At 64.5% G+C, this 57,671-nt stretch carries 43 protein-coding genes and 8 pseudogenes (1 of these 51 running past the window's edge); 33 read left to right on the forward strand and 18 right to left on the reverse strand.

Going from position 1 to position 57,671, the window contains the following annotated elements; translation table 11 throughout:
- From DC31_RS18370 to DC31_RS03210, 4 genes and pseudogenes are all read left to right on the forward strand, one after another.
- Positions 1 to 467 (forward strand): annotated as a pseudogene (locus tag DC31_RS18370) (hypothetical protein); the annotation flags it as partial.
- An 88-nt stretch (positions 468 to 555) separates the two neighbouring features.
- Entirely contained in the window at positions 556 to 798 is a 243-nt protein-coding gene (locus DC31_RS03200; RefSeq protein ID WP_036276998.1) for a hypothetical protein, read from the forward strand.
- Between the two features lie 77 nt (positions 799 to 875).
- Positions 876 to 2,780: a dynamin family protein gene (locus tag DC31_RS03205; RefSeq protein ID WP_235201307.1), complete on the forward strand. Its 1,905-nt coding sequence runs from the start codon at positions 876 to 878 to the stop codon at positions 2,778 to 2,780.
- Positions 2,777 to 4,408 carry a dynamin family protein gene (locus DC31_RS03210; RefSeq protein ID WP_051606367.1) on the forward strand — a complete coding sequence of 544 codons (1,632 nt, stop codon included), beginning with the start codon at positions 2,777 to 2,779 and terminating at the stop codon, positions 4,406 to 4,408. The genes DC31_RS03205 and DC31_RS03210 overlap by 4 nt, the downstream gene beginning before the upstream one ends.
- A 428-nt stretch (positions 4,409 to 4,836) precedes the next feature.
- Here the strand turns inward: DC31_RS03210 and DC31_RS16800 are convergent, their stop codons facing one another.
- From DC31_RS16800 to DC31_RS03230, 5 genes are all read right to left on the reverse strand, one after another.
- Complete coding sequence (locus tag DC31_RS16800) at positions 4,837 to 5,511, reverse strand: hypothetical protein (protein ID WP_152545326.1); 675 nt, start codon at positions 5,509 to 5,511, stop codon at positions 4,837 to 4,839.
- Positions 5,512 to 5,528: 17 nt separating this feature from the next.
- Positions 5,529 to 5,696, reverse strand: a complete 168-nt coding sequence (locus DC31_RS18375; RefSeq protein WP_160173198.1) for an IniB N-terminal domain-containing protein — start codon at positions 5,694 to 5,696, stop codon at positions 5,529 to 5,531.
- 110 nt (positions 5,697 to 5,806) lie between these two features.
- Entirely contained in the window at positions 5,807 to 8,452 is a 2,646-nt protein-coding gene (locus DC31_RS16805; protein ID WP_051606369.1) for a LuxR C-terminal-related transcriptional regulator, read from the reverse strand.
- Between the two features lie 9 nt (positions 8,453 to 8,461).
- Positions 8,462 to 9,871: an Hsp70 family protein gene (locus DC31_RS03225; RefSeq protein WP_036277001.1), complete on the reverse strand. Its 1,410-nt coding sequence runs from the start codon at positions 9,869 to 9,871 to the stop codon at positions 8,462 to 8,464.
- Positions 9,865 to 10,434, reverse strand: coding sequence for a hypothetical protein (locus tag DC31_RS03230; RefSeq protein WP_152545327.1), 570 nt, complete (start codon positions 10,432 to 10,434; stop codon positions 9,865 to 9,867). The genes DC31_RS03225 and DC31_RS03230 overlap by 7 nt, the downstream gene beginning before the upstream one ends.
- 139 nt (positions 10,435 to 10,573) lie before the next feature.
- Here DC31_RS03230 and rarD point away from each other — a divergent pair.
- The 3 genes and pseudogenes from rarD (at position 10,574) to DC31_RS03240 (ending at position 12,920) form a co-directional block, all read left to right on the forward strand.
- Positions 10,574 to 11,502: pseudogene (gene rarD / locus DC31_RS03235) on the forward strand (EamA family transporter RarD).
- Between the two features lie 156 nt (positions 11,503 to 11,658).
- Entirely contained in the window at positions 11,659 to 12,048 is a 390-nt protein-coding gene (locus DC31_RS19835; RefSeq protein WP_268748212.1) for an ABC transporter substrate-binding protein, read from the forward strand.
- A 35-nt stretch (positions 12,049 to 12,083) separates the two neighbouring features.
- A complete protein-coding gene (locus DC31_RS03240; protein ID WP_268748214.1) occupies positions 12,084 to 12,920 on the forward strand; it encodes an ABC transporter substrate-binding protein in 837 nt (278 codons plus the stop codon).
- A gap of 106 nt (positions 12,921 to 13,026) precedes the next feature.
- Here the strand turns inward: DC31_RS03240 and DC31_RS03245 are convergent, their stop codons facing one another.
- The 4 genes and pseudogenes from DC31_RS03245 to DC31_RS03260 all read right to left on the reverse strand — a co-directional run bounded on the left by DC31_RS03245 (position 13,027) and on the right by DC31_RS03260 (position 17,020).
- Positions 13,027 to 13,800: an ABC transporter ATP-binding protein gene (locus DC31_RS03245; RefSeq protein WP_036277007.1), complete on the reverse strand. Its 774-nt coding sequence runs from the start codon at positions 13,798 to 13,800 to the stop codon at positions 13,027 to 13,029.
- Positions 13,797 to 14,761: pseudogene (locus DC31_RS03250) on the reverse strand (ABC transporter ATP-binding protein). Before DC31_RS03250 ends, DC31_RS03245 begins: the two are co-directional and overlap by 4 nt.
- Before the next feature lie 52 nt (positions 14,762 to 14,813).
- A complete protein-coding gene (locus tag DC31_RS03255) occupies positions 14,814 to 15,791 on the reverse strand; it encodes a branched-chain amino acid ABC transporter permease (protein WP_036277010.1) in 978 nt (325 codons plus the stop codon).
- A 3-nt stretch (positions 15,792 to 15,794) separates the two neighbouring features.
- Positions 15,795 to 17,020 (reverse strand): annotated as a pseudogene (locus DC31_RS03260) (ABC transporter permease subunit).
- Positions 17,021 to 17,310: 290 nt separating this feature from the next.
- On the opposite strand from DC31_RS03260, the gene guaB reads away from it, so the two are divergent.
- The 11 genes and pseudogenes from guaB to DC31_RS03310 all read left to right on the forward strand — a co-directional run bounded on the left by guaB (position 17,311) and on the right by DC31_RS03310 (position 30,972).
- Complete coding sequence (gene guaB / locus DC31_RS03265; RefSeq protein ID WP_036277013.1) at positions 17,311 to 18,813, forward strand: IMP dehydrogenase; 1,503 nt, start codon at positions 17,311 to 17,313, stop codon at positions 18,811 to 18,813.
- A 423-nt stretch (positions 18,814 to 19,236) separates the two neighbouring features.
- Complete coding sequence (locus DC31_RS19095; protein WP_235201308.1) at positions 19,237 to 19,377, forward strand: hypothetical protein; 141 nt, start codon at positions 19,237 to 19,239, stop codon at positions 19,375 to 19,377.
- Positions 19,378 to 19,397: 20 nt separating this feature from the next.
- Positions 19,398 to 19,787, forward strand: coding sequence for an OsmC family protein (locus DC31_RS03270; RefSeq protein ID WP_235201309.1), 390 nt, complete (start codon positions 19,398 to 19,400; stop codon positions 19,785 to 19,787).
- Positions 19,788 to 19,928: 141 nt separating this feature from the next.
- Entirely contained in the window at positions 19,929 to 20,306 is a 378-nt protein-coding gene (locus DC31_RS03275; protein ID WP_036277559.1) for a PIN domain-containing protein, read from the forward strand.
- A 79-nt stretch (positions 20,307 to 20,385) separates the two neighbouring features.
- A complete protein-coding gene (locus DC31_RS03280) occupies positions 20,386 to 21,504 on the forward strand; it encodes a GuaB3 family IMP dehydrogenase-related protein (protein WP_036277016.1) in 1,119 nt (372 codons plus the stop codon).
- 59 nt (positions 21,505 to 21,563) lie between these two features.
- The gene (locus tag DC31_RS03285) at positions 21,564 to 22,319 is read left to right on the forward strand and encodes an SURF1 family protein (protein WP_081813722.1); all 756 of its coding nucleotides are present in this window, start codon (positions 21,564 to 21,566) and stop codon (positions 22,317 to 22,319) included.
- Positions 22,320 to 22,470: 151 nt separating this feature from the next.
- On the forward strand, positions 22,471 to 27,192 hold the full coding sequence (locus tag DC31_RS03290) for an ExeM/NucH family extracellular endonuclease (protein ID WP_235201310.1): 4,722 nt from the start codon (positions 22,471 to 22,473) through the stop codon (positions 27,190 to 27,192).
- A 108-nt stretch (positions 27,193 to 27,300) separates the two neighbouring features.
- A complete protein-coding gene (locus DC31_RS03295; RefSeq protein ID WP_036277023.1) occupies positions 27,301 to 27,816 on the forward strand; it encodes a DUF3817 domain-containing protein in 516 nt (171 codons plus the stop codon).
- Positions 27,813 to 29,387: pseudogene (gene guaA / locus DC31_RS03300) on the forward strand (glutamine-hydrolyzing GMP synthase). The gene DC31_RS03295 and the pseudogene guaA overlap by 4 nt, the downstream one beginning before the upstream one ends.
- A gap of 111 nt (positions 29,388 to 29,498) precedes the next feature.
- Positions 29,499 to 29,924 carry a YciI family protein gene (locus DC31_RS03305; protein ID WP_036277025.1) on the forward strand — a complete coding sequence of 142 codons (426 nt, stop codon included), beginning with the start codon at positions 29,499 to 29,501 and terminating at the stop codon, positions 29,922 to 29,924.
- Between the two features lies 1 nt (position 29,925).
- Entirely contained in the window at positions 29,926 to 30,972 is a 1,047-nt protein-coding gene (locus DC31_RS03310) for an RNA polymerase sigma factor (protein WP_051606371.1), read from the forward strand.
- Positions 30,973 to 30,978: 6 nt separating this feature from the next.
- Here DC31_RS03310 and DC31_RS03315 read toward each other — a convergent pair whose 3' ends face one another.
- Positions 30,979 to 31,251 carry a GlsB/YeaQ/YmgE family stress response membrane protein gene (locus DC31_RS03315; RefSeq protein ID WP_036277028.1) on the reverse strand — a complete coding sequence of 91 codons (273 nt, stop codon included), beginning with the start codon at positions 31,249 to 31,251 and terminating at the stop codon, positions 30,979 to 30,981.
- A gap of 147 nt (positions 31,252 to 31,398) precedes the next feature.
- Positions 31,399 to 32,304: a Bax inhibitor-1/YccA family protein gene (locus DC31_RS03320; protein WP_036277032.1), complete on the reverse strand. Its 906-nt coding sequence runs from the start codon at positions 32,302 to 32,304 to the stop codon at positions 31,399 to 31,401.
- A gap of 87 nt (positions 32,305 to 32,391) precedes the next feature.
- Between DC31_RS03320 and DC31_RS03325 the strand changes: the two genes are divergently transcribed.
- The 5 genes from DC31_RS03325 (at position 32,392) to DC31_RS19100 (ending at position 38,754) form a co-directional block, all read left to right on the forward strand.
- Entirely contained in the window at positions 32,392 to 33,378 is a 987-nt protein-coding gene (locus DC31_RS03325) for a glycerophosphodiester phosphodiesterase family protein (protein ID WP_036277562.1), read from the forward strand.
- An 88-nt stretch (positions 33,379 to 33,466) separates the two neighbouring features.
- Positions 33,467 to 34,399: an ABC transporter ATP-binding protein gene (locus DC31_RS03330; protein ID WP_036277035.1), complete on the forward strand. Its 933-nt coding sequence runs from the start codon at positions 33,467 to 33,469 to the stop codon at positions 34,397 to 34,399.
- Positions 34,396 to 35,418: an ABC transporter permease gene (locus tag DC31_RS03335; RefSeq protein ID WP_036277039.1), complete on the forward strand. Its 1,023-nt coding sequence runs from the start codon at positions 34,396 to 34,398 to the stop codon at positions 35,416 to 35,418. The genes DC31_RS03330 and DC31_RS03335 overlap by 4 nt, the downstream gene beginning before the upstream one ends.
- Positions 35,419 to 35,596: 178 nt before the next feature.
- Positions 35,597 to 38,428, forward strand: coding sequence for a lamin tail domain-containing protein (locus tag DC31_RS03340; protein WP_235201311.1), 2,832 nt, complete (start codon positions 35,597 to 35,599; stop codon positions 38,426 to 38,428).
- Positions 38,425 to 38,754: a hypothetical protein gene (locus DC31_RS19100; RefSeq protein WP_051606373.1), complete on the forward strand. Its 330-nt coding sequence runs from the start codon at positions 38,425 to 38,427 to the stop codon at positions 38,752 to 38,754. Before DC31_RS03340 ends, DC31_RS19100 begins: the two co-directional genes overlap by 4 nt.
- Positions 38,755 to 38,823: 69 nt before the next feature.
- Here the strand turns inward: DC31_RS19100 and DC31_RS03345 are convergent.
- Together DC31_RS03345 and DC31_RS03350 are read right to left on the reverse strand one after the other, a co-directional pair.
- Positions 38,824 to 39,218 (reverse strand): annotated as a pseudogene (locus tag DC31_RS03345) (YccF domain-containing protein).
- 40 nt (positions 39,219 to 39,258) lie between these two features.
- Positions 39,259 to 39,648, reverse strand: a complete 390-nt coding sequence (locus tag DC31_RS03350; protein ID WP_036277045.1) for a pyridoxamine 5'-phosphate oxidase family protein — start codon at positions 39,646 to 39,648, stop codon at positions 39,259 to 39,261.
- 96 nt (positions 39,649 to 39,744) lie between these two features.
- On the opposite strand from DC31_RS03350, the gene DC31_RS03355 reads away from it, so the two are divergent.
- Entirely contained in the window at positions 39,745 to 42,213 is a 2,469-nt protein-coding gene (locus DC31_RS03355; protein WP_036277048.1) for an ATP-dependent helicase, read from the forward strand.
- 5 nt (positions 42,214 to 42,218) lie between these two features.
- Here the strand turns inward: DC31_RS03355 and glsA are convergent, their stop codons facing one another.
- A complete protein-coding gene (gene glsA, locus DC31_RS03360; protein ID WP_051606374.1) occupies positions 42,219 to 43,604 on the reverse strand; it encodes a glutaminase A in 1,386 nt (461 codons plus the stop codon).
- 40 nt (positions 43,605 to 43,644) lie between these two features.
- Here glsA and DC31_RS03365 point away from each other — a divergent pair, with 40 nt between their 5' ends.
- Together DC31_RS03365 and ligD are read left to right on the forward strand one after the other, a co-directional pair.
- On the forward strand, positions 43,645 to 44,757 hold the full coding sequence (locus tag DC31_RS03365; protein WP_036277050.1) for an SseB family protein: 1,113 nt from the start codon (positions 43,645 to 43,647) through the stop codon (positions 44,755 to 44,757).
- 38 nt (positions 44,758 to 44,795) lie between these two features.
- A complete protein-coding gene (ligD, locus tag DC31_RS03370) occupies positions 44,796 to 45,896 on the forward strand; it encodes a non-homologous end-joining DNA ligase (protein ID WP_036277052.1) in 1,101 nt (366 codons plus the stop codon).
- Here the strand turns inward: ligD and DC31_RS03375 are convergent.
- Together DC31_RS03375 and DC31_RS03380 are read right to left on the reverse strand one after the other, a co-directional pair.
- A pseudogene (locus DC31_RS03375) lies at positions 45,869 to 46,911 on the reverse strand (ATP-dependent DNA ligase). The gene ligD and the pseudogene DC31_RS03375 overlap by 28 nt on opposite strands.
- 167 nt (positions 46,912 to 47,078) lie before the next feature.
- Complete coding sequence (locus DC31_RS03380; protein ID WP_327036799.1) at positions 47,079 to 48,485, reverse strand: phytoene desaturase family protein; 1,407 nt, start codon at positions 48,483 to 48,485, stop codon at positions 47,079 to 47,081.
- Between the two features lie 96 nt (positions 48,486 to 48,581).
- Between DC31_RS03380 and DC31_RS03385 the strand changes: the two genes are divergently transcribed.
- On the forward strand, positions 48,582 to 49,079 hold the full coding sequence (locus DC31_RS03385) for a hypothetical protein (protein ID WP_036277054.1): 498 nt from the start codon (positions 48,582 to 48,584) through the stop codon (positions 49,077 to 49,079).
- 31 nt (positions 49,080 to 49,110) lie between these two features.
- Here DC31_RS03385 and DC31_RS03390 read toward each other — a convergent pair whose 3' ends face one another.
- The gene (locus DC31_RS03390; protein WP_235201312.1) at positions 49,111 to 49,596 is read right to left on the reverse strand and encodes a TetR family transcriptional regulator; all 486 of its coding nucleotides are present in this window, start codon (positions 49,594 to 49,596) and stop codon (positions 49,111 to 49,113) included.
- A gap of 288 nt (positions 49,597 to 49,884) precedes the next feature.
- On the opposite strand from DC31_RS03390, the gene sucC reads away from it, so the two are divergent.
- A complete protein-coding gene (sucC, locus tag DC31_RS03395; RefSeq protein WP_036277057.1) occupies positions 49,885 to 51,051 on the forward strand; it encodes an ADP-forming succinate--CoA ligase subunit beta in 1,167 nt (388 codons plus the stop codon).
- Positions 51,052 to 51,069: 18 nt separating this feature from the next.
- A complete protein-coding gene (sucD, locus tag DC31_RS03400) occupies positions 51,070 to 51,972 on the forward strand; it encodes a succinate--CoA ligase subunit alpha (protein ID WP_036277060.1) in 903 nt (300 codons plus the stop codon).
- A 102-nt stretch (positions 51,973 to 52,074) separates the two neighbouring features.
- Here the strand turns inward: sucD and DC31_RS03405 are convergent, their stop codons facing one another.
- A complete protein-coding gene (locus DC31_RS03405) occupies positions 52,075 to 53,499 on the reverse strand; it encodes an NCS2 family permease (RefSeq protein ID WP_036277062.1) in 1,425 nt (474 codons plus the stop codon).
- 92 nt (positions 53,500 to 53,591) lie between these two features.
- Between DC31_RS03405 and DC31_RS03410 the strand changes: the two genes are divergently transcribed.
- The 4 genes and pseudogenes from DC31_RS03410 to DC31_RS03425 all read left to right on the forward strand — a co-directional run.
- Positions 53,592 to 54,977: a cell division protein PerM gene (locus tag DC31_RS03410; RefSeq protein WP_036277065.1), complete on the forward strand. Its 1,386-nt coding sequence runs from the start codon at positions 53,592 to 53,594 to the stop codon at positions 54,975 to 54,977.
- Between the two features lie 9 nt (positions 54,978 to 54,986).
- Complete coding sequence (gene purN, locus DC31_RS03415; RefSeq protein ID WP_036277068.1) at positions 54,987 to 55,568, forward strand: phosphoribosylglycinamide formyltransferase; 582 nt, start codon at positions 54,987 to 54,989, stop codon at positions 55,566 to 55,568.
- 136 nt (positions 55,569 to 55,704) lie between these two features.
- Positions 55,705 to 57,258, forward strand: coding sequence for a bifunctional phosphoribosylaminoimidazolecarboxamide formyltransferase/IMP cyclohydrolase (purH, locus tag DC31_RS03420; protein ID WP_051606375.1), 1,554 nt, complete (start codon positions 55,705 to 55,707; stop codon positions 57,256 to 57,258).
- A gap of 69 nt (positions 57,259 to 57,327) precedes the next feature.
- Positions 57,328 to 57,671, forward strand: a pseudogene (locus DC31_RS03425) (AlkA N-terminal domain-containing protein) (it continues 1,176 nt past the right edge of the window).

Genomic DNA, 57,671 nt, shown 5'->3' on the forward strand with positions numbered 1-57,671 from the left:
GTGCGCTCGCGGGTGGCGGCGGTGCGGGCGGCGGCAACGCTGGCGGCGCAGCAGCCACCGGCGGGGACGCCTCTGGAGGAAACGTCTCGCAGTACTTCGGCCAGAACAGCGTCTCCGCTTCTGGAGATAACTCGGTGGCAGCCGGAGGAAACGTTGACATCGCCAACATCAACACCGACATCAGTGTCGGCGACATTTCCATCGGAAACGAGATGTACAACGACTCCTTCAACTCGGACTTCTCCGACAACCTGGAGATCAACGACTCGTTCCAGGACAACTCGATGACCGACAACTCCGAGAACTGGTCGGTTGACGACTCGTTCCAGGACAACTCGATGACCGACAACTCCGACAGCTGGACCGTGGACGACTCGTTCCAAGACAACTCACTCGAAGTCGATGTCGATGTCGACAACTCGAACGTTGCAAGTCCGTTTGGGGACGCGAACGAACTGGACTTCTGACCCAGTTCTGCAACCTGCCCGGCCGCCCACATCGGGTGGCCGGGCAGACCAGTACACTCCCAACTACCTCACCTGAAAGTGTGAATCCATGTCCAGCGACGCACTCGAACCGTCCGGCATCTCGCCGGCCGACGGCGACGCGCCGGAGCTTTCGGATGACGACTTGGACGACACGTTCGACTTCACCGGGGCAGACATGTTCACCCAAGAGATCGAGAACGTCAACGCCTCCGATTGGGACGTTGACAACGATCTGCTGTGGGGAGACGGCGGGGCAGCAGACGCCATCGACATCGGCGACACCGCTTTCGACTCTGACTTTCCGATCTGATCAGGCCTAGCGGACGAGACTTCCCGCCCCTAGCCTGAGGTACACGCCTCACCGGCGACTGGGACTGGGGAAATGACGTGGCTGACACGGAAATCACCGAAGCTTCACCGATCGTCGACGTCGTTCGCGATGTCGGCCAACTTGCTGCGTCCACGGGACGCACTGATCTTGCCGAGCGGCTTGAGCAGACCCAGTCACGCCTGCGTGACCCAGGGGTGCGCGTCATCGTCGTCGGTGAGTTCAAACAGGGCAAAAGCAAGCTCATCAACGCTCTCGTCCATGCGCCGGTGTGCCCGGTCGACGACGACGTGGCCACCAGCGTGCCGATGACAGTCGGGTATGCCGACGAACCATCGGCATCGGTGCTTATGCAGACGGATGCCGCGGCATCCCGCTCTCCAAATCGCACGGTCGAGCGAGTCGCCATTCCTCTGGAAGACCTGGCCGAGTACGTGTCAGAGCATGGCAACCCGGCCAACGAGCGCAACATTCTCTCTGCCGAGGTGCTTCTCCCACGCGAGATTCTCCGCGGCGGGCTGAACCTCGTGGACTCGCCAGGCGTCGGCGGACTCGACTCTTCGAACGCGCTCGCGACGCTGTCTGCGCTATCGACGGCGCATGCCGTACTGCTCGTGTCGGATGCGTCACAGGAGTACACCGAACCCGAGGTGCAGTTCCTCAAGCACGCCATGCGCATCTCGCCGAACGTCGCGGCCGTGCTCGCCAAGACCGATCTCTACCCCGAGTGGCGTCAAGTCGAGCAGATCGACCAGGGGCACCTGGAAGAGGTCGGCGATGTGCCGATCTTCTCGGTCTCCAGCGACCTGCGCCTGCTCGCCGCCGAACTCCAAGATCGCGAGCTCAACGACGAGTCCGGATTTCCTGCACTCGTCGCGCACCTGCGACGTGAGGTGCTGGGGCGCGCTGAGGTGATCCACGAGCGCAGCGCCGTGCATGACCTGCTCTCCGTCGTCGAGCAGCTCACGATGTCGCTACGCACCGAACTGAACGCGCTACTAAATCCGCATGACACTCCGCGCATGATCGCCGAGCTCGAAAACGCGAGAACCAAAGCCGACGAGTTCCGCGGCCGCTCTGCGCGCTGGCAAGTCACCCTGACCGACGGCATTACCGATCTGATCGCCGACATGGAGCACGACCTCCGCGACCGCCTGCGCACGGTACAGCGTGAGGCGGAGAAGGCGATTGAAGAGGGCGACCCCGGTCCGATCTGGGATCAGATCAGCGAGTGGATCGATCAGCGCGCCGCCGCGGCCGTCACCGAGACATTTGTGTGGACAGACGAACGCTCACGCTGGCTGTCCGAAGAAGTCGCTGATCTGTTCAGCGAGGGCGAATCCGGCATCCCTGCGATCGATGTGGGGAGCACCGAAGGACTGCTTGACGTTGTCGAGCCGATCTCGCCCCTCGACGCCGGCCGTATGGGCGCGGGGGAGAAGATCTACATCGGCGTGCGCGGATCGTATGGCGGTGTGCTCATGGTGGGGCTCGCGACCGGCCTCATCGGGATGGCGTTGATCAATCCGCTTTCGCTGCTGGCTGGCATCTTCGTGGGGCGCCGCGCCTACCGGGAAGACATGCACGCTCGGCTCGCGCGACGTCAGCAGGAGGCGAAGTTGCTCGTGCGACGCTACATTGACGAGGTCATCTTCCAGGTCGGCAAACAGCTCAAAGACCGCCTGCGGCTCGTGCAGCGCACGGCGCGCGACCACTTCGGCTCGATGGCGGAAGAACTGCATCGCTCGCTGTCTGAGGCACTCAACGGCGCCAAGCTCGCTGCCGGGACGTTCACCTCATCGCGGGATGAGCGCGTGATCGCACTGCAGACGAAGCTCTCCGAACTCGAAAGCATCCGCCACGTGATTCCTGAGCTGCCGCCGGTACCGGCGATGCGCACTCTGCCGCGCGCACCCACGGAGGCACGCAGTCTGCCGCGCGCGTCCACGGAGACGCCGCGATGACGAGCGACGTCATCGCGGAAGCGGATGCCGTGCTGCGCGCCGCTGCCACGCTGTACAAGCGCGATGCCCCTGCTCTCGCGGTGATCGCCCAGCTGCAGACTCGACTGCAGGAACCGCTGCGGTTGGCGATCGCAGGGATGGTGAAGGCCGGAAAATCCACCCTGTTGAACGCCGCGCTCGGCGAACAAATTGCGCCGACGGATACCGGTGAGTGCACGCGCGTGGTCACGTGGTATCGCTACAGCTCGACGCCGACTGTCACGATGCATCCTCGTAAGGGCGCCCCGCGGCGCATGCCGATCCGGCGTGAGCGCGGACGCCTGGTGCTGAGCCTCGATGAGCTCACGGCAGAGGAAGTGGAATGGATCGACGTGGGCTGGCCGCTGGAAGGTCTCAAATCGGTGATTCTCATCGATACGCCCGGAATCGGCTCACTTTCAGAGCACACGTCGGCCCGCACAAAGAGGTTCCTCACCCCGGATGCCTCGCCCTCTGCCGCAGACGCGGTCATCTACCTCATGCGACATCTGCACGGCGCCGACGTGCGTTTCCTCGAAGCCTTTCGCGACACAGCTGCGGGGGCGGCGCAGACTGTCTGCGCGGTCGGGGTGCTCTCACGCTCCGACGAGATCGGTTCTGGCCGCATCGACTCGCTGCTCTCTGCGGGCAAGGTCGCGCAGCGGTACGAACGCGACGGCGACCTCGCCTCGCTCGTGCTACGGGTGATCCCGGTCGCCGGACTTCTCGCCGAAGGCGCGCGCACGCTCAGGGAGAGCGAGTACATCGCCTTCCGTGAGCTCGCGGGTCTGGAGCGCGCCGACCGTGAACGCCTGATCGTCTCCGCAGACCGTTTCACCCGGCCATCCACCGCGACGACGCTCAGCACCACGGTGCGTCAGGATCTGCTCGCCCGCTTCGGCCTGTTCGGCGTAAGGCTCGCGACCGCTCTTATTCGCGGCGGGGTGCGGAGCTCATCTGAGCTGTCGGAACAAATGGTGCAGCAGAGCGGACTCATTGAGTTGCAGGACTTTGTCAGGGCGCAGTTTCAGACCAGGGCGGCGACGTTGAAGACACGTGGTGTGCTGCTGCAGCTGCAGCAACTGCTGCGCGAGCATCCGCGCGACGATCTCGACGAGATTCACGCTGGCATCGAACGCGTCACCGCCGATGCGCACACGCTGCGCGAACTGGCCTTGCTGGCGACAGCCCGCTCAAGCGGTCTCCCTCTCGCCGACACCGATGCCGCAGACGCGCAGCGCATCGCCGGAGCGGAGGGCACCGCAGCGCATCTGCGCCTCGGAATGTCAGGCACCTCCGAACCCGACGCGCTGCGCGCGCAAGTGGCGGCGAAGATCGACCACTGGCATCGTGTCAGTCAGGCGCCCACCGCAGAGAGATCGACGGTCAGCGTCTGCCGGGTGGTGTTGCGCAGCCTCGACGAGATCGCGTCAGAAGTCGGTGCTGGCCGGGGTCTCGGGGCCTCGTCGGACGTCATGCTGGCGGGCGGACCAGGAGATGGCCTTGGGCATCACGCTGGCGAGCAAGGCGAGAAGCACGAGCCCCGCCTGGGCGGCAAGAAACGATGGCAACGGTTCACCGCGTTGGCCCAGCGCCACCCATTCCGGTGAGAGTAGGACGAGCAGAGCCTGCACGGCGAGAGTCGCGAGCTGCCACCAGCGCACCTGTGGACGTCTGCCCATGAACGACACCAGGAGCGTGATCTGGACCATCAGCATGGCGGCGATGATCGCGAACACCACCCAGAAGACGATGTCGGCGGCAGTCTTGTAAGTCGAATCATCGCGCCCCTGGGTCACGCCCTTGGCGACATCGGCGATGAGCGGCAGCAACTCTTGGCGGATGATGAAGAAGTACACCGCTGTGAATCCACCGACCGCGAAGCTGATGATCCAGAAGAACTGGCTCACCCGCACCGAGAACGGCGGCGGCAACTTGACCAGTACCGGCGCCGCATTCGGTCCGCGCACCGGCGGACGGGCTGGCGCCTCCCTCTTTGGAGGGCCCCCGCCCGCAGGTGTCGGGTTCGTCTGGATGGTCACTGCTCCTCAGCCGTCTCTTCGATCATCGGCTCATCTACGACTGCGACCGAGTCCGTCGCATAAGACGTGTCGTCAACTGCAGCAGTCATATCGGATTCGAGAACGTCGGCGGGTTCTTCAACGACAGCGGCACTCATGGCTTCGGCCGGAGCCGCGATCGTGCTGTCGTCGACTTCTACGTTGACGTCGGTGGAGTTGTCCTGGAACGAGTCAGCCACAGTGCCGGTGGTCGAGTTGTCGGTCGTGGAGTTGTCCTGGAACGAGTCAGCCACAGTGCCGTCGGTGGAGCCGTCGGTGATGGAGTTGTCCTGGAACGAATCGTTCGCTGTTTCGTTGGTCGAGCCGTCTTCGTTGAAGGAGTCGTTGTACTCGTCATTGCCGATCGAGACGTCTCCGGTCGTGATGTCCGTATCGGAGTTGACCAGCGTTGCGTCGTTGCCGGCGGCGACGGATTCGTCACCCGAGGCGACGATGGCCTCCTGATCGAAGATTTGGGTGACATCCCCGCCCTGCGTCCAGATGTTCTGGTTCACAGACTGATCAACGATCGTAGAGCGGGCGTCGATGGTCGTGAACTGGTTCACCAGACGGATGATCTCGTTGACCACTGGGTCGGGCGGCCCAGGGGGGTCGGTCGGGCCAGGGTTCGGCGGTGGCGGCTTCGGCATCACCGAGGGATGGTCGACAATCACAGGGGCCACCGCGCGCACGTCGCGGCGCAGGCTTCCTGCACGCCGCCACGCAACATCGCTGGTGCGGGGTCTGCGGCGAATTCTTCTGCCGCATCCGGGTCGTGCAGCAGACTCAGAATAAACGCGATCAGCGCATCCGCGATGGTCGCTACTGGTGTGCTCATGGGTGACCTCTCCACCTTGTTCGAACGTCGGTTCACTCGGGGATACTCAGGAGCGTATTCGCCGCTGCCCGGGCGAGCATCGGGGGTGACCCCGATAGATCGGAAGACTCCTAGGGGGGTCCATCCACACTGTGCGGGTTCGCACGGGAGGGGACAGACTGATCGAATTGGCCACCGAGAAGCTGACGCAACTTTGCGATCACTTCGGAACGTGAAGTCGCGCCAAGTCGGCGGCGGATGTGCGCGATGTGATGCTCGGCTGTTCGTGGCGAGATGAAGATCGTCTCGCCGATCTCGGCGTAGGTTTTTCCTTCCAGCACGAGTCTTGCCACCTCCAGTTCGCGCTCACTGAGGAGCTCGTCCGGAGGCGTGCGCATGCTGGTCCCAGAATCGGTGGCAGCGGGGGCCACGCGCGAGCGTGTGCCGTCGACGGGGTGCAGCTCGCGTGCGCACGCCAGCAATCGTGCCGAAATCTTCCGATCCTCGGAGCGCGCGGCGCCGTGCCCGGCAAGCCGTGCGGCATCCCAGACCAGACCGATCGAGGCGAGACCGTGCGCGGCCTTCTCAACGGCGTCGGCGTCGACAGTGCCGCCGAGCACCGAGGTCCACACGCGGCCGGCTTTTGCCATGATCGCGGCGACTCGACTGTCTGCCGATGCGTCCACGAGCGCCTTCGCGTGCGGGCGGAGCGACTCGGGGCTACTGCGCAGAATGCCATTTTGGATGCCGGCCCACCGCAGGTGCGCTGACCACAGTGCGGGGCTGCCGAAGCGTTCGGTCAGCTCCAGCGCACGCTGGAACTGCGGCTGGATGCGTTCAATATCGCCCACCCGTGATGCGGAGCTGATCAGCTCTGCGAGCGGATGCAGCAGGAAGAGGTCTACGTCGACGCGAAGAAGGGTACCGCGAGCATTTCGCCACGCAGATTCCAGTCCCGCGGCATCCTCGTAGCGACGTGCGATCGCGACCTGGACGGCACCGGCGAGCAGCACATCGCGGGGCGCTGCGTCGGCCATGGCACTCTTTGCCTCTGCCAGCGCGTCGCGCGCCTCGGCCGGCCGCGCACGCTGCACCGCGATCCACGCACGCCACAACAACAGGCGTGGCTTTGCCCACGGTCCGCCCTGGCCACCCGAGATGGCGTCGTCGATCACCGAGTCGGCGGTGGCGAGCCCGCCGAGGTTAAGGGCGACGATAGCCGCGAGCACGGCGGGCAGCTCGGGGATGCCGGCCGAGGTGCGTGACGTCGTGTACATCTCAGAGGCGCGGACGAGGTCTGCGAGCGCCGATTCCGCCTGGTCAACGACGACGGAAGCCGCAAGCCCCCGTCGCAACAACGCCATCGAGACGCCCAAGGCCGTGGGAGTCGTGACCGGGTCATCCGGCCTGCCCGGTTCTCTCGCCGCGGCGAGAGAACCGATCGAGCCGATGCCGAAGTCGGCGATCGCCGCACGCGTGGCAGAAATGGCATTCGCTGGTGGGTTCGCGCGATAGACCGCACATGCCTGATCCATCATGCCCCGCGCGGCCCAGATTGCCGCCGATGTGTCGATGATCCGAAGGTCGCTGCGTGCGTCAGCTACCGAATTCTCCTGCGAAGTCGCGTCATCGACGAGAGCGCTGGCCGCGTCGAGTTCGCCCGCAGCCCACGCTCCCTGCGCACGTTTCCCCGCGAGCGAGTCTGGGTCGATTCCAGATTGCACTGCTCCCAAGTACAGTTCTGCGGCACGCGCGGGGTCGCTCTGGAGCAACTGGTCGGCGTGACGCACCAGGGCGGTGCCCAGGTTCTTGTCGTGCAGCAACCCGACCCACGCCTGGTAGCTGGAGTCGCCAGCGGCGGCCGAATGTGCGATGCCGTCTGCGAGCTCCTCACTCAGCTCGAGCAGACGCTGCACCGGAATGGTCGCGTGCACGGTGGATCGCACGAGCGGCACGGGCTGCCCGCTGCGCATGAGCAGCCCCTCCGCGTAGCCGGGGACAATGACGCCGTCGGCTGATGTGTCGAGAATCGACAGCATATGACCGGGAGGTGCGATGCAGATCTGCTCAATCGTGCGACGAAGGATTGGATCGATCATGTCAAGACGATGGGCGATGCGTTCCTCGAGCGCGCCCCGAAGCTCGCGGTGGCTGGTGTCGTCTCGACAGTCGCGTTCGTCGTGCGCCCGTAGCGACTCCGATACGAGCCACGAGACGCCCCCGGTCACCTTGAGGATGTGGTCCACGCACGAATCGGTCAAAAACAGTGTGCTGTTCTCCAGATAGTTGAGAAGGTCGGAGCGCGAAAGGTGCCCGAGGACCACGGCCGGCCGGTGCTGTTCCAGGCTGTGCACGATTGCTGCGACCTGCTCGCTCCAGGCTGAAGGGCGAAGCGCGGCGATCAGCGCAGCATCCGGGTCCTCAGAGCGTTCGCGCAACTGAGCCACCTGTTCCCGGCTGAACCGATGCAGATCGTCGACGAGCAGTACCTGCGATCGCGAGAAGCGGGAGATGTCGGTGGCATCCGGCCGGACGTACACCGCATCGCGCTCATGCGCGGTGAGCAGACCCTGCAGGTGTCGTAGCGTCGCCGATTTTCCTGATCCGGCGTTGCCGACAACGAGTGCACGAGGCGGGGCGATTTCGATGACGGCATCGATGGCAGAGCGGATCTGGCGAGCCCAGACGAACGGCGGCTCGGCCACTTTCAGACTGGGCCAGGAGAGTTGCGTCTCGGCGCTCGGGCGCGCTTCGGGAGGGTCAGCAAGAAGGGTCATTGTGCACGGTCACGTCAGGCCGGCTCTGCCACAGGGCCAGGTGGTTCGGGGGGAGTGTCTACCGGTGGCTCTGGCGCGGGAGCTGCGGGCGGAATATCCGCCGGGGGGAAGCTCTGCCGGGGGTGTGGTGTCGACCGGAGGCGTGGTGTCTGCGGGCGGCGTTTCTGCCGGGGGAGTTGTGTCTGTGGGAGGGGTGGTTTCTGCCGGAGGTGTGGTGTCTGCGGGCGGGGTGTCCGTCGGCGGCGGGGTGTCGGCGGGAGGAGTCTCTGCTGGGGGAGCGGCGTCTGCGGGCAGAGTCTCAACGGGAGGTGTCGTGTCTGCCGGAGGTATGGTCTGGGGCGGCTCCGCGTCCGGAGGGGAACTCGGCTCTACTCTCGGACCCGATGCGGCCGGCTCGACGCCTTCGCGCGGCGGTGTCGAAGTGGACGGAGCATCCGGTTCGGCGATCTTGCGGGTGCGGTTCACCGGCGTCGATGGTTCGTCGCGTGTGACGTTTCGTTCGTTATTCGTTGACGGAGGAGCGGATGCCGGGGGCACGACGGGTGCTGCGGGCTGCACCGCCACAGCCTCTGCCGCCTCCATCGCTCTAAAAGGCGACACGATGCGCACAGCCGCGTCGGCGATCTCCTGAACGTAGTCGGGCCAGCGTGAGCCGGCGGCAGTGGTGTTACTGAAGATGATTGCGAAAGCGATAAGCGCGGCGGCGACGCTAAGAAGAATCGGCGACTTCGGCCACCACGACTTACGGGTTGCCGGGCGCGAGATCGTCAGCGGGCCGGCGCGTGCGGGGGCGGGTACCAACTCCGTGCTTGCTGCGGACGTGGACTGCTCTCCCGCGGGCACCAACTCCGTACCGACGACCGAACTCTTGAGTGACACCAACGCCGGTGCGTGAACAAGAGCGCCTTCTTGCAGCCGTTCGAGAGCGATTTGCGCCGCGCCCAACGCCGCGGTGCCGTTGGTATCAGGATCCGCGAAAATCGGTAGATCGAATCGTTCGGATAGGCGTTGGGCGACGAGGGGGATGCGCGCCGAACCGCCAGTGAGCACGATGGCCTCAAGCCGCTCGGCCGCGACGCCCGCTGATTCGATCGCGAGCTCCAGTGCGTCCAGAGTCTTTGCCAGATCGGCATCGATCAGGCTTTCGAACTCGGAACGGTTGATGCGCACGCTTGCGTTGCCCGATGCGAGCTGTACGGGGACTGTGGCATCCGCCTCGAACGACAGCGTCACTTTGGCTTTCACGACGTCGCCTCGCAACTGTGCAAGGTCGAGCGGAATCGCGCCAAGGTCTGCACCGGTTGCGATCACTTGCCGCAACACCGCATCGTCGAAGTTCGCGCCGCCTAGGTCGTCGATGTGGATCTGCTCGCCGACGATCTGGTATTCGGGTGTGATGGCTGCTCTTCGGTTCAGCACCAGGCGTCGAAGCGCGTGCCGCCGAGGTCGTAGACCGCGAGCAGCTGGCCCGACTTCAGCGGATGCTCAATCTCGTAACGCCGTGCACTGGCGATCGGTTCGGCGACCAGGATGGCGCTGCCAATGCCCACCCGCGTGAGCGCGGTGAGCAACCTTGACTGGCGGTGCCCGACCCATGACGGGGGATGCGTAATCGCGATCTGTGCGGGAGGCGCCCCCTCTTGTGCGGTGACAGAGTCGACGATCCACGCACACATGCGCGCGTACAGCTCTTCCGCAGCCACCGCGTGCCCGCCGACCATTACCGGCGCATCGGCACCGACGCTCTGCAAGAACTCGCGCACCATCCGTTCGGGCTGTTGCGCGCCGAGTCGTTCAGCGTCATCACCGAAGAAGAGTGATCGGTGGGCGTCTGCGAACACCCCGGAAGACGTGCTGTGCTGGCTAGTTCCTAGCGAGCACAGAACGATTTCGGCACGCTCACCCCGAGAGACACGGGCAATAGCTGAAACGACACGGCTGTTGCCGATATCAATCGCGAGAGCATAATCAAATTCGCTCACGCAGTTCGATCCCCCAAAGATCTGGACCGCCTTGCGGCCCTGGGTGATGATCACTATAGAGCTGAAGTAGCGGCTCCACCAGAGGCACTTGGATGCGGGTCCGGGCCGTCGCAGCGCGTATCCGCTCTAGGGTGGAGCAGTGAGTATCGACGCATCCCCACGCGACCGCGCCCTCGGCGGCGCATATGCCGGCGGGGCATATCTGCTCTGGGGAATCCTCCCGATGTACTTCCTGTTGCTCGCGCCGACAGGGCCGTGGGAAATCGTCGCCGCACGCGTGCTGTTTTCCTTCGTCTTCTGCCTGCTACTTCTCACTGCAGCAGGCGGCTGGCGGCGCATCATGCGATCATCCGCCAGCCGCGACTACTCGGCTGGACCGCGCTCGCCGGAGCGCTGATCTACGTCAACTGGCAGGTGTTCGTCATCGGAACCCTCAGCGGACACGTCGTCGAAACCGCACTTGGCTACTTCATCAATCCGATCACCACCGTGTTGCTCGGCGTGTTTGTGCTGCGCGAGCGCATCCGGCGGTTGCAGTGGGTCGCGATCGGCATCGCGGCCCTCGCTGTCGTGGTGATCATCATCGGTTATGGCTCATTCCCGTGGATCGCGCTGTCGCTGACAGCATCCTTCGGGGTTTATGGGCTCATCAAGAAGAAAATCGGGCCAGCAGTGGATGCCGTGAGCGGCCTGACCCTCGAATCGTTCTGGCTCATCCCGGTCGCCGTCGTGCAGCTCATCATCGTCGCTCAGACTTCAGGCATTACATTCGGCACTGTGAGTGTGTGGCACACGTCACTCCTGGTGTTCGCCGGAATCGCGACCGCGGTGCCGCTGTTGCTATTCGCCGCCGGCGCCCGCCGCATCAACCTCACGGTCATCGGAATGATCCAATTCATGACGCCGATCATGCAGTTCCTTACCGGGGTGCTCATCCTGCACGAGCCGATGCCGACCGAACGGCTGATCGGATTCGTCATCGTATGGGTCGCTGTGGGTGTATTCGTGATCGACCTGGTTCTCGCCGCGCGGCGCGGTCGGCGCACCCGTGCGGCTGCGGTGGTGTGAGCGCGCAGTTCGCACCCGTCTGAGAACACGAGCGATCCCGGTTCAGGATCGTTAACGCACCGAGACACTCGCACGCTCTCAACGCGCACGTGACGCTCTATGGTTAGAGCACCCGATTGTGGTCACATTCCACGTTCAGTTACGCAAGGGAGCATCATGAACGCATTGAAGGGCTCGCGCACAGCGAGGGTCTTCGCCGGAATCGCGCTACTCAGCGCTTCCGCACTTGTCATTGCCGGTTGTGCCAGCACGCCCACCGACACCCCGTCAGGCGACAGCGCAAAGCCAGCGGGCGATCTGACACTCAAGATGGGATCGCTGCTGCCGCAGACCGGTGAGCTGTCGTTCCTCGGCCCGCCGATGGAAGCAGGAAGTCAGCTCGCCGTGCAGGAGGTCAACGACGCCGATGCCGGCATCCAGATCGATCTGACCCCCACTGACGAGGGCGACACGAACACCAAGGCATACGAGACCTCGATCTCGAAGCTCCAGAGCGAGGGCGTCTCCGCTGTCGTCGAGCCGCAGCATCCGGCGTCTCCAAGCTGATCCTCGACGGCAACGTCAGCGCAGGAATCCTCCAGATCTCGGCGTCGAACACGTCGCCCGACTTCACTGCCTGGGACGACAAGGGGCTCTACTTCCGCACCGCCCCCAGCGACCTGCTGCAGGGCGAGGTCCTCGGCAACCTCATCGCCGAGGACGGCCACAAGACGCTGGGCGTGATCTACCAGAACGACGCCTACGGTACCGGTCTGTTCGACGCGATCAAGACGACGTTCGAGGGCACTGGCGGAGAGGTCGTCGCAGACGCATCCTTCAACGTCGGTGATGCGCAGTTCGATGCACAGGTCGCAACGATCAAGGCTCAGAACCCGGATGCTGTCGCCATCGTCTCGTTCGAGCAGTTCAAGACGATCGGGCCGCTCCTCGTGAACGCCGGCATCTCGGCAGACAAGTTCTACCTTGTTGACGGGAACCTCTCCAACACCTACGGCGCGGACTTCCCGGTCTCGCTGGAGGGTGCGAAGGGCACCAAGCCGGGCCCTGCTCTCGAAGACGACTTCGTCGAGCGTCTGAACACGCTGTGGACCGGTCTCGGCAACCCCGAGATCGCTGACCAGACGTATGCGGCTGAGGCGTACGACGCCGTCATCCTCGTGGCGCTGGCATCGCTCGCCGCCGGTTCGACCGAGGGCGCCGACATCGCCACGAAGATGCAGGAAGTCTCGGGCGGCTCGGGTGATGGTGAGAAGTGCACCAGCTTCGCCGACTGCGCGAAGATCATCAACGACGGTGGCACGGCCGACTATGACGGCTACTCCGGCGACATCACGTTCGACGAGAACGGTGACCCGAAGGGCGCCGCGATCGGTATCTTCCAGTACGGTGCGGACAACACCTACTCGCGGATCAACTGATCTGACACATACGACGAGGGCCTCGGATGTTGCATCCGAGGCCCTCGTCGTTGCTAACTGCCGAGGCGTACAGGCGAGGAGACCGGCTCCGCGACCGGCGAGACCGCTACGCGGCGTCGGTGCCGAGCGTGCCCAGGTAGAGCCCGATGACCTTCTCGTCGTTGAGCAGATCGCGACCGGTGCCCTCGTACGCGCTGGTGCCATGATCGAGCACATAGGCGCGGTCGCAGATCTGCAGGCAACGGCGGGCGTTCTGCTCGACCATGATTGTGGTGACGCCGGCCTTGTTGATGTCGGAGACGCGGATGAACGCGTCATCCTGTCGCACAGGGGAAAGGCCGGCGGAAGGCTCATCCAGCAGCAGCACCGAAGGGTCCATCATCAGCGCCCGCGACATCGCCACCATCTGGCGCTCACCGCCGGAGAGCGAGCCCGCGCGCTGCTTCAGGCGCGTGCCGAGTTCGGCGAAGATGCTGCTGACGAACTCCAGTCGCTCGGCGTAGATCTTCGGGTTCTGGTACAGCCCCATCTGCAGGTTCTCCTCGATGGAGAGCGACGGGAAAACGTTGTTCGTCTGGGGCACGAATGCCACACCGCGCCGTACGAGCTTGTCGGCTTTGAGACCGATGATGCTCTCGCCGTTGAGGGTGATCTCGCCGCTGCGCACGTTCACCATGCCGAACATCGCCTTGAGCAGCGTCGACTTGCCCGCGCCGTTCGGTCCGATGATGCCGATCAGTTCACCCTGCCTGGCGACCAGGTTCGCGCCGTTGAGGATGTTCACGCCGGGAAGATAGCCCGCGTGCACGTCCTTGAGCTCGACCACGACGTCATCGTTCGACGACGCCTGCGCGGGGGTTGCTGTGCTGTCGACGCTCATGCTGTGCCCTTCTGGTCGGTGTCGGCGGTGCTCGTCGCGGCGAGTTCCGCCTCCGCCTCGGCCTCGATCTGTGCGCGCAACTTCCGCGCGGCAGCATCCTGAACGACCGGAATCCGCCCCGTAACCGCGCCGAGGTCGACATCCTGGTGGGCTCCGAGATAGGCGTCCACGACGGCGGGGTCGCTCATGACCTCGTCCGGGGGCCCCTCTGCCACCACGCGGCCCTCTGCCATCACGACGACCCAGTCTGCGATGTGGCGCACCATATGCATGTCGTGCTCGACGAACAGCACTGTCATGCCCAGCTCTTTCAGGTCAAGAATGTGCTCGAGCAGTGACTGCGTCAGTGCGGGGTTCACCCCGGCCATCGGCTCGTCGAGCATGACCAGCGTCGGGTCGCTCATGAGGCGCGCGCCATCTCCAACAGTTTTCGCTGCCCGCCGGAGAGCGAGGCTGCGAAGTCGTTCTCCTTGGCGTCGAGTTTGAACCGCGCGAGCAGCTCGCGCGCCTTGTCTTCGATCTCGTTGTCCTGTTTGCGCCATAGGAAGGGGAACAGGCTGCTCCAGAACCCCTCGCCGCGCTGGTGAGGCGCACCGAGCTTCATGTTCTCCAGCACGGTGAGCAGCGACAGCGACTTGGTCAGCTGGAACGTGCGCACCTGCCCCATCCGCGCCACTTTGAACGACGGGATGCCGGCGAGATTCTTGCCGTCGAACGACCAGGTGCCGGTGTTGGGCTTGTCGAAACCGCAGAGCAGGTTGAACAGGGTTGTCTTGCCGGCACCGTTGGGGCCGATGAGAGCGGTGATCGCGCCACGAGGGATCTCGACGTGGTCGACATCGACGGCCATCAGTCCGCCGAATCGGCGCTGCACGGCGTCTGCGATGAGAATCGGGTCTACTTTGGCGACCCCAGGCTTCGCGGGGCCTTTTGCGAGTCCGGTCGCCTTCGGCCGACGGATGCTGCCGGTTGGCGGCGCGGCGACAGGCTCAGGGACCGGTTCGGGGGTCAGTTCATTTGACAAAGGTCATCTCCCTCTTGTCTCCGAGGATGCCCTGCGGACGGTAGATCACGAGCAGCATCAGCGCCACACCGACGAGGATGAAGCGGATGCTGCCGGCCTGGCTGCCGGAGATCGGCAGGATTCCGGCCGATGCGAGATCGGGCAGCAGGTTGCCGAGGAAGGCGAACACGAGCCAGAAGAGCACCGCGCCCAGCGTCGGTCCGAATACGGTGGCCGCACCGCCGAGCAGCAGGATCGTCCACAGGAAGAATGTCAGCGACGTCGTGTAGCTGCCGGGGACGACCGCCGAGGGCAGCACGAACACGATGCCACCGGCGGCGCCTATCATGCCGCCGATCACCAGTGACTGCATCTTGTAGGCGAAGACGTTCTTGCCGAGCGAGCGCACAGCATCCTCATCTTCGCGGATGCCCTTGAGTACTCGCCCCCATGGGCTGCGCATGAGCGCCCACACCAGCAAGATCGCCACGGCCAGCAAGAGCAGGCCGAATACGCGGGTCCACAGGTCGTTCTCGTTGTAGGTCCACGGACCGAAGCCGTAGGTGCCTTCCGGGAACGGGTTGGCGTCGCGGAATCCCGAGTGGTATCCGGCCAGACCATCAGCGGAGTTCGTCCACTCGTCGAAGAGCTGCGTCGTGAACAGCAGCCGGACGATCTCGCCGGCCGCGATCGTCGCGATCGCGAGATAGTCGGCGCGCAGTCGCAGGGTCGGGATGCCGAGCAGAATGGCGAACAGAGCCCCGCCTAGCAGGCCGACCAGCATGCCCAGCCACCAGGGAAGACCGAAGCTGAGGACGGTGATGGCGTAGCCGTAGCCGCCGACGGCCATGAACGCCGCCATACCGAAGTTGAGCAGACCGGCGTAGCCGAAGTGCACGGCCAATCCGGTCGCCGCCAAGGCGTAAGCGATCGTGACCGGGCTCAAAAGGTACGCGGCGGTGTTGCCGAAAATGCTGCCGAAGTCCATGCGTCAGCCCAGCCTTTCTCGTCGTCCGAGCAAGCCCTGCGGCCGGATCAACAGAATGAGGATCAGCGCCACCAGAGCGCTCGCGTACTTCAGGTCGGAGGGGATCCACAGCGTGGAGACCTCAACGGCGATGCCGACGATGAGTGAGCCGAGTAGTGCGCCGAACGCCGTACCCAAGCCGCCGAGGGTGATCGCGCAGAAGATGAGCAGCAGCATCTGCATGCCCATGTCCCACCGCACACCGGGTCGGAAATATCCCCAGAGGACGCCAGAGATCGCCGCGAGCACGCCGGCGAGAATCCAGACGATGCGAATCACCTTGTCGACGTCGATGCCGGATGCCGCGGCCAGCTGCGGATTGTCCGAGATCGCCCTGGTCGCCTTGCCGATGCGGGTGCGCGTGAGGAAGAAGGCGACGGCGACGATGACGACGATGCTCACTCCCATCGCGATCATATCGATGTACGACAGCGAGACCGGACCGAGCTGGATCGGCGTCGCCCCGGCGCCGGGCAGCTGCAGCGTGCTACCGCCGATGACGTAGTTGAACGCGTAGCGGAGTGCGAGCGACAACCCGATGCTGACAATCATGAGCTGAACGATGCCGAGTCCGCGGCGGCGAAGCGGATTCCACAGGCCTGCATCCAATGCCCAGCCCAACAGGCCGCCACCGACCACCGCAGCGACGATGCCGAGCCACACCGGCAGATGCCAGAACGTGGTGAAGAGGACCGCGACGACGCCGCCCCAGGTCACCATCTCCGCGTGGGCGAAGTTGGAGAGCCTCGTGGTGCCGTAGATCAGCGCGGCGCCCATGGAGGCGAGTGCCAGCAGGAGGCCGAAGTTCAGGCCTCCGACGAGCCGGGAGAGCAGCTGATCGCCGAAAGATTCGGTCTCGCGCACTCCTTCACCGAGGAAGAGGTTGACGATCTTGGTGCCGGTGAGTCCGAACTCCACCTCTTGCGACGCAGAGTCGCCCTCGACGATCACGCCTTCGGGAGTGTGTCCTCATCGACGGTGAGGGTGTACTTCTCTTTCTCGGGCACGTAAAGGCGCCATTTGCCGTCAGCATCCGTCTCGGTCTTGGCATCGAAGCCGTTTCCGTCGACCGCGACGGTGACGCCCTCGACAGGCTTGTCATCGAACGTGATCACACCCGCGAAGTAGAAGTCAGTGACCTCTTGCCCGTCGTCGGTTGTGCTCGCCGATGCGGCATAAGGATGCTGCATAACTACCGCTCCGAGAGCGAAGAGAATGCCGATGAACGCAACCAGCCAGGGCCGGAGTCGTCGAACGGGCGTTGTTGTGGGTCCCACGCAACCTCCACTTTGAGTGCTGTCACTGCATCATCGGGTGTGATCCGCAGTGAGGGGCGACGCATTTGAGCGTAGTGCGCGATCTGCGATTTTCCTACCGACGAGCTGGAATGTGATGGATTTTGCGCGAGGCTCAGGGAATTTATGGTGCTTCTGCACGCTTAGAATCAATACATCGCAAACTTGCTGCAGGAGGCTCATCAATGGACCAGCACGATCCCTTCGGTTTCGTCGGACTCACCTACGATGACGTGTTGCTCTTGCCCGGGCATACCGATGTGATCCCGAGTGAGGCTGATACGTCATCGCGCATCACGCGTCGAATCTCGGTTGCTACTCCGTTGCTCTCCAGCGCCATGGACACCGTCACCGAGTCACGCATGGCCATTGCCATGGCGCGTGAGGGGGGCATCGGCATCCTGCATCGCAACCTCTCGATCGCCGACCAGGCCGCGCACGTCGATCGCGTCAAGCGCAGCGAGTCGGGCATGATCACCGACCCGATCACGACGACGCCGGATGCCACGGTCGAAGAAGTCGACGAGATGTGCGCGAAGTACCGCATCTCTGGACTCCCGGTCGTTGACCCCGATGGCCACCTCGTCGGCATCATCACAAACCGTGACATGCGGTTTGTCTCTGGCTTCGAGCGCCAGAGCACGTTCGTGAAAGACGTCATGACGAGCGAGAACCTCGTCACGGCAAAGGTCGGCGTTGCCGCGGGTGAGGTCATCGCACTGTTTGCCAAGCACCGCGTCGAGAAGCTGCCGCTCATCGACGAGGACGGCAAGCTCGCCGGCCTGATCACCATCAAGGACTTCGACAAGAGCGAGAAGTACCCACTCGCCACCAAGGATGAGCACGGACGGCTGCGCGTCGGCGCGGCGATCGGTTTCTTCGGCGACGCATGGGAGCGCGCAGAGGCGCTTCGTGACGCTGGTGTCGACGTACTCGTCGTCGATACGGCCAACGGCCAGTCCCAGGGGGTCATCGACCTCGTTCAGCGGCTGAAAGCCGATGAGGCCTTCGCGCACATCGACATCATCGGCGGCAACGTGGCGACCCGCGAGGGCGCCCAGGCGCTCATCGATGCGGGCGTGGATGCCGTCAAGGTCGGCGTCGGTCCCGGATCCATCTGCACCACCCGCGTCGTCGCCGGTGTCGGCGTCCCGCAGGTGACTGCGGTCTACGAGGCATCCATCGCTGCTCGCCCCGCCGGCATCCCGGTGATCGCCGATGGCGGCCTGCAGTACTCAGGCGACATCGCCAAGGCGCTCGTCGCAGGGGCGGATGCTGTCATGCTCGGCTCGCTCCTTGCTGGCACAGACGAGTCTCCGGGTGAGATCGTCTTCCAGTCCGGCAAGCAGTTCAAGCAGTACCGCGGCATGGGCTCACTCGGAGCCATGCAGACCCGCGGCAAGCAGACCTCGTACTCGAAGGACCGCTACTTCCAGGCTGACGTCCCCAGTGACGACAAGCTCATCCCCGAGGGCATCGAGGGCCAGGTGCCTTACCGTGGACCGGTTGCTGCGGTCGCTTATCAGCTCGTCGGCGGCCTGCGTCAGTCGATGTTCTACGTCGGCGCTCGCACGATCGAAGAGCTGAAGACCCGTGGCAAGTTCGTACGCATCACAGCGGCGGGGCTCAAAGAGTCGCACCCGCACGATGTGCAGATCGTCGTCGAGGCGCCCAACTACAAGAAGTAGGGGCTTCGCGTTGAGTGGGGGGTGGATGCTGCGGCATCCGCCCCCACTTGCGTTTCTCGGGTCTCCATTTGCGCGTGAGACACCAAATTGAGCATGGGCCCGCAAATTCTGCGTGCGACACCACACCTCCAGTGATGTCCCACGCCGAGAATGCTGACTCGCGAAGAACGTGATGTCTCCGCCTTTGCGTCAGTGCAGTCTTGGCGCCAGGGCGCGCTGGATGAGGGAGCGCGCGGAGGTGTCGAAGTTGGTCGCCTGCCCCACTATTAGCGGCAATGTGCGACCCTCGCCAAGGGTGCGGGGCCGGTGCGAGGAACGGTGGTCTATTGCTGAGGATGACCGTCGATGACGCCGCATGACCGCGTGTGACGAGGAATGACGGATGCTGCGCGCAGGAGAGGTCGCTGTCGCTACTGTCGCGGCATGACTCTTCTCCAGGAACAGCTCGATACCGTCGCATCCGTCAGTCCCGGCGAGCGCGCAGAGCGCCTCACCGACGCGGGAACCACGTGGAATGAGCGGATCGCGCGCGACGCTCCAATGCTGCGCTCACATACAAGGTGACCGGACGCGGTGTCGGATCCGTGGCCACCGAGATCCAGGCGGGGAAGCACCGCTTCCTCGTGGACGAGCCGAGTGGCCTCGCCGGCGATGACGCAGCGGCGAGCCCCGTCGAGTACGCGCTCGGCGCGCTCGTGTCGTGCCAGGTTGTTGTCTTCCGCCTGTACGCACAGGCACTTGGGCTCACCATCGACGAGATTGAGATCACTGCGGAGGGTGACCTCGATGTGCGCAAGCTCTTCGGTATCGACGAGTCTGGCCGAGCGGGATTCCACGACGTTCGGCTGAAGGTCGACATCAGCGGGCCAAATAGCGCCGCTGAGTACGAGAACCTCCGCCAGGTCGTCGACGCACACTGCCCCGTACTTGACCTCTTCTCCAACGCGGTGCCGACCGCGAGCGCGTTGGTCTGACGCGTCACCCGGCAGCCGGCCCGGCGGGGGGTGCAGCGGGTCGCTAAATCGGCGTTCTAGCGGCCCACTCTGGCCCATCCCGAGGTGACGCTATCCCACTGCGTATCGATGAGTGGCGGAGGCACTCGCGGAGGATCGTTCGTGAGCGTTCTCGACGCGTCGGCTGTCCTTGCGTTCCTTCAAGGAGAACCTGGCGCTGACCAGGCCGAGCCGGAGCTCGATGGAGGAGTGATCGGCGCGGCCAACTGGGCCGAGATCGCGCAGAGGGTGCGGGTAGCGGGGGCGGACTGGGCGACAGCCCGCGCACTGCTGCGGAGTTATACCGTCCGCATTGAACCGGTTTCCGCTGCAGACGCAGAGGCTGCAGCGTCGCTCTGGAAGAGTGGCTCCGGACTTTCGCTGGGCGATCGGCTCTGCCTTGCGTTGGCAGAACGGCTCGACACCGCTGCACTCACTGCGGATCGAGCGTGGGGTGAGTCCGGGCGGGTCATTCAACTGCGGCCCACGGCATCCGACTGACGCGCGCGGTTTCGCCAACGGTGCAGCCCGCACACGCAATGGTCGCACCCGCTGAGCCGGGTAGGCTGGAGTGGTGAGCATGGACAACGAGATCGGCCGAGGAAAGCGCGCGCGCCGCGCGTATACGTTCGACGACATCGCGGTAGTGCCGTCGCGTCGAACCCGCAACCCTGAAGACGTCTCGACCGCCTGGGTCATTGACGCCTATCAGTTCGACACCCCCATCATCGGCGCTCCGATGGATTCGGTTGTCAGCCCGCAGACCGCGATCATGCTCGGCAAGCTCGGCGGACTCGGTGTTCTCGACCTCGAAGGTCTTTGGACTCGTTACGACGATCCAGAGCCGCTGCTCGCCGAGATTGCGTCTCTCCCCGCTGACGCGGCGACGATCCGGATGCAGGAGCTTTACTCCGAGCCAGTCAAGCCCGAGCTCATCAAGTCGCGTTTGGCCGAGATTCGTGCCGCGGGCGTCACCGTTGCCGGATCCCTCACGCCGCAGCGCACCCAAGAGTTCTACGAAACAGTAGTCGCGGCAGGCGTCGACCTGTTCGTCATCCGCGGAACGACGGTTTCGGCCGAGCACGTTTCGAGCGTTGCCGAGCCGCTGAATCTGAAGAAGTTCATCTACGACCTCGACGTTCCCGTCATCGTCGGCGGTGCCGCCACGTACACCGCAGCGCTGCACCTCATGCGCACCGGTGCCGCGGGCGTGCTTGTCGGCTTCGGCGGGGGAGCGGCGTCCACGACCCGCGCAGTCCTGGGAATCCATGCGCCGATGGCCACCGCCGTTTCCGACGTTGCCGCGGCCCGCCGCGACTACCTCGATGAGTCGGGCGGACGCTACGTGCACGTCATCGCCGACGGCGGAGTCGGCACGTCCGGCGACATCGTCAAGGCGCTCGCCATGGGTGCGGATGCTGTCATGCTCGGCGTCGCGCTCGCTCGCGCCACGGATGCTCCGGGGCGGGGCTTCCACTGGGGTCCTGAGGCACACCACCCGCAGCTTCCCCGCGGCCGCCGCGTTGCCGTCGACGGCGTCGCCACGCTCGAGGAGATTCTCTACGGTCCCGCTCCCGTCGCCGACGGCACTGCGAACCTCATCGGGGCTCTCCGCAAATCGATGGCGACCACCGGCTACTCCGATCTCAAGGAGTTCCAGCGCGTCGAGGTCGTTCTCGCTCCTTACCCGCAGTCCTGACGGGTATTCAGCACACCGTGACGACACCGCAGACATTCGCGCCGACCCTTCGCGAGGTCATGCTGCGGGGACGCTGGATCGGCGTGCTCTGCCTCTGCCTCGTAGTCGCGGGTGTCTTCGCCTTTCTCGGGCAGTGGCAGCTTGAGCGTGCGATTGATACCGAGCCCACCGCCCCCGGTATCACTGAAGACGTGCGGCCTCTCGCCGACGTCGTCATGCCGGGCCAGTATCTGCCCGAGCCGTACGTCGGGCAGCGTGTCGAAACCGAAGGCACCTGGGTCGCCGGTGACTTCCTGGTCGTCTCTTCTCGTTTCAATGACGGTGCCGAGGGCTACTGGGTCACCGGCCAGTTGCGCGTGGACGAGCGCACCTCGATCGCCGTCGCGCTCGGATGGGCACCTGATCGCGAGTCAGCGGATGCCGCGGCATCCGCTCTCGAATCCGACGCGGCAGGTACCATCGCAGAGATCACCGGGCGCGTGATCTCTGACGAGGGCACGTCATTGCCGACGAAGGACGACCCGTACGCGATGAGCCGGATGTCTCCGGCGATGCTGCTCAGCCAGTGGCACGACACCGAGCAGCTTTCTATGTATCGTCCCTATCTCGCTTCCATCGAGGCGCCCGCAGGCCTGGACGACATCGACTCACCCGCACCGGACGAGATCTCGCCGGTGAACTGGTTGAACGTCTTCTACGCCATCGAGTGGGCAGTCTTCGCTGGCTTCGCGTTCTACATCTGGTATCGCCTGGCGAAGGACCGCTGGGAGCTCGAAGTCGAGGAATTCGAAGAGCGCGCAGCCGCGGCATCCTGATGGTCATAGAGGCTGAGGCACCAGAAGGTGGCCTTTTGGTTAGTGATCGGTGAACTCCATTGAGGATGTCGGCGGCCCGACCTAGGCTCGCTCCCGGAGCCCCGCCAACCCCTCTGTTAGGCGTTCGCGGTGGATGCCGCCTGTGTGCCTCATGAAGGCATTCAGGGCCATTTCCGTCGACGTCGAGGAGACCTACCGCATGATGTTCGCCCCCGACGGTGCAGTGCTGCGCACTGGATCGTCTATCCCACGCAGACGGGGGCGCCTTGCGGCTCTCGCAGCGACCGCAACCGCCGCTCTCGCCATCGGAACTCTCGGCGCTGTTCCCGCCTCTGCCGCCGTTGACGGCACAGGCGTTGTGATCAACGAGGCCTACCTCTCTGGTGGTAGCGCCGGTGCGGCGTTCAAGAACAAGTTCGTCGAGCTGTACAACCCCACCGACGCGCCGATCGTTCTCGACGGCATGTCGCTGCAGTACCGCTCCGCGGGCGGCGCTGCCGCATTCACCGGTGTGACCCCGCTGACCGGGACGATTCCGGCCGGCGGGTATTTCCTGGTTAAGGGCGGCACCAACAGCGGCGCATCGGCAGCTTCGGAATTGCCCACGGCGGATGTGTCGGGCGCTCTGAACCCGAGCGGCACCACTGGCACGGTTGCGCTCGTACAGGGAACCTCGGCGGTCACCCTCGGCACTGGTTCGATCGTGGGCGTCGATGGTGTCATTGACCTGCTCGGCTACGGTGGCTCGAATACTTTTGAGGGCACGCTTGCTGCGGCGCCTTCCTCCAACACCGACGTGAAGTCGATGAACCGTGCGGAAGGTGCGGACACTGACACCAACGGCGCAGACTTCTTGCTCTCAGCCACCGTGTCGCCCACCAACGCAGCGGGTGAGACGACTGGCACAGTCCCCGATCCCGACCCGGATCCCGACCCGGATCCCGAACCTGAACCGGAGCCCGGCCAGGCGACCTCCATCGCTGAGGTGCAGGGCACAGGCGATGTCTCTCCGCTCGCTGGCCAGACGGTCACCGTCGAGGGCATCGTCACCGGCGACTATCGCGTCGGCGGGTACAAGGGCATTGCGATCCAGACCGCCGGCAGCGGCGGCGACACGGATGCCACGCCCGGAGCATCCGACGGTATCTTCGTCTTCCTCAACAACCTGGCCCCGACACTCGCGATCGGAGATCTTGTCTCGGTTACGGGCAGCGTTTCGGAGTACTTCGGCCAGACGCAGATCGCACCGGCAGCCGCGGGCAATGTGACCGTCGCGACGGCCGCCGCCGGCGTTCCTGCCGTCACCCCGCTGCCGGAATCGGTGGTCGGAACCGACCGGGAGGCCTACGAGAACATGCTCGTCGCGCCGACCGGCGCCTACCTGGTCGCCTCCAGCCACCAGCTCTACAACTTCGGCACGCTGTGGTTGAACCCGGGCGACCTCAACGTCAAGGGCACTGAGACCACTCGTCCTGGTGCCGACGCCGATGCGATCGCCGCCGCGAACCGCGCCGACCGCATCCTGCTCGACGACGGCTGGAACTCGCAGGTCACCAGCAACGCGCACCCTGGCGAGCAGCCCTACTTCACGGCAGACACCGCGGTGCGAAACGGCGACCTCGTCGACTTCGCCGAGACCGGTTACGTGCTGCAGTATGGCTTCGATGACTGGCGCCTGCAGCCTGTCATCGCGATCGACGATGCCAGCGATGCAGCCTACAAAGCGACGTTCGAGGCGAGCAACCCGCGCCCTGAGACGGCTCCCGAGGTTGGCGGCGACGTCAACGTCGCAGCATTCAACGTCTTCAACTACTTCACGACGCTGCAGAGCGAAGACTCAAACGCTCGTGGGGCCAAGACCGCTGAGCTGTTCGCGACCCAGAAATCGAAGATCGTCACGGCGATCAACGGTCTCGACGCCGACGTGGTCGCGTTGATGGAGATCGAAAACTCGATCCACTTCAACAAGCCAGTCGACACCGCAGTCAAGGACCTCGTCAGCGGTCTCAACGACGACGCCGGCTCCGACATCTGGGCATACGTCCCGACGCCGGCCGCGCTACTCAACACCGACACTGACGTGATCACGAACGCGATCATCTACAAGAAGGATGCCGCCAGCCCGGTAGGCGACAGCGTCACGGTGGTCGACGAGACCGTGTGGAACAACGCACGTGAGCCGATCGCGCAGACGTTCGACTTTGACGGCAAGGTCGTCTCGGTCGTCGCGAACCACTTCAAGTCAAAGTCCCCGCCATCCGGCGGCGGCGCTGAGCCCGCTGATGGACAGGGCTTCTTCAACGAGGACCGCACGGCGCAGGCGCAGTCACTGCTTGAGCTCACCGAGACTCTGAAAACGACCAGCGAAAGCGACGACGTCCTCCTGCTCGGTGACTTCAATGCCTACGGCAAGGAAGACCCGATCGATGTGTTCGCGCAGGCAGGCTGGACCGACCTCGTGCCGGCGAACGCCGCCGGCCAGTACACCTACACGTTTGACGGCGAGCTCGGCTCTCTCGATCACGCGATCGCATCTCCGTCGCTGACGCAGTCGGTCAGCGGTACAGGCGTCTGGGGGATCAACTCTTCGGAGTGGAGCGATCGTGGCTACTCGTTCGGCGCTGCTGAGGCTGGCACGCCGTTCCGTTCGAGCGACCACGACCCGGTGATCGTCGGCATCTCTACCGAGATCCCACCGGTCAACATCGACATCGTCACGATCAACGACTTCCATGGTCGTATCGAGGCCGACAACCTCTCGGCGGGCGCAGCGGTGCTTGCCGGTGCGGTGCAGTCGGTGCGTGATACGAACCCGAACACGGTGTTCGCCGCAGCGGGTGACCTCATCGGTGCCTCCACGTTCACCTCGTTCATCAACGATGACAACCCCACGATCGATGCGCTGAACGCCGCCGGACTCGATGTGAGCGCCGCCGGAAACCACGAGTTCGATCAGGGCTGGGAAGACCTCCGTGACCGCGTGCAGAGCCGCGCGGACTGGGAGTACATCTCCTCGAACGTCTTCGTCACCGACACCGGTGAGACGGCGCTTGCGCCCGCATGGGTGACCGAAATGGAGGGCGTGAAGGTTGGGTTCATCGGTGCTGTCACAGAAGAGCTCGACTCGCTAGTCTCCCGCGAAGGCATCGCTGATCTCGAGGTGCGCAGCATCGTCGACTCGGTCAACGGTGTTGCCACTGATCTCACCGATGGTGATGACACCAACGGTGAAGCCGATGTGCTGATCCTGCTGGTCCACGAGGGTGCGACGTCTACCGACGTTGCGAGCATCACCCCCGAGTCGGCCCTCGGCAAGATCGTCGAAGGCGTTGATCCCAGCGTGAACGCGATCGTGTCCGCGCACACGCACCTTGCCTATAACCACGTCATCGACGGCCGCCCGGTCGTCTCGGCAGGGCAGTACGGCGAGAACTTCGGTCTGATGAACCTGAAGGTCGACCCGAAGTCGAAGGAGCTGCTCTCGATCACCAACGAGATCAAGCCGCTCACCGACAAGGGAACCGCGCTGTACCCGGCAGTCAAGGGCGTGCAGGACATCGTCGACGCGGCGAAGGCTGAAGCCGATGTCTTGGGCGCTGAGCCGGTCGGTGGCATCACGGCTGACTTCAACCGTGCACGTCAAACGAACGCGTCGGAGAACCGCGGTGGTGAGTCGACCATCGGAAACTTCGTCGCTGACGTTCACCAGTGGGCCACCGGCGCAGATATTGCGCTGATGAACCCGGGTGGCATCCGTGCGAATCTCACCTACGCGTCCGGCGGTGCAGACGACGCCGATGGCAACGTGACGTTCCGTGAGGCCGCGACGGTGCAGCCGTTCGCCAACACGCTGGTCACGGTGAACCTCACTGGTGCGCAGTTGAAGGCTGTGCTTGAGGAGCAGTGGCAGCCGGCCGGTTCGAGCCGTCCGTTCCTGAAGCTCGGCGTCTCGGAAGGCGTGCAGTACACCTACGACCCGACGGCAGCGGCAGGGGAGCGGATCACGTCGATCACGCTCAACGGCAGTCCAATCGACCCGGCGGCGTCCTACGTCGTCGCGGCGAACTCGTTCCTTGCGGCTGGTGGAGACAACTTCTTCACCTTCGCAGAGGGCACGAACAAGGCAGACACCGGAAAGATCGACCTCGCGTCGATGGTGGACTGGTTCGACGCCAACGGCACCGCATCACCTGACCTCGCCCAGCGCGCGGTCGGTGTGGCGCTGAGTGCTCCGGATGCCGATGGCTACAGCACAGGCGACCAGGTCACGATCGACCTGTCGTCGCTGGCGTTCAGCGCCGGTGAAGCAGCCCAGGGCGACGTCACTGTGTCGCTTGGTGACACGGTTCTCGCGACCGGCGCTGTGGATCCGACAATCGTTGACACCACCGACGAAGCGGGGCGTGCCAGCCTGGCGTTCACGGTTCCGGATGGTGTCTTTGGTGCGCAGGTGCTGACGGTCGCCAACGGCGCCACTTCGGTGCAGGTGCCGGTCACGTTTGCGGATGAAATCGAGCAGACGTTCGCCGGAACGATCAATGTCGGATCGAAGACAGTCAGCGCAGGCAAGAAGCTCAGCATCACCGGTGCGAGCTTCGAAGCAGGCGAAATCCTGACGGTCACCCTCCAGCCGAAGAAGGGCAAGCTCGTTGAGCTGGGCACCGTCACGGTTCGTGCAGACGGCACCTTCGCCAGCTCAGTCACGGTTCCCAAGAAGGCGAATGCCGGGAAGTACACCGTCATCGTCGCTCAGGCGGATGGAGACCAGGCAACAGGCACTGTCACGGTCAACCGTGGCAACGGCGGCGCTGTTGGCGGAGTGATCCGCGACATCATCGACTGGCTGTGGGGGCTGTTGCGCGGCTGGTTCTGAGTCCGCTGATACACGCGCAGAGGCCGTCGGGGTGAACCCGGCGGCCTCTGTCGTTGTGCGGCAAGCCTGCGCGGCGGTGCGCCTGCGACCCCGGGTAGACTTGACGCCATGCCAGAACCCAAAGCTGCCTCCTTCCCGAAGATCCGCGGGGCGCTGAAGTTCTACCAGATCGCGTCGATCATCACGGGTGTCATGCTGCTTCTGCTGCTGACCGAGATGATCCTGAAGTACAGCCCCATTCACGTCGAGCTCTTCGCCGGCGGCTCTGGAGGGATCCTCTGGTTCGCTCCGGTCATCGTCGGTGACGGATGCCAGTGGTTCTCGCTGTTCGTGCCGGGAGGCATGGGCTGCGATCTCGTCTCCGCTGGTGACGGCGTGAACATCTCGCTATTCATCCTTGTGGCGCACGGATGGTTCTACGTCGTCTACCTCTTCGCCTGCTTCCGCATGTGGAGCCTGATGCGCTGGCCGTTCTCGCGGTTCATCGTGCTCGCTCTCGGTGGCGTCATTCCGGCGCTCTCGTTCATCATGGAGGCCAAGGTCTCCCGCGAGGTCAAGGCATATCTCGTATCCCGTGAGGCGGCCCTCGCCGCCGAAACCCACCCCCAGGAGGCCACGCGATGAGCGCAGATACCGCCCAGCGCCCCGTCCTCGTCGTCGACTTCGGTGCCCAGTATGCGCAGCTCATCGCGCGTCGCGTCCGTGAGGCCGGCGTCTACAGCGAGATCGTGCCGCACACGGTCACCGCCGCTGAAATCGGCGAGAAGAACCCGGTCGCGCTCATTCTCTCCGGCGGGCCCTCGTCGGTCTACGCCGAAGAAGCGCCTTCGCTCGACAGCGCAATCTTCGATCTCGGCATCCCGACGCTTGGCATTTGCTATGGCTTCCAGGTGATGGCGCGGGCACTCGGCGGCGAGGTCGCCAACACCGGGCTTCGTGAGTACGGTGCGACGGATGCTGCGCTCACCGGCGACGGCGGCGTACTGCTCGGCGGACAGCCGAACACCCAGAACGTGTGGATGAGCCACGGCGACCAGGTCGCCCGCGCGCCAGAAGGATTCGAGGTGCTCGCCTCCACCGCGGCCACTCCGGTCGCAGCCTTCGGCAGTGCAGAGAGGTGCTTCTACGGTGTGCAGTGGCACCCTGAGGTGAAGCACTCCGACCACGGCCAGCAGGTCATCGAAAACTTCCTCCACAAGGCCGCGGGACTCGCCGCCGACTGGAACAGCGGCAACGTCATCGACGAGCAGATCGCCCGCATCCGCGAGCAGGTCGCTCCGCCCGCGTCATCTCCGCCCTATCCGGTGGCGTTGATTCGGCTGTCTCCACTGCTCTCGTGCACAAGGCGATTGGTGACCAACTGACTGCCGTGTTCGTCGACCACGGACTGTTGCGCAAGGGCGAGCGTGAGCAGGTCGAGAACGACTACGTGGCATCTACAGGTGTGCGTCTGATCACTGTTGACGCGGCAGAAACGTTCCTCGGTCACCTTGAGGGCGTCAGTGACCCCGAGCAGAAGCGCAAGATCATCGGCCGCGAGTTCATTCGCGCGTCGAGAAGGTTCAGCTCGATCTCGTCGCCGAAGCCAAGGCGTCGGGGGAGCCGGTGAAGTTCCTTGTGCAGGGGACGCTCTACCCGGACGCGTAGAGTCTGGCGGTGGCACTGGCACTGCGAACATCAAGTCGCACCACAACGTCGGGGGCCTCCCCGAAGACCTTGATTTTGAGCTCATCGAGCCGCTGCGCACCCTCTTCAAGGACGAGGTGCGCGCGATCGGTCGTGAGCTCGGCCTTCCCGAGGCGATCGTCGGACGTCAGCCGTTTCCGGGGCCCGGCCTCGGTATCCGCATCGTGGGCGAGGTTACCGCTGACCGTCTCGAGATTCTGCGCGAAGCCGACGCGATTGCTCGCGAAGAGCTGACCAACGCGGGCCTCGACAATGAGATCTGGCAGTGCCCTGTTGTGCTGCTCGCCGACGTCCGCTCGGTGGGCGTGCAGGGCGACGGCCGCACCTACGGTCACCCGATCGTGCTGCGCCCGGTCTCCAGCGAAGACGCGATGACCGCCGACTGGACGCGCCTGCCCTACGACGTGCTCTCGAAGATCTCCAACCGCATCACCAACGAGGTGCGCGACGTCAACCGCGTTGTTCTCGACGTGACCTCAAAGCCCCCGGGGACCATCGAGTGGGAGTGACGAAGTCACTTCCGCGCTGAAAATTCCTGTCTCCTTGTCGATCCGGACTCTTCCCGTTCGACGTCTTCAGTGAGAGGGTCGATAACGGCCCCAGACTCAAGGAGAACAATCATGAAGTACATGTTGATTATGCGCGCGACGGACGAAGCAGTCGAGGCATACAAGAACGTCCCGTTCGAGCAGGTCATCGAGGCGATGGGCAAGTACAACGAGTTGATGACGAAGGCGGGCGTCCTTGTTGCGGGCGAAGGCCTCAGCGATGCGGAGGAAGGTTTCGTCGTCGACTTTTCTGCCGAGACACCGCTCGTCACGGACGGGCCGTATGGCGAGACCAAGGAACTGTTCAACGGCTTCTGGATCCTCGAAGTCTCTACCCGCGAAGAGGCCGCAGAATGGGCGAAGCGCGCCCCGCTCGGCGCAGGCTCATTTCTTGAGGTACGCCGCGTGACCGGAGTCGAGGACTTCCCGGCCGACAATGAATGGGTGCAGAAGGAACAGGAAATGCGCGGCGAGCAGGCGCAACGCGCCCAGCAGTGACATGACCGCAACCGGTGATGCGACGGTGCACTCTACTAGCAGCGTGGAGCGTACCGTCGCCGCTGTGTGGCGTATCGAATCGGCCAAGATCGTCGCGACTCTCACTCGCATGGTCGGCGACTTCGGTCTCGCCGAGGACCTCGCCCAGGATGCGCTCGTCGATGCGCTGAGCCAGTGGCCGGCTGAGGGCGTGCCGCGCAATCCTGCAGCCTGGCTCACGTCGGTCGCGAAGCGCAAGGCGATTGACGGATGGCGTCGGCAGGAGCGCTACCGCGACCGCATCGTGCGCGCGAAGAGGACGCTGTCGGCAGCGAAGGTGCCTTTTGAGTTGCCGCCACGCGAGGAGTACCCCGAGCGTCTGAGCGCGATCCTCGGAGTGCTCTACCTGATCTTCAACGAGGGTCACGCTGCCACCAGCGGTTCGGACTGGATGCGCCCAGAACTCAGCATCGAGGCAATCCGCCTCGCGCGAGTGCTCATCGGGCTCCTTCCGCAAGAGCGCGACGCGCACAACCTGCTCGCGCTTATGGAGCTCACCGCCGCGCGCTTTCCCGCCAGAGTTGATGCACAGGGGGAGCCGGTAAACCTCGCTGATCAGGACCGCTCTCAGTGGGACCGCGGCCGCCTCTTACGAGGCCGCGCGGAACTCGCCGCAGCCGACGCCATCGGCGGAGGGCGAACGGCCTACGGGCTACGGGCGGCGATCGCAGAATGCCATGCGGTGGCGGCCTCCATTGATAACACCGACTGGGATCGAATCGTTGTCCTCTATGAAGCACTCGGTCGCATCGCACCGTCGCCGGTCGTCGAACTCAACCGGGCTGCGGCCGTCGCGATGGCGACCGGCCCCGCATCCGCTCTGCGCATCATCGATCGAATTGTGGCATCCGGTGCTCTCAAGGGCTACCACCTGCTCTCGGCGACGCGCGGCGAGATGCTCATGCGACTTGGACGAAAAGAAGAGGCGCGCTCCGAGTTCGCCACCGCCGCGAAATTCGCGGGGAACGACAGGGAGCGCGCCTTTCTTGAGGCTAAGGCCTCTCAGTAGCGAGGGTTAGCGACTTGCCTTGCTGCCACGACCCACAATGAGGCCGTAAATCAGCAGCACGATGATTGCGCCACCGATTGCGAGAGCCCATGTGGACAGGCTCCAGAACTCGTTGATGCCGACACCGAAGAGCATGCCGCCGATCCAGCCGCCGAGGATTGCTCCGACGACTCCGAGGATCAGTGTGACGATCCAGCCGCCACCCTGCTTACCCGGCAGGATCAGCTTGGCGATGGCGCCAGCGATCAGTCCAAGGATAAGAAATGCGAGGAAACCCATAATGTTCTCCCTTTCTGTAGCGGTGACAATATGATGCCGCACTCAACGAAGTCTTGCTAGACCCTTGCGGGCGAGTCTCAAATATGAGAAAAGGGCCTATCTCCGTGGAGATGGGCCCTTTTCTGCGACAGAGAGGTCGTTTGGTGATCAGTTGCGAACGATGGCGATGATGCGCAGAATCTCGACGTACAGCCACACGACCGTGACCATGATGCCGAAGCCGCCGAGCCAGCCGTACTGGCGGGGAGCGCCGTTGCGCACGCCCTGCTGAATCTGATCGAAGTCCAACACGAGCGAGTACGCCGCCATGAAGACGACCAGGACGCCGATGATGAGTCCGAGCGGGATGCCCATGATCGTTGCGCTGTAGAGACCGAATGCCTGACCAGCCGGCAGAACACCCGTCCACATCAGGATGAGGTTCAGCACCGAGAACACCAGGTAGCCGACCATCGCGATCATGACGATCTTGGTCATCTTCTTGGAAGCGCGGATCTTGCCGCTTGCGAAGAGAGCGAGCGTTACACCTACGACAGAGAGGGTTGCGAGTGTCGCCTGCATGACGATACCGGGCCACATCATCTCGAAGAACGCCGAGATACCGCCGACGAACAGCCCTTCAAGAGCCGCGTAAGCGAAAATCAGTGCCGGGCGCACCTTCTTGCGCGACGTGAACGTGATGACCATCGCGAGGACGAAGCCACCGAGTGCGCCGATCATCCACGGAAGCATCGATACGCCCGCGGACGGATCAGCCCGTACACCGCCGAGCGTCCATATCCAGCCGACAACGGCGGTGACGAGCAGGATTGCGAACAGGCCAGCGGTCTTCCAGACCGTGTCCTCAACGCTCATGCGGTCAGTTTCAATAGCACCGGCCGGGGGCGCGGCGTACATGCCCTCGAGCTGTGCGTTGGCTGCGGCATCCATGCCTGCGTGCTGAACCGACGCGGCCTGTGCGCCAGCAGCTGCCTGCGGGCCGCCAGGATAGGTCGCGACGTTGCGCGGATCTTGCTGCTTGAACGCCGGGTTGTTGAATGCGAAATTGCTCATCGTGGCCTCACTCCAAAAGGGTTTACAGGTCGCTGAACACTACGATACCGGCGCGAATCGCTCAATGGTGTGTTCTACGCTGGGAGCATGCCCAGGAAGTTTCCCCTCGTCATCGGCCATCGGGGCACCCCTGGGTACCGTCCGGAGCACAGCAGGTCCTCGTATGAACTCGCTCTGGCGATGGGGGTGGATGCTGTTGAGCCCGACGTCGTCGCATCCAAGGATGGTGTCCTCGTCGTTCGCCATGAGAACGAGATATCAAGCACCACTGATGTCGAGGCACGCCCCGAGTTCGCCGACCGTAAGTGCACCAAGCGTATTGATGGCCATGCGCTGACCGGTTGGTTCACCGAGGATTTCACCTGGGACGAGCTTGCGACGTTGCGCACGCGCGAGCGGCTTCCGCAGGTGCGCGCGTCGAGTGCAAGCTTCGACGGAGCACAGGGGATTTTACGGCTGAGCGACGTATTCGACATCGTGCGTGCGGGATCTGTCGAGCACGGGCGCGAGATTGGCGTCGTCGTCGAGATCAAACACGCCACCTACTTCGCGAGCATCGGGCTCGATCTGGCGCCGCTGGTCGCCCACGATGTGAAAGCGGCCGGATGGGCGGACGGCGAGCTGCCCCTGATCATCGAGTCTTTCGAGTCGACCGTCCTTGTGCAGCTGCGGGCAACCGACATCTCCGCGTCGTACATCTATCTGATCGAGGCATCCGGCCGCCCGTACGATCAACTCGTCGCTCACGGCCGTCAGGCGGACACTTACCTGGCGACTGTCACGCCCAGTGGCCTCGATGCGCTGGTCGGCAAGGTTGACGGCATCAGCGTCAACAAGCGGATGCTGCTCGCCAAAGGCAACACGATCGTCGAAGATGCGCACGCGCGCGGCCTGAAGGTGTTCACCTGGACGGCGCGCCCTGAGAATTCGTACCTCGCCACAGAATTTCGTGGCACCGGAGGCCGCTCGGAATACGGCGACTACGAGTCGGAGTGGGCAGCGATCGCTCGAACCGGCATCGATGGGGTGTTCGTCGACCACGCTGACCTCGGAGTGGCGTTCTTTCGGAGCTAAGCGGCGCCCGACCAGCCGATCGCCGCGCTGGCTGTGCGTCTGCCGCGAGTCTTCAGACCGTGTGCCGCCTAGATGTCAGGATGACGGCATGAGCGGAATCGTTGCCGATGGTGTCAGCAGATCTTTCGGCACGGTGCATGCCGTCAGAGACGCGAGCTTCCACGCCGCACCCGGGCGAGTCACGGGGCTGGTCGGCCCCAACGGTGCGGGCAAGACCACACTGCTGCTGATGCTGTCGTCGTTGCTGGCGCCAGCATCGGGCACGATCCGTATCAACGATATCGATCCGCTGGAGGACCCGCTCGCTGCACGTCGCCTGCTCGGCTGGATGCCGGATGCCCTCGGCGCCTGGCCATCGCTAACCGCCCGCGAGACGATCGTTACCACCGCGCGGCTTTACGACATCGAGCGATCCGCAGCCGAGGCGCGGGCTGCTGAGTTGCTCGCCCTCGTCGGTCTCGATGACCTTGCGGACGCTCCGGCGAAGGTTCTCTCACGCGGTCAGAAGCAGAAGCTCGGCTTGGCGCGGGCGCTCGTGCATGACCCGCAGGTGCTGCTGCTGGATGAGCCCGCATCGGGTCTTGATCCGCAGGCGCGTGTGCAACTGCGGGAGCTGCTCAGGCGGCTCGCGGGCGAGGGACGCACGGTGCTGATCTCCAGCCACATCCTCGCCGAACTCGAAGAGGTCATCGACGACGCGGTGTTCCTCGTCGCGGGTGCTGTTGTTGATGCGGCACCCGAACGCGAGACCGTGCGTGCTTGGCGCATTCGCCTTGCTGACAGCGCGACGGATCGGCTGGCAGCCGACGTCGAGCAGATCGCTGCGGCGCTTGCCATGGCGCCTGGGGCACTCGGCACGGATCGCAACGGTGTGATCGTCGGCTTCAACGCAGAGCATGCCGCGGCAGACGGGTTGCGGAGGATCGTTGACGCCGGCCTCGCCGTTGCCGAGTTCGCTCCGGCGCAGAGCGCCCTGGAGCATACGTTCCTCAACCTTCCTCGGACGGAGGCCGGAGCATGAGCATTGCGCACATCGGCACCATCGCCCGACTTGAGCTCACGCAGCGACTACGTAGCGTCGGCTGGTACATCCTGCTGGGCGTCTTCGCCGTTATCCTGCTTGGCTGCACCGTCCTTGCATTCGCGGTGTACTCGTACACCGGGGCAGCGGGCGCCGGCGTCTACTCGATCGTGGTCAACCTCGTTCTGTTGCTGGTCGTCCTCATTTCGCCGACGCTCAGCGGCAATGCGATCAACGGCGATCGGGATGCCGCAACCCTCGCCGCCGTGCAGGTCACAGCAGTGTCGACCGGTGACATCATGCTCGGCAAACTGCTCGCTGCAATCGCGACCGGGGGAGTCTTCCTGCTCGTCGCGCTGCCATTCCTCGCGGTATCGCTGGTTGGCGGCGGCGTGTATCCGGCGACGCTTGCGGTGTCGCTACTCGTGCTCGCCGCCGAGATCATCGTCGTTGCCGCGGTCGGTGTGGGCCTGAGCGGACTCATTGCACGTCCGTTGTTCTCGGTGGCGGCCACCTATCTCGTCGTGGCGGCACTCACGATCGGAACTCTCATCGCGTTCGGGCTCGGCGGCACCGCACTGCGTAGCGAGACGACCTCGTACAACCGTCCGTTCGACAACGCCGGAAACGCGGACTGCACCCGCTGGGAGTCGTACACGTACGAGACACCGCGCTTTGATCGGGTCTGGTGGACGCTCGCTGCGAACCCGTTCGTGGTGCTGGCAGATGCCACACCGACGGTGTTCGACGCCCATGGCTCGCCGGTCGATCTATTCGGTCAAATCAAGTACGGCGTACGCAGCGCGCAACAGCCGCCCGCAGATCAACGGTGGGACGCGTGCGATGAGATGCTGTCAACGACCTACCCCACTCCGCGTGAAGTCATCGACAGGAGTGTTCCCAGCTGGTTCGTCGGGCTCGGCATCCAAATCGTCATCGCCGCAGGTTTGTTCGCCGGCGCGTGGGCGCGCACGCGCACTCCGGCGCGGATGCTGCCACCGGGTACCCGCATCGCCTGAGCTGCACAGCCTGAGCCTCACCGCCATGGCTGGCCACAGCCCGTTCATGTGGTGGACATCTTCTCGACGCAGAAATTTAAGCGCGACTCGATGGTCTGGACGTATCCCGTTCTCTTCCTGACCCTGGAGTCACATGTCTCGCCTGCAACGCGGGTTCGCGACAACAGCAGTGTGCGCAATGAGCGCCGCCCTGCTGCTTGCCGTTCCCACCTCTGCCATCGGTGCTGACGCACCGCTCGGCGTCCGCATAAACGAAGTTGTGTCGAACGGAGGAAGCCCGGACGACTGGATCGAGTTCTACAACTACTCCGACAGCGATGTCGATCTGAGCGGCTATGTCGTTCAGGACAACAGCGACAAGAATCCCTACACATTCCCCGACGGCACGATCGTGGCGCCGGATGATTACCTGGTCATTGACACGGTCAAGTCCGGCGCTGGTGACTTCGACTTCGGTCTCGGCAAGGGCGACAGCGTGCGCGTTTTCGCGCCGGGCGATGCCAACGGCGCAGAGCCGTTGCTGCAGACGACCTGGCCCGCCGACACACATGCCGTGCCCAGCTGGGGCGCTCAGGACGTCGACGGAGAGCTCGTCTGGGGCCTGACGGACGCGAGCACCAAGGGTGCAGCGAACACGTTCCCGGTCGACGTGCCGGAAACGCCGGAAGAACCAGAGACGCCGGAAGAACCCGAAACTCCCGGCGAGACACCGGTCGCCGGTTCCGTCGTGCTCAACGAGGTCGACTCACAGCCTGCCGACTGGGTGGAGCTTTACAACCCCGGGACCGAAGCCTTTGATCTTTCGGGATACGAGCTCCGCGACAACTCCGACGACCACCGCTGGGCCTTTCCCGCACACTCGTCGATCGCCGCCGGACAGTTCCTTGTCATCGATGAGAACACTGCAGGTTTGGCGTACAACGATAAGACCAAGACATATGCGGACGGCACGTTCGCGGGAGCGATCGGCATCGGTTCCGCCGACGAGATCCGTCTTTTCGCGCCGGCCGGTCAGCTGATCGACCGCACCGGCACGTGGGAGGGCCACGCCAACATCAACGGCGACGCGATTGCCGCAACACTCGCTCGCTGCGTCGATGGCGTCGGTGCCTTCGCCCTGTCGTATGCGACTCCTGGTGCAGCGAACAACTGCGTTCCTCCGACAATCGCAATCAACGAGATCGACTCGAACGGCAAGCCGGATTGGGCGGAAATCGTCAACACCGGCGACGCGTCGATCGACATCTCTGGCTGGACCCTCATGGACAACGATCCGACCAGTCACGCCGCCGACGTGCATCCGCTGGCTGAGGGCACGATCCTCCAGCCTGGCGCGTACTTCGTCTTCAACGGAACCGATCACTTCACCTTCGGTCTCGGCAACGGCGACACCGTCACCATCCGCAATGCGGACGGACTGACCGTCGCAGAGCACGCCTATCCGAAGCATGCGGAGGGCTTCTGGGCTCGATGCCAGGACGGCATCGGAGAATTCGTTGATGTTGCAGTCGGCACCCCCGGCATCCGAAACGCCTGTGGCAACCCGGTGCGCATCAACGAGGTCGAATCCGACGGTGACCCCGACTGGGTGGAGCTTGTCAATCCGACCGATGCGACGCTCGACGTCTCTGGCATCGTGGTGAAGGATAACGACGACTCGCACGCACACGTCATCGCCGACGGCACCAGCATCCCTGCTGGGGGCTACCTCGTGCTCGACACGTTGGACTTCGGAATCGGTAAAGACGACACCGTTCGCGTATTCGACGGCGAGCTGCTGGTCGACTCGACCTCGTGGGGCACGAGCCACGCGGCCACGACCTGGGGGCGTTGCCCCGACATCACCGGCAGTTTTGCGGTTACGGCAGAGCCGACCAAGGGGGCAGCCAACATCTGTGCCGGCGAGATCGCGGTCTCACCCTGGCCAGGCTCGGCCGAGGTACGCGTTCTTGACGTCCTGCCCACCTTCCTCGAAGACAGCTCAGGACTCGACACGCAGGAGACCGCCGACGGTACGTTCCTCTGGGCGGTCGACAACGGCGAAGGTCGCATTTGGAAGCTGAAGGCTTCGGCCGACGGCTCCATCACACCGGCTGACGGCTGGACCGATGGCAAGCGCGTGCGCTTCCAGAAGGATGCCGGCAACCCCGGCGCCGCCGGACCAGACACCGAGGGCATCACGGTTGACGACAATGGCCTTGTGTATGTGGCATCCGAGCGTGACAACAGCGCAAAGGGCGTCAATCAGAACAAGGTGCTGCAGGTCAACCCGAATGCATCGGATGCCGACCTCATCGCCCAGACCGAGTGGGACCTCACCGCGCTGCTTCCGGCGGTCGGCGCGAACCTCGGCATCGAGGCAGTCGAGTGGGTGCCGGATGCTGCTCTCACAGGCAAGCTCTTCGATGACAACACTCGGTCGGCCTACGATCCCTCCGTATACGCGGACCGCGGCAACGGGTTGTTCTTCGTCGCTGTTGAAGATGGTGGCGGGGTGTACGCCTTCGCACTGAAGACGGATGGTTCAGCGGTGCTCGTCTCGACCATCGATCCGGGCCTCGCCGGCGTCATGGCGCTGGACTACGACGCCGTGCTCGGCGTGATGTGGGCCGTGTGCGATGACGGCTGTGGGGGAAAGTCCGCCCAGATCACCCTCAATGGCACCGCGCAGCCCGGCATCGCACACTTCACGCGCGCACCGGGGCTGCCTGACATCAACAACGAGGCTTCGCCACGGCGCCGGCGTCGTTGTCGACAGGCGGTCAGCGTCCGGTCTGGTGGTTCGCCGACGGATATGCGTCCGAAGCACTGCGAGTCGGCACGCTGGCCGGCGGCAATGGTTCGGGTGGCGCTGGTCCGGGTGATGGCTCGGGTGGCGATGGTGGCCCCGGCACTGGCGGAAGCCAGCCCGGAGCGTCCATCGAGCCGCTGCCAGGCAGCGCGCTCGTCGAAAGCAACAATGGCGGCGCGACCGCCAGCGAATCGATCGTCGCTCCTGGCGGTCAGGTGACGATCACGCTTGGCGCACAGCATGCCGGTGCAGATGTCGAGGTCTGGATGTACTCCGACCCGATCTTCCTCACCGATGGCACGCTGAACGCCGCTGGCGCGATCACCGTCACCATCCCGAAGGATGCTCCGGCCGGGGCTCACCGCATTGCGGTGTACTCCGCGGCCGGTGACTTGCTCGGTTGGGTGAACATCGAAGTCAAGCCTGGCGGAGCTCTTGCAGCCACAGGCTCAGAGCTCCCGGCAGGCAACCTCGTGCTGGCGTTCGGGCTTCTGCTCGCCGGCGGGCTCGTGGTGGCCGCACGGCGCCGGACTCGGGTGTCGTAGCATCCGTGTGATGTGACGTAGAAGGGGGTGCGCCGGATGATCCGGCACACCCCCTTCTACGCGCGGGGCCTACCTCTTGTCGAAGGGGCCTCGCCGCGCAGAAACTACCTCTTTGCCGAGCGGCATGAGGGAAATTGGCACCATCTTGAAGTCGGCGATTCCCATGGGGATGCCGATGAGGGTGATGCAGAGTGCGACACCAGAGATGATGTGGCCGATCGCCAGCCACCATCCGGCCAGAACCACCCAGATGATATTGCCGAGGAACGCGCGACACCGGAGGTCGGCTTCTCGATCACTTGCCTGCCGAAGGGCCAGAGGGCAAAGCCCGCGAGGCGGAATGAGGCGATCGCCCACGGGATCGTGACGATCGGAATGCACAGCAGGATTCCGGCGACGACGTAGCCGAGGAATAGTCCCCAGCCGGCGAGGATCACCCAGATGATGTTCAAGATCGTGCGCATAGGGCCATTGTCGCACGACCGATCTGCTCCGGACTGACGGTCAGTTTCTCTCTCGGCGCACGCTGCGGCCCGAGATGGACTGGATCCGCAGTCGCAGCAGTAGCGTGCGAGCACCGCCCGCCCAGGGAGATCCGCGACCGGTGAACGGCTCCGATTCTTCCTCGGCGGAGACAGGGCCGTGCATCAGCACACTCCAGGCAGATCCAGCCAGATCATCATGAAAGTCGACCTCGAACGCTACTTCTACTGGGCTGTCTGGCAGCACACTGAGGACTCCGCCGGGCGTGACCCGTATCAAGATGTCCCGGTCATCGACGAGGTAGTTCACCGGGATGATCTGCACTCGAGCATCCTCGACGAAGCCGAGTCGACCCACGGTCGTCGTGCGGAGCAGCTCGAAGCACAGCTGCTCGCTCAGGGTTTCGATCATGTCCGCACCGTTCCGAACCCCGAGGGTCCCGCTCGCGTCGTCCGCCTGATCCGATCGTACCCCGGTGTCAGAACCCCGGCTTAGACTCGTAAGGCCATGACCGAAGCGCCTCTCATTGTCCCGTCCGCCGCTGGCCCACGCTTTACGGGGGCAGAGGATCAGGACGACCTGCTCGCGGGTCTCAACCCGCAACAGCTCGAAGCAGTGACCTACCGTGGTTCCGCTTTGCTCATCGTCGCGGGTGCAGGTTCCGGTAAGACAAGCGTGCTCACCCGGCGCATTGCATCGCTGCTGCACAATCGCGAGGCCTGGCCCAGTCAGATCCTCGCGATCACGTTCACGAACAAGGCCGCTGGCGAGATGCGCGAGCGGGTCGGAGCGCTCGTGGGTGAAGCATCCCGAGGCATGTGGATCTCGACCTTCCACTCTGCGTGCGTGCGTATCCTGCGTCGTGAGGCCGAGCACTTCGGATTCACAAAATCGTTCACGATCTACGACTCTGGCGACTCCCGGGCACTCATCAAGCGTCTGGTGAAAGAGCACGAGGCCGACGCGTACGGACTGACCCCGGCATCCGTGCAGTCACGCATCTCGAAGCTCAAGAACGAGTTGCAGGATGCCGAGTCCTACTCGCGCGACGCGAACATGAGCGACCCGACAGAGCGGAAGTTCGTCGAGATCTTCTCCGACTATCAGCGGAATCTGCGTAAGGCGAACGCCTTCGACTTCGATGACCTCATCGGTCAGACCGTGTACCTGTTCCGCGCGTTCCCCAAGGTCGCCGACACCTACCGTCGTCGGTTCCGACACATCCTTGTCGACGAGTATCAGGACACCAACCACGCGCAGTATTCGCTGATCCACGAGCTGACCCGGCCCGCGTCGAGCGATGCCCCTGATCCATATGCCGCTGACGGCATGATGATCTTCGAGCCATCGCATTCAGACCCGACGGCGCCCGCGCTCGATGGTGCATCGTTGACCGTCGTGGGCGATTCTGACCAGTCGATCTACGCGTTCCGCGGTGCAGACATCCGCAACATCAGCGAGTTTGAACGTGACTTCCCTGGCGCCAGGGTCGTGCTGCTCGAGCAGAACTACCGTTCTACGCAGAACATCCTCTCGGCGGCAAACGCGGTGATTGGCAACAACTTCGATCGAAAAGACAAGAAGCTCTGGAGCGACAAGGGCGACGGCGACAAGATCGTCGGCTTCACCGGCTACTCGCAGCACGACGAGGCGCAGTTCGTGGCTGACGAGGTCGAGGCGTTGCGTCGCACCGGCATGCCGTACTCCGAGATGGCCGTGTTCTATCGCACGAACTCGCAGTCGCGTGCTCTGGAAGAGATCTTCATCCGTTCCGCGGTGCCGTACAAGATCATGGGCGGCACGAAGTTCTACGACCGTGCCGAGATCAAAGACGCGCTCGCCTATTTGATCTCGGTCGTGAATCCGGCCGATGACATGTCGGTGCGTCGCATCTTGAACAAGCCGCGCCGGGGGATCGGAGATGTCACTGAGACGTCGATCGCACGGCTCGCCGAAGAGCAGGGAATCAGCTTCCGCGAGGCTCTGTCAATGCCCGGTCAACTCGGCGTCGGGCCAAAGATCCAGGGCGCAATCGCGCGGCTGGACGCGGTGCTGACTGAGGCGACGGCGCTGATGCTGCCGGCATCCGGTGAGATTCCGGCGCCAACGGTCGTCGCAGACGGACTCAGCCTGCTGCTCTCGAAGAGCGGTTACCTCGACACGTTGCGCGCCAGCCGCGACCCGCAAGACGAAGCACGTGTCGAGAACCTCGACGAGTTCGTCGCCGTCGCCCGCGACTTCGCACGCAACAACCCCGAGGGTACGATCATCGACTTCCTCACCGAAGTCGCGCTGGTTTCAGACGCAGACGATTTGGACGATGAGTCCGGCTCGGTGTCGATGATGACGATGCACACGGCGAAGGGGCTCGAGTACGACGCAGTGTTTGTCACCGGCGTCGAAGAAGACCTCATCCCGCACCGGATCTCGGCGGGGGAGCCGGGCGGACCGCAGGAAGAGCGTCGGCTGTTCTATGTCGGCATCACTCGTGCGCGCAAGCGTCTGCATCTGTCGCTGGCGATGACCCGCGCACAGTTCGGCGAAGTGAACGTGGCCATGCCGAGCCGGTTCCTGCAAGAGATTCCGGCGGGGCTCGTCGATTGGCGCCAGTCACCGGGCGATGTGAATTCCCGCGGAGGCATGCAATCGCGCGCGCTCAACGCGCGGCGCGGTGGCTTCGGTGGCGATAGCGGTGGCAGCGGCGATCGGTTTGCCGTCAAGCCACTGGCGCCGCGCGACACGCTCAAGCCGCTGTCGACCTCGATGGACAAGTTCCCGAACCGAGTCACCGGCAAGGTGCGCGACAACGGCGATCTCGAACTCGCGACCGGCGACCGTATCCGTCACGCCGACTTCGGTGACGGACGAGTGGATGCCGTAACGGGCGAAGGCGCGAAGCGCATTGCCCACGTGCGCTTCGACTCTGCGGGGCTGAAGAAGCTCCTCATCAAGATCGCCCCGATCGAAAAGCTATAGGCCACTCAGCCGTCGTTCTGGTTGCCGCCTGCCGTCGCTGCGGCATCACGCATCGCATGGTCGAAGCCGTCCGTTTGTGAGAGCCCTGCGACGCCGAGGCTGCGGCCCTGCGGGTCGCTCGCGATGACGCGCATTCCACGCTCCCGACACCAGGTGGCGAGCGCGGCCAGCATCCACATCGCGACGGACTGCAACTGCGTGACCTCGGTCAGATCAAGAACGATGACCGCTGGCGATTCTCGGTCGGTCGGGCGCGCGGCAAGCCAGGCATCGAGATTGAGGAGCAGCCGTTCGGCGCCGTCGAAGTCGATATAGCCGCGAAGGCGCCACACGGACAGGTCGTCGGCGTTCTGTTGCAGAATCTGCTGGGCCTCGGCATCCTGCTCGGCTCCCAGGCCCGCCGCGAGTGCGTCATCGGCCGCTGTCACCTCGGCCGCCGACAGCGTGAGCGGGCGGTGAAGCACATGAAGTCCGAACCGCGTCGCGAGTCGTTCGGCCGCGACGACACCGCGAACGCTGGCACCGCTCGTGTCGAGACGCGGGCTGAACAGTCCGAGCCCGAACTCGCCGGGCGAGCTCGCAACGAGTCCGCCAGCGACTCCGGACTTCGCCGGAAGGCCTGCGCGCAGTAGCCATTCCCCGGCATAGTCGTACATGCCGCAGGTCGCCATGATAGTCATGACGTGTTGGCATGTTTCGGCGCTTGTTACCCGTTCGTTCGTCAGCGGGTTCACGCCACCGTTCGCCAGAGTCGCTCCCATCACCGCGATGTCGCGCGCAGTGATGAGCACAGAACACTGACGGAAGTACGTGTCGAGTGTCTCTGCCACGGGCGCGGTGAGGGAGCCCGCGCTGCGCATCAGGTACGCGAGGGCCCGGTTGCGGTCACCCGACTCCTGTTCAGAAGCGAACACGCTCTCGTCGACGTGCAGTTCTCGGCCTGCAAAGGCGCTGAGCCGGGCGAGGATTCGGGCGAAGCGCTCTTCGGGTGAATATCCCCTGACGAGTGAGGTCGTGACGATCGCGCCCGCGTTGACCATCGGGTTCGGCGGGCGTCCGGTACCGGCCTCGAGCTTGACGGAGTTGAACGCCTCGCCGCTGGGCTCGGCGCCGACGCGTACGTGTACAGCGTCGAGTCCACGGTCATCGAGGGCGAGCGAGTAGACGAACGGCTTCGATGCCGACTGGATTGTGAATTCCACATCCGTGTCGCCGCTTTCATAGACGTGGCCGTTGAGACCGCACAGGGCGATCCCGAACAGATCAGGATCGGCGCCTGCCAGCTGGGGGATGTAATCGGCGACTGATCCGCGCGTGTCCGTGATGAGCCGATCGTGTACGACATCAAGAAACGAGGTGACGATGTCAGAGAGTTTCTCGGGGGCTGCCATAGGCCCCATGCTACGGGCGGTGCGGGTTAGGCTGACAGATATGGCTTTGTTTTCCCGTCGCAAGAAGACCGACGACGTCGTGCCCGAATCGCAGACATCTGCCGAAGCGCAGGCGGCGGCAGAGGCGAGTGCCCCAGAGATACCCGCCGAGCCTGTTCCTCAGATCGGAATCTCGGTACAGGCGTTCCGTGGCGTTGGCGCGGATGCTGGCCCCGAAGTGAAACTCCCAGACCCGAACGAGCCAGCGCCAGCGCGAGCAGCCACCACCCCGATTCAGCCTGCTCCGCCCGCGGCGCCTGCGCCGCCCGAAAAGCGCAGTCTGCCGCTAGCCGCCGCTTTGCCCCCCGCCGAGACCGAGTCGGTTCCCGGGATGAAAGACAACGTGCTGTTGCGCACAGCGCTTGCTGAACTCGGTGAAGGAGCAACTAACGAGCAGCTGATCGGTGTGCTTCGCCAGATGCTGCAGGGCCACCTGTACCTGCGTGTGCACGGCGATGCGCGCACGCAGATCACCGAAGGAAAGCCCCTCTCGGTCGCCGTCGTCCGTGACGGTGAGCGCGCATTCATGCTGGCGTTCAGCTCAGCAGTTGCGGTGCGAGATTCCGTGCAGCGCGAGACTGATCCGACGGCTACTACCGCCGTCGCACAGCCGGTTACAGCTGTGCTTCAGCAGGTCGTTGCGGGCAAGTTCAACGGCCTCATCATCGACAACGCGTCGGGTGTGCATCGTGCGGTGTTCCCGATTGAGATCCTTGAGCGTGCGCTCGAGCAGTCCGACGCCGATATGACGATCAAGATGCTGCTGGCCGCGCCGCGCGAGCAGGACACGGCGCAGAAGGTCGGCAACGCTCTCGCGAGGACCAAGGTCTGGGTTGCTGTCAACGATGGCGGCAACGGCGCGCCGGTTGGCATCGCAGAAGCGCGTACCGCCGAAGGCAAGCGCTTCCTGCAGGTGTTCTCGCATCCGCTCGAGATTGTCGCTCTCGGCCGAGGCGACAAGCCCATGCCTTTCACCCCAGAACGCCTCGCGAAGGTGCTCACTGAGCACACCGAGATCGCCGGTGTGCTCGTCGACTCTGCCGGTCCTTCGATCATCGTCGAGCGGGACGCACTGAGCTCGGTGCTCGTGCTCGCCATCGATATCGACGCCTGACACTACCGCGGAGGGCGTGCCCGCCCTAGTGTCGGAGCATGGCCTCTGAGCGCGTGACGCTAACGATCTCCGACCCTGACGGGGAGCGAGACGTCGATGTGTCGAGCCCGAACCGTGTGATCTGGCCTGCCCCTTCGGCAGGATCAGGGGCTGGCATCACGAAGGCCGAGCTCGCCGAGTACGTGCAGGTCGTTGCCGAGCCGTTCCTCAACGCGAACGGCGGGCGGCCGGTCTCGCTGGAACGATTCCGTGCCGGTATCGGCGGTGAGAGCTTCTTCTCGAAGAATCCGCCCAAGGGCACCCCCGACTTCGTGGACGCAGTGACGGTGACGTACAACAGCGGCAGACAGCATCCGCAGATCGTCTTGAACCGACCGAGCGCGATCGTCTGGGCCGTGCAGATGAACACGATTGTCTTTCACCCGTGGGCGTCGCTTGCGACTGACACCGATAACCCGATTGAGTTGCGCATCGACCTCGATCCGCAGCCGGGAACAGACTTCGCGGATGCCGTAACCGCCGCGCACGCGCTGCGGGAGGTGCTGTGCGAGGGCGAGCTCGAGGCGTTCATCAAGACCAGCGGGAACCGCGGACTGCACGTGTTCTGCCCGATCGTGCCGGAATGGGAGTTTCTCGATGTGCGGCACGCGGTGATCGCGGCCGGTCGGGAGCTGGAGCGGCGGATGCCGAAGCAGGTGACCATGAACTGGTGGAAGGAAGAGCGCGGCGAGCGCATCTTCGTCGACTTCAACCAGGCCAACCGTGACCGCACGATGGCGGGCGCCTACAGCCCGCGGGCACTTCCGGGCGCGACGGTGTCGACGCCCGTGGAGTGGGATGAGCTCGACGGCCTTGATCCGACCGTGTTCACCGTGCAGAGCATCCCGAAGCGCCTTGCGGATGCTGGCGACCCGTGGGCGCGGATGCAGGACAAGCCCGGGCGGATCGACACGCTGCTCGGCTGGTGGGAACGCGACCTCGCCGACGGCCTCGGCGAGCTGTCTTTTCCGCCAGACTTCCCGAAGATGCCCGGCGAGCCGCCCCGCGTGCAGCCCAGTAAGCGTGTTGCCGAGAACTGGGATGAGGACGCAACCGCATCGGAGAGTGACGGTCAGGCCAAGACGTTTGCGAGGTCGTAGCCGGCGACGGTGTCGAGCTGCTCGTAGGTGCATGAGCGTGCCTCACGGTCGGGGCGCCAGCGCTCGAACTGCACTGTGTGGCGAAAGCGGGCGCCCTCGAGCTGGTCGTAGCGCACCTCGAGCACACTCTCCGGCCGGAGGCGCACAAAAGAGACGTCCTTCGAGCCAGTGAACCGGCTGCGCTCACCGGCGCCTGTTACCGCAGCGCCATCCTCATCGCGCTCTACGAGCCCAGCGAGCTCATCGACGAGTTCCTGTCGCCGTTTGTCGCTCCACGCCGCGACGCCACCGACCTGTCGCAGCTCGCCGTCGGAGTCATACAGCCCAACCAGCAGCGATCCCACCCCTGAGCCGGACTTGTGGATGCGATAGCCGAGCGCCACAACATCCGCCGTGCGGGCGTGCTTGATCTTGATCAGCGTGCGCTTGCCCGGCGCGTACGGCTGATCGAGGGGCTTCGCAACGACCCCGTCGAGCCCGGCTCCCTCGAACTCGGCGAGCCATCCGACAGCTACGTCGCGGTCCTCGGTCGTGCGTGTGAGGTGGAGCGGATGCGCGGCGCCCGTCAGCATTCGTTCCAAACGTTCGCGTCGCTCGCGGAACGGGATGTCCTGCAAAAGGTCCTCGCCCTCGGCAAGCAGATCGAAGGCGATAAACATCGCCGGTGTTTCTTCGGCGAGGCGTGTGCTCGTGACGCCGCTGGGTGGATGCGCTGGCTCAAGGCCTCCCAGTCCAGCCGCTGCGCGCCCGCCTCGCCGGTGGCCACGACGATTTCACCATCGAGCAGGCATGGCCCGGGCAGGATCTGTGCCAGCGCCTCTACGAGTTCAGGAAAGTAGCGGGTGAGGGGCTTCGCGCCACGGGATCCGATCTCGAGCGTGTCACCGTCCCACGCGATGAGCCCGCGGAATCCATCCCACTTCGGCTCGAACAGCATCCCGCCGTCGTATTTTGCAGGGTCAGGAACCGCGGCGGCAGCCTTCGCGAGCATCGGTGTGGGGATCTCGTAGCGCATGCGTCCATCTTCGCGCCACCGACTGACCTGCGAAAGAGCCGGTACCGATCTCCGTCGAGAGCGCGTCGGTGGAGGTTACAGGTCGAAGTCGAGGTCGAGGTCGAGACCGAGGGAGGGCTGGGGTCAGCCGAACAGGTCGCTGAGGGTAGCCGGAGTTCCGGCATCCCTCAGTACGGTGCGCGTCGCATGCCAGCCCGCCAGTCCGTTGACACCGGGGCCAGGAGCGGTTGCTGCCGATGCGAGATAGACCCCGCGCATCGGCGTGCGCCAGGGGGCCGCCGACAGCACAGGACGTCGCAACGCCTGACGGATCGTAAACGCTCCGCCGAGTGCGTCGCCGCCGATCTCAGAGGGATTGATCGCCTCGCGAGCGGATGCCGGCACCGAGTGACTGGCAAGAATGCGCTCGCGGAACCCCGGCGCGAAGCGCTCCACCTGCTGCGTGATGATCTCGGTCGCGTCAAAGTCAGAGTTCTGCGGCACGTGCATGTACGCCCACAGCACGGCCTTCCCTGCGGCGCCCGAGAATCATCGAAGATCGACGGCTGCACCGACAGCACGTACGGCCGATCGCTGATCCGACCGCGTGCCACCGCGTTCTCGCTTGCCCATACCTCGGCCTGGGTGCCACCGATGTGCACGGTCGGCGCCTTCGCGACATCTCTGTTCGTCCACGGAATCGGTCCGTCGAGCGCGAAATCGACCTTGGCCACCGCCGGACCGTAGCGGTACGCGCTGATTGCCTTGGCATAGCGGTACGGGATGCCGGGATGAGTGAGCGCGAGTCTCGGCGCCGAGTTCAGCAACAGCACATCACCGCGGGTGGGATCACCCCAGTCGAACGTGGCGAGGTCGTGCACGTGCACGCCGGTCTCAACGGTGCCGCCGTGGGCCTCGAGATCAGCGACCAAGGCATCGGCGATCCGCTGTGCGCCACCGCGCGGGTACATCCATCCGCCAGCGTGGGCCATGGAGGCGATGAGCAGCCCGGCGGCCGCGCCGCCCAACGACGGCAGGGGAGTGTTGGCATGCGCGATGACCCCAGCCAACAGTGCGGCGGCCTCTTCGGTGCGGAACGTAAGGCTTGCGAGCGGTGTGCCCTGCTCCAGTATCCGCAGCGCGTATCGAAGTGCGGTGACCGGTTCGCGCGGCATCCGCAGCAGAGCGTTACCGGTGAAGTCGACGACGCCGTCGATGTGTGAGCTGAGTGGCCGCAGCAGCGCGTTCCATGCCCGGCCGTCGACGCCGAGGGCGTTGGCGGTGCGGTCGATCGAGCGCCAGGCGACGGCGGCGCGCCCGTCGTCTAACGGGTGCGCGTACGAGATTTCGGGATGAATCCACTCGATGCGCTCGGCCATACCAAAGGCCTCGAAGAACGGCGAAGAGAGTGTGGCAGGGTGTACGGCAGAGCAGACGTCATGGCGGAATCCCGGCAGTGTCGCCTCGGTCGTGCGCAGACCGCCGCCGATCGTTTCGGCTGCTTCGACAACCCGCACTTCGTAGCCGGCGCGAGCGAGCGAGACGGCGGATGCAAGACCGTTCGGTCCGCTGCCGATGATCGTCGCTCTGGGCATGCCGCCAGTCTCGCACGCGTGTGCAAAGCATGTGCGAAGAGCGGTGCGCAAGCAACTCGCGGGCGACACTGAGCAGAACGTGCGATCCTTGAACAAATGAATGAAATCCAGGGCCCGACCCCCACTGGCACTTCCCGTCCGTTCAAGACCCTCCAAGAAGGCCTGCGCGCGCACCGGGTCCCCGAGGAAAATCACGACTTCATCTCGTCGATCATCGACGCCGTTGGCATCACAGCGCTGATCGACCGAGGGCGCTACATCGAAGCGATCCGGCGCGACGAGGGCCCCACCCTCCATATCGGCAAGACCTACACCAATGGCTTCATGGATGGCGAGCAGATCATCGTGGGCTCGGCGGCACTGCGCCTGCAGCGCAGCGAGGGACGCGCGCCGTACCTCTACGTCTCCCACCCGAGCGAGTTCCGCCCGCTGACGCCGGCCAAGACGGCATCGAAGCGATCCGGGGCATCTCGGCCTTCTACGCCTCGCGCTGAACCAGCACTGCGCGCATCGAAGCCGATCGAACGTGACTACGGCTTCTGCGACGTCTGCTTCATGGTGCGCACTGCGTCAGGCACCTGCAACTGCGACTGATCTGCAACTCGCCTGCAACTGCCGACGACGTTCAGCCGAGGTCAGTCTGCAGCCGTCGTGTGACCTCGGCGATCGGCATCGACCGGGGGAACACGGCCACGACCATGTCGTCGTGGGCTGGTTCTACGGCATCCGGAAGCACGCCGTAGCGGCGCCGCGCGTCATCCAACGCACTCTGCAGCACCGACGGTGCGACGCGCTTGGTGCTGCGCAGCAACTGACGCAGCACATGGTTGTGCGCCGCAGTGACGATGGCTGCGAAGCCGACGGCATCCAAAGGGTCGATTCCGGGGAGGGCGCTGCGCAGGTACTCGTCGAAGAGGCGCTCGTAGCGGAAGACCGTCACGATCTCGCGTTCGCGCAGCGCCGGCACCTGACGGACGATCTGGTAGCGAAGCCGGGCAAGCTCGGGGTCGTGCGCGAAGTGCGCAAAGACGAGCTGAGACGCCTGACACACGGCATCCCACGGATCGGGGTGCCCCTCGGCGAGGAAAGCGCGCAACTCGGTGAGCAGCACTTCATGATCGGCGAAGACGACGTCTTCTTTGCCACCGAACTGGCGAAAGAATGTCGAACGCGAGACGCCGGCAGCTTGGCGATCTGCTCCACTGACGTTTGATCGAAGCCCTGGCGCTGGAACAACTCAAGCGCAGCGGCCACGACGCCGGTGCGTGGTTCTGCGGATTCGTGCATAGCGAGAAGCCTAGACGTCTCGGGGCGTTCAGACTGAGGTAGTAAGCTTTGGGATGGTCGATATCTCGACATCGAGAGACTTTCCGGACCGCAGACCAGCGAAGGAAGCACAGTGGATCTGTACGAGTACCAGGCACGAGACGTTTTCGAGAAGTACGGAGTGCCGGTCCTCGCCGGCATCGTCGCGGACACTCCTGAGGAGGTGAAAGCGGCAGCTGAGAAGCTCGGTGGCGTCGTCGTCGTCAAGGCACAGGTCAAGACTGGTGGTCGAGGTAAGGCCGGTGGCGTCAAGGTCGCCAAGAACCCTGAAGAGGCGTACGAGGCTGCGAAGGCGATCTTCGGTCTCGACATCAAGGGTCACATCGTCAAGCGCGTCATGGTCGCCGCAGGCGCACGTATCGCCGAGGAGTACTACTTCTCTGTGCTGCTTGACCGCGCGAACCGCTCGTACCTTTCGCTCTGCAGCGTCGAGGGCGGCATGGAGATCGAAGAGCTCGCAGTCGAGCGCCCTGAGGCGCTTGCCCGCATCGAGGTCAACCCGCTGACCGGCATCGACAAGGCGAAGGCCGTCGAGATCGCCCGCGCAGCGAACTTCCCGGAAGACCTCATCGAGAAGGTCTCCGACGTGTTCGTGAAGCTCTACGACGTGTACAAGGGTGAGGATGCCACGCTCGTCGAGGTAAACCCGCTCGTTCGCACCGAAGACGGCGACATCGTCGCCCTCGACGGCAAGGTCACCCTTGACGAGAACGCTTCCGAGATTCGTCACCCCGAGCACGCAGCGCTCGAGGACAAGGATGCTGCTGACCCGCTCGAGGCCAAGGCCAAGGAGTCGGGACTGAACTACGTCAAGCTCGACGGCGAGGTCGGCATCATCGGCAACGGCGCAGGCCTTGTCATGTCGACGCTCGACGTCGTCGCTTACGCCGGTGAGAACCACAACGGTGTCAAGCCCGCCAACTTCCTCGACATCGGCGGCGGAGCATCGGCTGCGGTCATGGCCGCTGGCCTCGACGTCATCCTCGGCGACCCGCAGGTCAAGAGCGTGTTCGTCAACGTCTTCGGTGGCATCACTGCCTGCGACGCCGTCGCGAACGGCATCAAGGGTGCCCTCGAGACGCTGGGAGACACCGCCTCCAAGCCGCTCGTCGTGCGCCTCGATGGCAACCGTGTCGAAGAGGGTCGCGCGATCCTCGCCGAGTACGCCCACCCGCTCGTCACCCTCGCCGCCACCATGGACGAGGGCGCTGACAAGGCCGCCGCACTGGCGAACGCCTGAGACAGAAGGATTAGAGATATGTCGATCTTCCTGAACAAGGATTCCAAAGTCATCGTCCAGGGCATCACCGGCGGCGAGGGCACCAAGCACACTGCCCTCATGCTGAAGGCTGGCACCCAGGTCGTCGGTGGCGTCAACGCTCGCAAGGCCGGCACCGCCGTCTCGCACACGGACAAGGACGGCAACGCCGTTGAACTGCCCGTCTTCGCTTCGGTCGCCGAAGCCATGAAAGAGACCGGCGCTGACGTGTCGATCGCTTTCGTTCCTGGCGCCTTCACGAAGGATGCCATGATCGAGGCGATTGACGCCGAGATCCCGCTGCTCGTCGTTATCACCGAGGGCGTTCCCGTCGGTGACAGCGCTGAGGCATGGGCCTACGCGCAGAGCAAGGGCAACAAGACCCGCATCATCGGCCCGAACTGCCCCGGCATCATCACGCCCGGTGAGGCGCTCGTCGGCATCACCCCGGCGAACATCACCGGCAAGGGCCCGATCGGCCTCGTCTCGAAGTCGGGCACACTGACCTACCAGATGATGTTTGAGCTCCGCGATCTCGGATTCTCGACCGCCATCGGCATCGGCGGCGACCCGGTCATCGGCACCACGCACATCGACGCGCTTGCGGCATTCGAGGCTGACCCTGAGACCAAGGCCATCGTCATGATCGGTGAGATCGGTGGCGACGCTGAAGAGCGCGCGGCCGAGTACATCAAGGCGCACGTGACGAAGCCGGTCGTCGGCTACGTCGCAGGCTTCACGGCTCCCGAGGGCAAGACCATGGGCCACGCTGGCGCCATCGTCTCCGGCTCTGCGGGCACCGCTCAGGCGAAGAAGGAAGCTCTAGAGGCCGCTGGCGTCAAGGTCGGCAAGACCCCGTCCGAGACTGCAGACCTCATGCGCGAGATCATCGAAGCGCTGTAACACCTGTCTTCGACGGTGGGCCCCGGGCGTCAGCCCGGGGCCCACACCTGTTAACGACGGTGGGGCGGATGCCGCAGCATCCGCCCCACCGTATAAAGCGTCCTAGACGCCGAGGCCCAACAGCGTCTCGATCGGCCCGCGTGCGAAGAACAGCACGAAGCCGAAGCCGACGATCCACAGCAGCGGGTGGATGGTCTTCGCCTTGCCAGACAGTGCATTCACGACGATCCAGCTGACGAAGCCTGCACCGATTCCATTCGCGATCGAGTAGGTCATCGGCATCACCGTGGCGGTGAGGAACACCGGCAGCAGCACGCGGAAGTCGCTGAAGTCGATGTTCTTGATCTGGGCCAGCATCATCGCGCCGACCAGCACGAGAGCTGCCGCAGCGACCGCACCGGGAACAATCGATGCGAGCGGCGTGAAGAACATTGCGAGCAAGAACAGCAGCCCAGTGATCACGGTGGCAAAGCCCGTGCGTGCGCCCTCACCGATGCCGGAGCCCGACTCGACGAACACTGTCGCCGACGACGACGACGTGCCACCGCCGACGATCGCGCCGACACCCTCGACGATCAGCGCCGACTTGATGCGGGGGAAATCGCCCTTCTTGTCTGCGAGTCCGGCCTCATTCGCGAGGCCCGTCATCGTGCCCATCGCGTCGAAGAAGTTCGAGAACACCAGCGTGAACACGAACATGACCAGCGCGACGACGCCGACCTTTGAGACGTCGAAACCGAAGTCGACGGCGCCGATGAGGCTCAGGTCGGGCAGGCTCATGATGCCGCCAGCGAAACCGAAGTCGAGCCCGAACGGCCAGATGAGGTTTGCGATCGCGGCGAGGATGGTGCCGCCGACGAGCGCGATGAGTAGCGCACCCTTGAGGCGCAGCGAGATGAGCACGCCGCCGAGGAGCAGGGTGATCACAAACAGCAGCGTCGGGAGGGTGGCGACAGAGCCGCCGATACCCAGATCAACCGGCGGGGACGGGTTACCGGTTGCGGTCACGAACCCGGCGTTCACGAAGCCGATGAACGCGATGAACAGGCCGATTCCAACAGTGATCGCGAGCTTGAGCTGCACAGGGACGGCGTCGAAGATCATCTTCCGAAGCCCGGTGGCAGCCAGCAGCACGATGACGACACCGTTGATCACGACGAGCGCCATGGCCTCGGGCCACGTGACAGAGCCGACCACGGTGAACGCGACGAACGCGTTGATACCGAGGCCAGCGGCAAAAGCAAACGGCAGTCGGGTGATGATGCCGAACAGCAACGTCATCACACCGGCGGCGAGCGCAGTAGCCGCAGCGACCGCGGGTGCCGACAGTGTATTTCCGTCGATGTCTGGCGTACTCAGAATCAGTGGGTTGAGGATCACGATGTAGGCCATCGTGACGAATGTCACGACACCACCGCGGATCTCAGTACCTATGGTCGAGCCGCGCTTGCTGATCTCGAAGAAGCGATCCAGCGCGTTCTTCGGCTCAGCAGAGTGCGTTGTTGTGGACGAGGGGGCAGTAGTCATCGGGGGACCTCCGTTGGAGACAATATCGTGTCTGGTAACGTCACGCGCGCCACCACAAGGCAGTCAGGTTCTCGTCGTAGTCTCGTTGAGACATGCAACGCCTCCTCGTCGCGATCCTTGCCGCCGTCGACGCTGCCATCGCGGCGGCCGTCGGCCTCGTCGTGCTGCTCGCCCCGCTCACCCTTCTCTGGACTCTCGCGTTTGGCGTTACGGCCGATTGGGGATCACTTTGGCCGGTCACTGGAACCCTGTGGCAGTTCGGTCATGGCGTGCCGGTGGACATCGCAATCGCGGATGACGTCCTGATCGCGGTCGGTATTTCACCGGATGCCGCGCACTTCACTCTCTCGCTCACACCGCTCGCGTTCCTCGTGTTCACGCTGCTGTTCGCGGGTCGTTCTGGTACCAGGGCCGCGCGGTCGGGAGCGTGGTTGCTCGGCGTCTGCGCTGGTGTGCTCACTTTCACCGTCATCACCGTGGGTGTCGCCCTCAGTGCGCACATGGATGCTGCCCAGGTGCCGCTGTGGCTCGCGATTCTGCTTCCGTCCGCCGTCTATCTCGTTGGTGCTCTCTGCGGCGCTGTGCGCTACGCCTGGCATGAAGGCGATGGTGGCCTCATCGACCGCCTCCACGACGTCGTTGATAGCTGGGGCGAATGGGGAGTCGTCCCGACAGAAGTCGTGCGCGGCACAGCCGTCGTGATCGTCGCGCTCACCGGCATCGCCGGGCTCGCTGTCGCGCTGATGGTCGCGCTTCGCGGGGGAGAGGTGGTGGCGCTGTTCGAGGCCGCACGGGTCGATGCCACCGGCGCCGCAGTGCTCACGCTCGGACACCTCGCCTACCTGCCCACGTTGCTCGTATGGGCGGTGGCGTGGATCGCGGGTCCAGGATTCTCGGTCGGCGCGGGCACGGCGGTTTCGCCCGCTGGCACGCAGCTCGGTGTGGTGCCCGGCATCCCCGTACTCGGGCTACTGCCAGAGAACAGCTCGATCTGGATGCTGATCGTCGTGCTGCTTCCGGTCGCCGCCGGTGCATTCGCCGGATGGATTGTGCGCTCACGGCTCGTCTGGGCGGATGCTGCTCACACGCTCGCTCCGCGCGCAGTAATCACCGTCGGTATTGCGCTGCTCAGCGCTGGGATCACTGCGATCGCTTCGGTGCTGGCATCCGGATCGATCGGACCGGGCCGTCTCGCAGAAGTCGGTCCGCACGTGGGATGGGTATCGCTCGCCATCGGCGTCGAAGTGATGGTGGGCGCCGCCGTGCTGCTGCTCGCGCCGCGGCACCGCGATGAGCTCGCGGAGGAACGAACCGACCGTTGGGTCGCCGAAATGGGTGCCTCGCCGTTGGTGGATGCCGGCATCCCGGCCTTCGCGCTGACACCTGACCCCGCGGATCCCGCCAGCGACGCGAACGACACGATGCCGCTGGACGACCACGGCTTCTTCGGGGACGGCCACACCGCCTCGCCCCGCTAGACTGGCCGGGTGCTCACGGTCGCCGTTCTCATCTCGGGCACCGGCTCGAACCTCCGCGCTCTTCTGGAAGCAGCTAGCCATCCCGACTTCCCCGCGCGGGTGGTCGTCGTCGGTGCTGATCGTGATGCCGAGGGACTCGCGCATGCCGAAGAATTCGGCATCCCCAGCTTCACCGTCCCGTGGCACGCGCACGAAAGCCGTGACGCGTGGGGCGAAGAGCTCGGTCGTCAGATCGACGTCTGGACGCCCGATCTCATCGTGCTCAGCGGACTGATGCGTCTGCTGCCGTCATCGCTGGTTTCGCGCTACGCGCCGCGGATCCTCAACACGCACCCCGCATACCTGCCGGAGTTTCCCGGTGCGCATGGCGTCCGCGACGCGCTCGCCGCCGGAGCCGAACAGACCGGAGCCAGCGTCATCGTCGTGGACGACGGCATCGATTCCGGCCCGATCCTCGCCCAAGAACGCGTGCCCGTGCACGCGGATGACACTGAGCACAGCCTGCACGAGCGCATCAAGCCCGTTGAACGGCGCTTGCTGATCGACGTCGTGCGTCGGATCGCTACCGGCGACCTCACACTCACACCCTGACATTGCCCACCTACTGACCCGCATCACGCACTCACAGGCACCACAGCTACTCACACCGCACGAATACCGCAGAAGGAGCTCCCATGCAGGCCCCAGCCACGACTCGTCCCTTTACCGCGAACGCGACACTGTTCCGATCCGGCGCGCGCTCATCTCCGTCAGCGACAAGACCGGTCTGCTCGAGCTTGCGGCAGCACTCGCCGACACTGGCGTTGAGATAGTGTCGACGGGTTCGACGGCTGCGACCATCCGCGAGGCTGGCCACACGGTCACCGATGTTGCCTCCGTTACGGGTGTGGCCGAGATGCTCGACGGTCGTGTGAAGACTCTGCACCCCAGCATCCACGGCGGTCTGCTCGCCGATCTGCGTCTTGAGGATCACGAGCGCCAGCTCAGTGAACTGGGAATCTCACCGTTCGAACTCGTCGTCGTGAACCTGTACCCGTTCGTCGAGACGGTCGCATCCGGTGCGACCGGCGATGACGTCGTCGAGCAGATCGACATCGGGGGCCCGGCGATGGTGCGCGCCGCGGCGAAGAACCACGCCAACGTCGCCATCGTCGTCTCGCCAGAGTCATACTCGTCGATCATCGACGCGGTCGCCGCCGGCGGCACCACACTCTCCCAGCGGCGGGAGCTCGCCGCCCGCGCATTCGCGCACACTTCGTCCTATGACACCGCCGTGGCAGCGTGGTTTGCAGAGGGAACCCTCAACGACGGCGGCGAGTTGCCCGAGCACCTGACGATCAAGGCCGAGCGTATTTCGACCCTGCGTTACGGCGAGAACGCTCACCAGCGCGGTGCGATCTACACGCGCCTCGGCGGACACGGCATCGCCCAAGCCGTTCAGCTGCAGGGCAAAGAGATGTCGTACAACAACTACGTCGACGCGGATGCTGCGCTCAGGGCCGCCTTCGACATGGTGCTGCCGGCCGTGGCCATCGTGAAGCACGCCAACCCCTGTGGCATCGCAACGACCGCCCCGAACGCCCTCGACCCGATCGCCAGTGCGCACTTGCGTGCACACGAGTGCGACCCGGTGTCGGCGTACGGCGGAGTCATCGCCACCAACGGCACTGTCACGCTGAAGATGGCCGAGAACCTGAAGGACATCTTCACAGAGGTCATCGTCGCGCCGTCGTTCGAGCCGGCCGCTCTCGAGGTGTTCAAGGCGAAGAAGAACCTGCGTCTGCTGCAGCTGCCAGACGACTGGCGCCAGGAAGAGATGGACGTGCGGCTGGTCTCCGGCGGGCTGCTGCTGCAAGATTCCGATCGCTTCCCCGACGACATCGATTCTGTCGCGAACAAATGGGAACTTGTCACGGGCGAGCGCCCCAACGACGAAGACATGTCAGATCTCATCTTCGCGTGGAAGGCCTGCCGTGCGGTGAAATCCAATGCCATCGTGCTGGCCAAGGGCAAAGCCACGGTCGGTATCGGTATGGGCCAGGTCAACCGCGTCGACTCGTGCCGCCTCGCGGTAGAGCGAGCGGGGGAGCGTGCAGCGGGCTCGGTCGCGGCATCCGACGCCTTCTTCCCGTTCGCGGACGGCCCCCAGGTGCTGCTTGACGCGGGCATCGCGACCATCATCCAGCCCGGTGGATCGGTGCGCGATGACGAGGTCATCGCGGCGGCAAAGGCTGCCGGTGTGACGATGTTCTTCACTGGGGAGCGCCACTTCTTCCACTGAGTGGTGCACACCCACTGTCATGTCCGATTTCCGCGAGCCAGCGGCTATCGGACGTGTCAGAGTGGAGACATGACCTTCCCCACGATGAGCTTCGACGAGCGATACGGTGCGATCGACGCACGCGATATCCGCTTCGACGGACAGTTCGTGACGGCCGTCCACACCACCGGCATCTACTGTCGTCCCTCGTGTCCGGCGCGCACGCCGAAACGCGAGAACGTCAGTTTCTATCCGACCAGCGCCGCCGCTCACGAGGCCGGATTCCGTGCGTGCAAGCGTTGCCTGCCTGAGGCTGCGCCCGGATCGCCCGCCTGGGACCTCCGCGGAGACACCGCGGCACGCGCCATGCGCCTCATCGCCGACGGCGTCGTCGAACGCGAGGGCGTGGGCGGTCTCGCTGCGCGCCTGGGGTA

The sequence above is a fragment of the Microbacterium sp. CH12i genome, from assembly GCF_000685355.1.
Lineage (GTDB): Bacteria > Actinomycetota > Actinomycetes > Actinomycetales > Microbacteriaceae > Microbacterium.

Excerpts from the sequence above, each read along its gene's own strand:
- DC31_RS03325 (WP_036277562.1), top strand. The coding sequence starts at position 32,392 with ATGCCCAGGAAGTTTCCCCTCGTCATCGGCCATCGGGGCACCCCTGGG.
- DC31_RS03280 (WP_036277016.1), top strand. The coding sequence starts at position 20,386 with ATGGACAACGAGATCGGCCGAGGAAAGCGCGCGCGCCGCGCGTATACG.
- DC31_RS03355 (WP_036277048.1), top strand. The coding sequence starts at position 39,745 with ATGACCGAAGCGCCTCTCATTGTCCCGTCCGCCGCTGGCCCACGCTTT.
- DC31_RS19095 (WP_235201308.1), top strand. The coding sequence starts at position 19,237 with ATGACTCTTCTCCAGGAACAGCTCGATACCGTCGCATCCGTCAGTCCC.
- DC31_RS03385 (WP_036277054.1), top strand. The coding sequence starts at position 48,582 with ATGAATGAAATCCAGGGCCCGACCCCCACTGGCACTTCCCGTCCGTTC.
- DC31_RS03295 (WP_036277023.1), top strand. The coding sequence starts at position 27,301 with ATGCCAGAACCCAAAGCTGCCTCCTTCCCGAAGATCCGCGGGGCGCTG.
- ligD (WP_036277052.1), top strand. The coding sequence starts at position 44,796 with ATGGCCTCTGAGCGCGTGACGCTAACGATCTCCGACCCTGACGGGGAG.
- sucD (WP_036277060.1), top strand. The coding sequence starts at position 51,070 with ATGTCGATCTTCCTGAACAAGGATTCCAAAGTCATCGTCCAGGGCATC.
- DC31_RS03305 (WP_036277025.1), top strand. The coding sequence starts at position 29,499 with ATGAAGTACATGTTGATTATGCGCGCGACGGACGAAGCAGTCGAGGCA.
- DC31_RS03210 (WP_051606367.1), top strand. The coding sequence starts at position 2,777 with ATGACGAGCGACGTCATCGCGGAAGCGGATGCCGTGCTGCGCGCCGCT.
- DC31_RS03405 (WP_036277062.1), bottom strand. The coding sequence starts at position 53,499 with ATGACTACTGCCCCCTCGTCCACAACAACGCACTCTGCTGAGCCGAAG.
- DC31_RS03290 (WP_235201310.1), top strand. The coding sequence starts at position 22,471 with ATGAAGGCATTCAGGGCCATTTCCGTCGACGTCGAGGAGACCTACCGC.
- DC31_RS03315 (WP_036277028.1), bottom strand. The coding sequence starts at position 31,251 with ATGGGTTTCCTCGCATTTCTTATCCTTGGACTGATCGCTGGCGCCATC.
- DC31_RS03330 (WP_036277035.1), top strand. The coding sequence starts at position 33,467 with ATGAGCGGAATCGTTGCCGATGGTGTCAGCAGATCTTTCGGCACGGTG.
- DC31_RS03255 (WP_036277010.1), bottom strand. The coding sequence starts at position 15,791 with ATGGACTTCGGCAGCATTTTCGGCAACACCGCCGCGTACCTTTTGAGC.
- DC31_RS18375 (WP_160173198.1), bottom strand. The coding sequence starts at position 5,696 with ATGAGCACACCAGTAGCGACCATCGCGGATGCGCTGATCGCGTTTATT.
- glsA (WP_051606374.1), bottom strand. The coding sequence starts at position 43,604 with ATGGCAGCCCCCGAGAAACTCTCTGACATCGTCACCTCGTTTCTTGAT.
- DC31_RS03380 (WP_327036799.1), bottom strand. The coding sequence starts at position 48,485 with ATGCCCAGAGCGACGATCATCGGCAGCGGACCGAACGGTCTTGCATCC.
- DC31_RS03340 (WP_235201311.1), top strand. The coding sequence starts at position 35,597 with ATGAGCGCCGCCCTGCTGCTTGCCGTTCCCACCTCTGCCATCGGTGCT.
- guaB (WP_036277013.1), top strand. The coding sequence starts at position 17,311 with ATGGACCAGCACGATCCCTTCGGTTTCGTCGGACTCACCTACGATGAC.
- DC31_RS03320 (WP_036277032.1), bottom strand. The coding sequence starts at position 32,304 with ATGAGCAATTTCGCATTCAACAACCCGGCGTTCAAGCAGCAAGATCCG.
- DC31_RS03245 (WP_036277007.1), bottom strand. The coding sequence starts at position 13,800 with ATGAGCGTCGACAGCACAGCAACCCCCGCGCAGGCGTCGTCGAACGAT.
- DC31_RS03285 (WP_081813722.1), top strand. The coding sequence starts at position 21,564 with ATGCTGCGGGGACGCTGGATCGGCGTGCTCTGCCTCTGCCTCGTAGTC.
- DC31_RS16805 (WP_051606369.1), bottom strand. The coding sequence starts at position 8,452 with ATGACCCTTCTTGCTGACCCTCCCGAAGCGCGCCCGAGCGCCGAGACG.
- DC31_RS03310 (WP_051606371.1), top strand. The coding sequence starts at position 29,926 with ATGACCGCAACCGGTGATGCGACGGTGCACTCTACTAGCAGCGTGGAG.
- DC31_RS03410 (WP_036277065.1), top strand. The coding sequence starts at position 53,592 with ATGCAACGCCTCCTCGTCGCGATCCTTGCCGCCGTCGACGCTGCCATC.
- DC31_RS19835 (WP_268748212.1), top strand. The coding sequence starts at position 11,659 with ATGAACGCATTGAAGGGCTCGCGCACAGCGAGGGTCTTCGCCGGAATC.
- DC31_RS03365 (WP_036277050.1), top strand. The coding sequence starts at position 43,645 with ATGGCTTTGTTTTCCCGTCGCAAGAAGACCGACGACGTCGTGCCCGAA.
- DC31_RS03335 (WP_036277039.1), top strand. The coding sequence starts at position 34,396 with ATGAGCATTGCGCACATCGGCACCATCGCCCGACTTGAGCTCACGCAG.
- DC31_RS03200 (WP_036276998.1), top strand. The coding sequence starts at position 556 with ATGTCCAGCGACGCACTCGAACCGTCCGGCATCTCGCCGGCCGACGGC.
- DC31_RS03350 (WP_036277045.1), bottom strand. The coding sequence starts at position 39,648 with ATGATCGAAACCCTGAGCGAGCAGCTGTGCTTCGAGCTGCTCCGCACG.